Source organism: Enterobacter cloacae complex sp. 6730903, assembly GCF_048283985.1.
GTDB lineage: Bacteria > Pseudomonadota > Gammaproteobacteria > Enterobacterales > Enterobacteriaceae > Enterobacter > Enterobacter hormaechei_C.
Genome location: NZ_JBLVXX010000020.1, coordinates 854 through 57,574 on the forward strand (window position 1 = coordinate 854; position 56,721 = coordinate 57,574).

The window sequence follows — 56,721 nt, forward strand, 5'->3', positions numbered from 1 at the left end:
TCCCCCAGCGCCTCTTCCTGGCCATACCAGCGAAACTTAACCCGGCCCGCTTCGTGGCGTTTTGGCAGCGCGCGCTCCCCGCCCAGCACCAGCACCGAAGACTCACCCATCAACAGACGAATCGCCGTCGCAGGCACGCGCAGCACCGCCGGGCGATGCAGGGCATGGCCCAGGGCGTGAGCAAACTGTTCATTACGTACGGGGTAAGGAGATACCATGTTAAACGGCCCGCGCAGGTCGTTATCCAGCAGCCAGAGAATGCCGTTGACCATATCGTCGATATGGATCCACGCCAGATACTGACGACCGTTGCCGATGGGCCCGCCAAGCCCCATTTTAAACGGCGGCAGCATTTTACCGAGAATACCGCCCTTCGGCGCAAGTACCACGCCGGTGCGCAGCAGGCAGACGCGGGTACGATCGCTTTGCGCCGCGCAGGCGATGCGCTCCCACTGGGCGCAGAGTTTATGAGTAAACTCGTTGTGCGGCGGCTCCTCTTCGGTCACCACCACTTCACCGAGATCGCCATAGTAGCCTGTAGCAGAGCCTGAAATCAGCACCGAAGGCGGCGTCTCGCTGTTGCGAATCAGCTCAACCAGCCTTTCGGTCATGTTCCAGCGGCTGCTGCATAAACGCTGTTTTTGCTCTTCGGTCCAGCGTTTATCGGCGATAGGTTCGCCTGCGAGGTTGATGACGGCGTCAAAGCCGTTCAGATCCTGCCGTTCCGCCAGGCCTTTCCAGATCTCAACGCCGGCGCCCAGCACCTGGCGCGCTTTCTCCGGGCTGCGCGTGACCACGGTAATGTCGTGATGCAACGCCTGCAAACGTGGAATGAGATGGCGACCAATCAGGCCCGTACCGCCGGTGAGCAGGATCTTCATACAACCTCCAGGTTTACGCCTGGCGCTGCCAGCTTAACGTCATGGAGACGGAGTCGGCGTAGCGCAGGGCGTGAAGTTTATCGATCTCTACTTCAGCATAAGTGACCCAGTGGTGTTCGCGTGCGATGTCGAGCACATCCTGAGTTAATTTTTCCAGTAGCGCAAAACGGTTGTTCTCAACGTACTGGATGATGCTTTTGGTGATCGTGCGATAGTTCAGCGCGTCATTGATGTCTTCGCTGGCGCGCGCCTTGTCTGCTGGGTAGTGGATCACTACATTCACCACGATATCCTGGCGATTCGCGATCTCCTCCTCTTTGATACCAATGAACGTGCGTAAGCGTAAGTTTTTTATGCGAATAATAGCGTCATGCTGGGACATTGCAGGTCTTCTCCGTGTCAGTATTTTCACCTCATCATACATGAGGAGAACACCTGCACCCAACGGGGCGCAGGCTCAAATCTGATGGATTTTTTGCATGGCGCGTTCGGTGGCCGGGCGGGTCCGGATGCGCTCAAACCAGTTGTTCACCGCCGGATAAGTGGCCAGATCGATCCGGTGGCGTTCATGGGTGTTGATCCACGGCCAGCAGGCGATATCTGCGATGCTGTAATGCTCACCTCCCAGCCACGGTGATTTTTCCAGCCGACGGTTCAGGACCCCGTACAGGCGCTGGGTTTCGACCTGATATCGCTCAATGGCGTAAGGGATCGTCTGCGGCGCATAGGCGGTAAAGTGATGATTCTGCCCCAGCATTGGCCCCAGGCCGCTCGACTGCCAGAATAACCATTGCAGCGTGTGATGACGCTCGCGCAACTCCCCGCTCAGGAGCTTGCCGGTTTTCTCTGCCAGATAGAGCAAAATCTCTCCGGACTCAAACAGGCTTAACGGTTTGCCGCCGTCGGAGGGCAGGTTATCAATGATGGCCGGAATTTTATTGTTGGGCGATATGGCCAGAAAAACGGGGCGGAACTGGTCGCCTTTACTGATATCCACGCGAATGATCCGGTAGTCCACTTCGGCTTCTTCAAGAAAGAGGGTGATCTTATGGCCATTAGGGGTGGGGGCATAATAGAGATCTATCATTCTCAACTCCTGTCAGTGCGAATAGTGTTGCCATGAAAAATCAGTATAGGTGCTTGTTGTAAATCGTGAGTTTTCATCAAGTGACAGCGAGGCAAAGAGATTATATGTTGAGTGAAAACCGAGCAGCCGATGAGGATGTTATGAGTCAGCCTGTAATAACGTTGTGGTCCGATGCGAACTTTTTTTCTCCTTATGTCATGAGCGTTTATGTGGCGCTGGCAGAAAAGGGGCTTACTTTTAGTCTGAAAACCGTTGACCTGGACAGCGGCGAACATCTGAAGCCTCAGTGGCAGGGCTACGGGCTCACCCGCCGTGTCCCTGTGCTGGAGATCGACGGTTTTGAGTTGAGTGAATCCTCGGCGATTGACGAGTATCTTGAGGACCGCTTTGCCCCGCCAGAGTGGGAACGCATCTATCCTCACGATCTGCAAAAGCGCGCCCGCGCCCGCCAGATCCAGGCGTGGCTGCGTAGCGACCTGGTGCCGATTCGCACAGAACGCTCCACGGATGTGGTGTTCGCTGGCGTCAAAAAGCCCGCCCTCAGCGAGGAGGGCTTATCCAGCGCCCGGAAGCTGATTGAAACCGCGTCATCGCTGCTGGCGCAGGGTAACCCTAACCTGTTTGGCGAGTGGTGTATTGCCGACACCGATCTGGCGCTGATGCTCAATCGCCTGATCCTCAACGGCGATGACGTCCCACAGCGGCTGGTGGATTACGCCACATTCCAGTGGCAACGCGCGTCGGTACAGCGCTATCTGGCACTCTCTGCTAAGCGCGCGGGCTGATAAGACGGGGCGCTTGAGGTATGATAGGGGCAGTCTGAATTCCCGAGGAGTAACTGATGAAACTGATGTTTGCGTCGGATATTCATGGATCGCTGCCCGCGACCGAACGCGTGCTTTCTCTGTTCGCCCAAAGCGGGGCGCAATGGCTGGTGATCCTGGGCGATGTGTTAAACCACGGCCCACGCAATGCGTTGCCGGAAGGCTATGCTCCCGCGCAGGTGGCGGAAAAACTTAATCATTTTGCCTCGCGCATTATCGCCGTTCGCGGCAACTGTGACAGCGAAGTTGACCAGATGCTGCTGCATTTTCCCATCACCGCTCCCTGGCACCAGGTGTTGATGGAAAACAGCCGTTTGTTCCTGACCCACGGGCACCTGTTCGGCCCGGATAACCTGCCGTCACTCGCCGCTGGCGATGTCCTGGTTTATGGTCATACTCATATTCCGGTGGCGGAAAAACGCGGGGCGTTTTATCACTTTAACCCCGGGTCTGTTAGCATTCCCAAAGGCGGCAACCCGGCAAGCTACGGCATGTATGAAGACGGGACATTAAGCGTTATCGCACTTAATGATCAGCAAGTTATTGCGCAGATAGCGATTAATCCGTAAGTTACACCACAACTGCAAACGCGCCGTAAGAGCGCTTAGACGAGAAGGTTTCCCGATGGTGGAGCAGAATCATTTGGCAAGTACTGAGTGGGTTGACATTGTCAGCGAAGAGAATGAAGTGATCGCGCAGGCCAGCCGCGAACAAATGCGTGCGGAGCGTCTGCGTCACCGCGCGACGTACATCGTTGTTCATGACGGCATGGGCAAGATTCTGGTCCAGCGTCGCACCGACACCAAAGATTTTCTTCCTGGTATGCTGGATGCCACAGCGGGTGGCGTTGTGCAGGCCGATGAAGTATTGCTGGATTCCGCGCGTCGTGAAGCGGAAGAAGAGTTAGGTATCGCTGGCGTGCCGTTTGCCGAGCACGGGCAGTTTTATTTCGAAGATGAGCATTGTCGCGTCTGGGGCGGGCTGTTTAGCTGCGTTTCCCACGGGCCTTTCGCCTTGCAGGAAGAGGAAGTGAGCGAAGTGTGCTGGATGACGCCGGAAGAGATCACCGCGCGTTGCGACGAGTTCACGCCGGATTCCCTTAAAGCACTGGCGCTGTGGATGACCCGCAACGCCAAAAACGAATCCGCTAAACCGGAAAATAAGGCGGAAAAAGAGGAAGAGGCTGAGTAAGCCTTAACAGCTTTCCCGCAGACACAGGCTGGACGCGATGGGTTTATGGTCGCGCCAGTCTCCGTCATTCAGACGTTCCAGTAACGCTTTCCCGGCTTCAATCCCAATCTTGCGATGCGGTACTGCCATCGTCGTCAGCGGCGGCTGACAGACGCGGCTGACGTCGCTGTCGCCAAAGCCCACGACCGCTAAATCGTCCGGCACTTTGATGCGCCGACGCTGGCACTCATACAGCGCGCCGCAGGCCAGTTCATCTGACACGCACACCAGCGCATCCAGCTCCGGCCACGCCAGCAGGAACTCTGGCAATTGTGCCGCACCGGTGGAGAAGTTCGGCGGCATGGCGGCATTAATCACTCTGTTCGGCGACAGGTGGTGGCGCAGCATCGCCTTGTACCAGCCCTGCAAATGCTGCTGAAAAATCCACTGCTCCTGGTTAGCGCACAGCAGGCCGATATTCTGGTAGCCACGCTGAATCACCATCTCGGTAAGTTCATACATGGCGGCGACGTTATCAATCCCGATATTCATATCAATCGGATCGGCACGCATTGCACCCATTTCCATCACCGGGATAGAGGCGTTTTTTAGCCAGTGGCGTACGGTATCGGAGTGCTCGACGCTGAGCAATATCGCCGCGGCGATATTCGAGGCCAGCAGCGTTTCGAGCAGTTTCTCTTCCTGTTCAAGACGATGCTGAGATTCCGCCAGCATGATCTGATATCCGGCTGGCTGGAGCACCTGCTGTAGCCCGGCGAACATCTCGGAACAGCCAGCTTCGGAAAGATTGGGAACAACCATCGCAATCGTCCATGACGACGCCGATGCCAGTGCGCTGGCGGCAAGATTGGGCATATAACCCAGCTCCTGCACCGCGGCTTCAATTTTTTCACGCAGTTTATCGGAAACCTGTTCGGGCGTGCGGAGGGCACGGGAAACAGTCATCGTGCCTACGCCGGCAAGCTGTGCGACATCCGCGAGCGTTACTTTTCCGGTACTGCGCCGTTTTCGGGTTAAAGACATACATCTTCCTGCTGACAGGACGCGATTCAGTTTCATCCTTCATTTTACGTGACAGGCAGTATACGCCTTAAATCCCTTTTTTTGCTGTGATTTCGCACCATGATAGCAATTTGATAGCGCTATCACAGTTCTGCATGTTAGTCGTTGGTAGCGCTATCTTTGTGATCGCGATCGCAGTCATTGATTGATGGGTTGAATAGAGTTTGCCCATGTCTGGTCTTTAGCGGGAGTGAAAAATGCTCAAAAAGTGGATATATGATACAACCATCATCCTACAGGATAGCGTTGAAAGCTGGCCCCAGGCGCTGGAACTGTGCGCGAAACCGCTGCTGGATTTGCAGGTTATCGCGCCGGAATATGTTACGGCTATCATCGAGCAGCACCACACGTTAGGTCCCTACTATGTGCTGGCTCCTGGGCTGGCAATGCCCCATGCGCGACCGGAAGAAGGGGCGAAAGGACTTGGCCTGTCATTGTTAAAACTGAAACAGGGCGTCTCTTTTGGTGCCGGTGAGTTTGACCCCGTCGATGTGATTGTGATGCTGGCGGCGCCCGACAAGCATAGCCATATCGAAATGATCTCGGCCTTAGCGGAATTATTTTCCAGCGACGAAGATATGGCTGAATTACATCGGGCGAATACGCTGGAGGAGATAAAAACCGTCATCGATCGCTTCTGATTTAATTATTTAATCCGATTCATTGCAACATTACGCGTCAGCGTGATGGGGCGTACTCTACTCTAAAAAGGGGATAACAATGAAAATCATGGCTATTTGCGGCTCCGGCCTGGGCAGCAGTTTTATGGTCGAAATGAATATTAAAAAGGTGCTCAAAAAACTGGAAATTGAGGCAGAGGTTGAACACTCCGATCTCTCCTCGGCCACGCCGGGCGCGGCGGACCTGTTTGTAATGGCGAAAGACATTGCCGCCAGCGCCAGCGTGCCGGAAAGCCAGCTGGTGGTGATCAACAATATCATCGATATCAACGAACTCGAAGCGCAGCTGCGCGCCTGGTTCGAAAGACAATAATCCTGATAAGGCGAGGTGGATATGTTTATCCTTGAAACGCTGAATTTCGTTGTTGATATTTTAAAAGTCCCTTCAGTACTGGTCGGGTTAATTGCCCTGATTGGTCTTGTGGCGCAGAAAAAAGCCTTTTCGGATGTGGTAAAAGGCACAATTAAAACCATTCTCGGCTTTATTGTACTGGGCGGCGGCGCAACCGTGCTGGTGGGCTCTTTAAATCCGCTCGGCGGTATGTTTGAGCACGCCTTTAATATTCAGGGCATTATTCCCAACAATGAAGCTATTGTGTCCATTGCCCTGGAAAAATATGGCGCTTCCACCGCGCTCATTATGGCCTTCGGGATGGTGGCGAATATTATTGTCGCGCGCTTTACCCGCCTGAAGTACATCTTCCTGACCGGGCATCATACCTTCTACATGGCATGCATGATTGGCGTGATCCTGACGGTTGCAGGTTTCGAGGGGGTCGGGCTGGTCTTTACCGGTTCGTTGATCCTCGGCCTGATTATGGCCTTCTTCCCGGCGATTGCGCAGCGCTATATGAAGCGTATTACCGGCAACGATGAGATCGCCTTCGGTCATTTCGGCACGCTGGGCTACGTGCTGTCCGGCTGGATTGGCAGCAAGGTCGGCAAAGGCTCGCGCTCCACCGAAGAGATGAACCTGCCGAAGAACCTTAGCTTCCTGCGTGACAGTTCAATCTCCATCTCCCTGACCATGATGATTATCTACCTGATCATGGCGGTGAGCGCCGGACGTGAGTACGTAGAGGCCACCTTCAGCGGCGGCCAGAACTACCTGGTGTACGCCATCATTATGGCCATCACCTTCGCGGCAGGCGTGTTCATCATCTTGCAGGGCGTGCGCCTGATTCTGGCGGAAATCGTCCCGGCCTTTACCGGCTTCTCGGAAAAACTGGTGCCCAATGCGCGGCCTGCGCTGGACTGCCCGGTGGTTTACCCGTATGCGCCAAACGCGGTGCTGATTGGCTTCCTGTTTAGCTTCCTCGGCGGGATTGTGGGCTTGTTCATCTGCGGTCAGTTTAGCTGGGTGCTGATCCTGCCGGGCGTGGTGCCGCACTTCTTCACTGGCGCAACGGCAGGCGTGTTTGGTAACGCCACCGGCGGACGCCGCGGGGCGATGATTGGCGCGTTTGCTAACGGCCTGCTGATCACCTTCCTCCCGGTCCTGCTGCTGCCTGTTCTGGGCGCAATTGGCTTTGCGAATACGACCTTCTCGGACGCTGATTTTGGTGCGGTCGGGATTGTGCTGGGCAACCTGGCACGCTTCCTGTCGCCGCTTGCCATCACCGGACTGGTTGTTGTGTTGTTCGCGCTGCTGGTGGCCTACAACGTCTTCGCTAAAAACAAACCTGCCAGCGGTAACGCGCAGGAAAACCCCGGAGCCAAATCATGAATGAGAATGAAATAACCGACCTGGCGCGTCAGATCCGCCTTGAGACGCTGAAATCCCTTACGCAGCTGGGTTTTGGGCACTACGGCGGCAGCATGTCAGTCGTTGAAACGCTGGCCGTTCTGTACGGCGCGGTGATGAAAATTGACCCGGCCGATCCGGACTGGCCAGAGCGCGATTACTTTGTGCTGTCGAAAGGCCATGCGGGGCCGGCGCTGTACAGCACGCTGGCGATTAAGGGCTACTTCCCGATTGAAGAGCTGAGCACGCTGAACCAGAACGGGACGCGTCTGCCAAGTCACCCGGATCGCCTGAAAACACGCGGCGTGGATGCCACCACCGGATCACTGGGACAGGGGATCTCCATCGCTGGCGGCATGGCGCTGTCGCACAAGCTGGCAGGAAGGCCAAACCGGGTGTTTTGCATCGTTGGCGACGGAGAACTGAATGAAGGGCAGTGCTGGGAAGCCTTCCAGTTTATCGCTCACCATCGACTGAACAACCTGACGGTATTCGTGGACTGGAACAAACAGCAGCTCGACGGCGAACTGGACGAAATCATCAGCGCTTTCGACCTGGAAGGCAAATTCCGCGCCTTTGGTTTTGACGTGGTGACGGTGAAAGGGGATGACATTCCGGCGCTGCTGGAGGTGACCGCGCCGATCCCTGAGGCCGATGCGCGTCCGCGGGTGGTGATCCTCGACAGCATCAAAGGGCAGGGGGTGCCATACCTGGAACAGCTCAGCAACTCGCATCACCTGCGATTAACCGAGGAGAGCAAAGCGGCGCTTAACGAGACGATTCGCCAACTGGAGGCTTCACATGATTAAGGTTGCACCGACAGGACAGAAAGATGCCGTTGAGATGCGTAAGGTCTACGCGGGTTTTGTGGCAAAACAGATTGAGGCCGGGAGCGAGATCATTGCGCTCGAAGCGGATCTGATGAGTTCGATGGCGATGGACGGCGTAGCGCGTGATTACCCGCAGCACGTCATCAACTGCGGCATTATGGAGGCCAACGTGATTGGGACGGCCGCCGGACTGTCGCTCACCGGACGTAAGCCGTTCGTCCATACCTTTACCGCCTTTGCCAGCCGTCGCTGCTTCGACCAGCTGTTTATGTCCCTGGACTACCAGCGCAATAACGTGAAGGTGATTGCCTCGGATGCGGGCGTGACGGCCTGCCACAACGGCGGGACGCATATGTCGTTTGAGGATATGGGCATCGTGCGCGGTCTGGCGCATTCAGTGGTGCTGGAGGTGACCGATGCGGTGATGTTCGAAGATGTGCTGCGTCAGCTCATCGACCTCGAAGGCTTTTACTGGGTGCGGACCATCCGTAAACAGGCGCCGAGCGTGTATGCCCCGGGGTCAACCTTCACCATCGGCAAGGGCAACGTGCTGCGCGAAGGAACCGATATTACCCTGATTGCTAACGGCATTATGGTGGCGGAAGCGCTGGAGGCGGCGCGCCAGCTGGAGCAGGAGGGGGTAAGCGCAGCGGTCATCGACATGTTTACCCTGAAGCCCATCGATCGGATGCTGGTGAAAAACTATGCCGAGAAAACCGGGCGTATTGTGACCTGCGAAAATCACAGCATTCACAACGGGCTGGGGTCGGCGGTGGCGGAAGTGCTGGTGGAAACCTGTCCGGTGCCTATGCGGCGGGTGGGGGTGAAGGAACGGTATGGTCAGGTGGGTACGCAGGACTTCTTGCAGAAGGAGTATGGCCTGACGGCACATGACATTGTGTCGGCGGCGCGAGAGTTGCTGTAATAAAAAAGGCGACCAGTTAAGTGGTCGCCTCTCTTGCCGGATGGCGCTTCGCTTATCCGGCCTACAAAACCGTAGGCCCGGTAAGCGCTAGCGCCACCGGGCTTTTTATCTTACTGCTGCTGCGAAGACTGGATCGCGGTCAGCGCGATGGTGTAGACGATATCGTCAACCAGCGCACCACGGGACAGGTCGTTCACAGGTTTGCGCATGCCTTGCAGCATTGGCCCGATGGAGATCAGGTCTGCTGAACGCTGTACCGCTTTATAGGTGGTGTTACCGGTGTTCAGATCCGGGAAGATGAACACGGTAGCGCGACCTGCAACCGGCGAGTTCGGCGCTTTGGATTTCGCCACATCAGCCATTACCGCGGCATCGTACTGGAGCGGGCCGTCGATCATAAGATCCGGACGTTTTTCCTGTGCAATGCGGGTTGCTTCACGGACTTTCTCTACGTCACTACCTGTACCAGAGGTACCGGTGGAGTAGGAGAGCATCGCGACGCGCGGTTCAATACCGAAGGCCGTTGCGGAGTCCGCAGACTGGATAGCGATTTCTGCCAGCTGCTCGGCGGTTGGGTCCGGGTTGATCGCGCAGTCGCCGTAAACGTAAACCTGTTCAGGCAGCAGCATGAAGAACACGGAGGAGACCAGAGAGCTGCCCGGTGCGGTTTTGATCAGCTGCAACGGTGGGCGGATGGTGTTCGCGGTGGTGTGAACCGCACCGGAAACCAGACCGTCAACTTCGTCCTGCTCCAGCATCAGCGTACCCAGCACCACGTTGTCTTCCAGCTGCTCGCGCGCAACGGCTTCGGTCATGCCTTTGTTCTTACGCAGCTCAACCAGACGGGCAACGTAGCTTTCGCGGACCACGTCAGGATCAACGATTTCGATGCCCGCGCCCAGCTCAACGCCCTGAGACGCCGCAACGCGGTTGATCTCATCCGGGTTACCCAGCAGCACACAGGTCGCGATACCGCGCTCTGCACAGATGGCCGCCGCTTTAACGGTACGTGGTTCGTCGCCTTCTGGCAGAACCACGCGTTTGCCCGCTTTACGCGCCAGCTCGGTCAGCTGGTAACGGAAGGCTGGAGGAGACAGACGACGGCTGCGCTCGGAGGTCGCCGTCAGGGATTCGATCCAGTCTGCGTTGATGTAGCCCGCAACGTATTCCTGAACTTTCTCGATACGCTCGTGGTCATCAACCGGCACTTCGAGGTTGAAGCTTTGCAGGCTCAGGGAGGTCTGCCAGGTGTTGGTGTTCACCATGAAGACTGGCAGGCCAGTGGCGAACGCACGTTCGCACAGCTTGCTGATACGCGCGTCCATTTCGTAGCCGCCGGTCAGCAGAATGGCACCGATTTCCACGCCGTTCATCGCCGCCAGACAGGCTGCAACCAGCACGTCCGGACGGTCTGCGGAGGTCACCAGCAGGGAACCTGCGCGGAAGTGCTCCAGCATGTGCGGAATGCTGCGCGCACAGAAGGTCACGGACTTCACGCGGCGGGTGTTGATATCGCCTTCGTTGATCACGGTGGCGTTCAGGTGACGCGCCATATCGATTGCACGGGTGGCAATCAGATCGAAGCTCCATGGCACCGCGCCCAGAACAGGCAGCGGGCTGGAATCCTGCAACTTAGCCGGGTCAACTTTGATGACTTTCGCTTTGGAAGAGTCGTCAAAAATTTCGGACAGGTCAGGACGCGTACGGCCCTGCTCATCTACTGGCGCGTTCAGCTTGTTAACAATCACGCCGGTGATGCTGGTGTTTTTCGCACCGCCAAAGCTGCTGCGCGTCAGTTCGATACGCTCTTTCAGCTGCTCTGGGGTATCCGTGCCCTGAGACATCACGAAAACGATCTCTGCGTTCAGGGTTTTCGCGATTTCAAAGTTCAGAGACTGGGCAAACTGGTGTTTACGGGTCGGGACCAGGCCTTCAACCAGCACCACTTCCGCGTCCTGCGCGTTTGCGTGGTAGTTGGCAATGATCTCTTCCATCAGCACGTCTTTCTGGTTGCTGGAGAGCAGAGATTCAACGTGGCTCATCTTCAGCGGTTCAGCCGCTGGCAGATTGGAGTTCTTGCGCACGATGGTGGTGGTCTGGTCTGGCGCATCGCCACCGGCACGTGGCTGGGCGATAGGCTTAAAGACGCTCAGACGAACGCCTTTGCGTTCCATAGCGCGGATCACGCCGAGGCTGACGCTGGTCAGGCCGACGCTGGTTCCGGTAGGGATCAGCATAATAGTACGGGACACGGTTTATCCTCTTTCGTTACCGCCGCGTTGGGCGGGTTACAAAACAGCACCGCCAGCATTGCTGGCGGTGTGGAATCAGGCAGTCAGGCGGTGCGCGTCTTGCGCGATGACCAGCTCTTCGTTAGTTGGGATAACGATAGCAGGGCGGGTGCCTTCTTTGTTGATGAAGCCAGACTTGCCGAAGCGGGCAGCCAGGTTACGCTCATGATCAACTTCGAAGCCCAGAACGCCCAGTTTGCCCAGGGACAGTTCACGTACCATTGCCGCGTTCTCACCGATGCCGCCGGTGAAGATAACAGCATCCAGACGGCCTTCCATCAGCGCGGTGTAAGAACCGATGTACTTCGCCAGACGGTGGCAATAAACGTCCATTGCACGTTTAGCGTCAGCTTTTTCTGCGTAGTTGTCTTCAACGTAACGGCAGTCGCTGGTGACCTCGGTCAGGCCCAGCAGGCCAGACTCTTTGGTCAGCATTTTGTTGATGTCGTCAACGCTCATGCCCAGGGTGTCGTGCAGGTGGAAGATGATCGCCGGGTCGATATCACCGGAACGGGTACCCATCACCAGACCTTCCAGCGGGGTCAGACCCATAGAGGTGTCAACACACTTACCGTTGCGGATAGCGGAAACAGAACCACCGTTGCCCAGATGGCAGGTGATAATGTTGACTTCTTCAACCGGCTTGTTCAGCACTTTTGCGGCTTCCTGAGTCACATAGAAGTGGCTGGTGCCGTGAGCGCCGTAACGACGGACGCCGTGCTCTTTGTACAGGCTGTATGGCAGGGCATAGAGGTAAGACTCTTCCGGCATGGTCTGATGGAACGCGGTATCAAACACGGCCACGTTTTTGTCTTTCAGACTCGGGAAGGATTTCAGTGCTTCAGCGATACCGATCAGGTGAGCCGGGTTATGCAGCGGTGCGAAAGACGCAGAGTCTTTGATACCCTGAATCACGGAGTCGTCGATTACCACGGAACTGGTGTATTTTTCGCCGCCATGGACGATACGGTGACCAATTGCGGTCAGCTGAGCAGACAGTTCTGGTTTTTGTGCCAGAATAGTGTTAACGATAAAGTTCAGCGCTTCACTGTGAGCGGCGCCTGCACCTAAAGCCGCTTCTTGTTTGCTGCCGTCCATCTTCCACTTGATACGTGCTTCAGGCAGATGGAAACATTCGGCCAAACCAGAGAGGTACTCGTCACCGTTGAGCGCATCGATGATGGCGAATTTCAGTGAGGAGCTACCGCAGTTCAGAACCAGTACTAACTTACTCGACATGGAAGTACCTATTATTGATACGTGGCTAAAAAAACGTCAGTGAGTCTAAAAGCGTAACGCATGCTGACCCAGACATTTATGATTAACATCATGCCAAACGAACATTCTGGCAGGATGGAAGAAATACCTATGATTTTAAGCCATTTTGAACATTTTTCAGACAATGGCATAATATGCGATAATTTGACGAGTTAACGCTTATCGTCTACGGCCCTATCAGGCTGGCACAGGATACCCGATACGGGGTAGCGATGACAAAATATTTTGAACGTTGTCATAGCCTGTTGTGGTTTTGCACGAAAATTTTAATTTTTATATGTGAAGTTGAGGTACAGCCATGTCGACACCCGAAATCCCGTCCGTGAACTTTTTTAGTCTGTTTCGTCGGGGACAGCATTACGCAAAGACATGGCCGATGGAAAAGCGCCTCGCGCCCATGTTTATTGAAAATCGCACTATTCGCGCCACGCGCTATGCGATTCGCTTTATGCCCCCGATTGCCGTTTTTACCCTGTGCTGGCAGATAGCGTTAGGTGGACAGCTTGGCCCTGCCGTCGCGACGGCGCTCTTTGCGTTAAGCCTGCCGATGCAGGGGCTATGGTGGTTAGGGAAACGTTCCGTCACGCCACTTCCGCCTTCTATTTTACACTGGTTTTATGAAGTGCGTGGAAAGCTGGAGGAGGCGGGCCAGGCGCTGGCACCGGTTGAAGGCAAGCCGGACTATCAGGCGCTGGCGGATACCCTCAAGCGTGCGTTTAAACAGCTTGATAAAACATTCCTCGATGACTTGTGATTGATCATCGAAACGACGACCAAAAGAAGGCACAGTAACAATCAGTTACCGTGTCTTTTTTTTACAGTGCAATGCGCTACAGGAGTCGAAAGATGGAAATGACCCATGCTCAACGTCTGATTTTGTCTAACCAGTACAAGATGATGACTATGCTTGATCCCGATAACGCTGCGCGCTACAGCCGCCTGCAAACCATTGTCGAACGTGGTTTTGGCTTGCAGATGCGCGAACTGGATCGCGAATTTGGCGAACTGAAAGAGGAAACCTGCCGTATCGTTATCGACATCATGGAGATGTACCATGCGCTGCATGTGTCCTGGACCAATCTGAAGGACCAGCAGTCCATTGACGAGCGCCGCGTGACGTTCCTGGGCTTTGATGCCGCGACGGAAGCGCGCTATCTGAGCTATGTGCGCTTTATGGTGAATACCGAAGGGCGCTACACCCATTTTGATGCGGGTACGCACGGCTTCAACGCCCAGACCCCGATGTGGGATAAGTATCAACGTATGCTGAGCGCGTGGCACGCCTGTCCGCGTCAGTACCATTTAAGCAGCAACGAAATTCAACAAATCATTAATGCCTGACGGAGGTGCGTGTGCAGTGTAAAGGTTTTCTGTTTGATCTGGACGGTACGCTGGTGGATTCGCTGCCGGTGGTGGAGCGCTCGTGGTGCCACTGGGCCGACCGGCACGGCATCGACCATCAGGACGTACTGAATTTCATCCATGGTAAACAGGCCATTACCTCATTGCGGCACTTCCTGGCGGGACGTTCTGAGGAAGAGATTCAGGCGGAGTTCCGCTATCTTGAGCAGATAGAAGCTACCGATACCGAGGGCATCACCGCGCTGCCCGGTGCGCGTGAACTGCTTGAGCACCTGAATGAAGCGCAGATCCCGTGGGCTATCGTCACCTCCGGATCGGTTCCCGTCGCGCATGCCCGTCATAAGGCGGCAGGTTTACCGACGCCGGACGTCTTCATTACCGCTGAGCGCGTGAAGCGCGGCAAGCCTGAACCGGATGCGTTCCTGCTCGGCGCAGAACTGCTTGGCCTGGCGCCAGCGGAGTGCGTGGTGGTGGAAGACGCGGCGGCAGGCGTGCTGGCCGGGCTGAACGCCGGAAGCCACGTCATTGCCGTTAACGTCCCGGCGGGTTCCCCCCGGCTGGAGGAGGCGGATTTCGTGCTTAACACCCTGACCGCCATCGACGTCTCGAAGGCGTCAGACGGAGTTGTAACCGTCTCGCTAAAAATGTAATCCCATGATATAGCCCCGCATTACCGGGGCTTTTTTATGGCAGAATTGCTTCTCCTCCACTGACAAGGACATGTTGTGAACGGTGAACTGATTTGGGTCCTGAGCCTGCTGTTAATCGCCATCATTCTTTTTGCCACGGGCAAGGTGCGCATGGATGCCGTCGCCCTGTTTGTGATTGTCGCATTCGTTCTGAGCGGTACCCTTTCCCTGCCGGAAGCCTTTTCCGGGTTTAGCGATCCCAACGTTATTTTGATTGCCGCCCTGTTTATTATTGGCGACGGCCTGGTACGCACCGGCGTGGCGACGATGATGGGGTCGTGGCTGGTTAAGATGGCGGGCAGCAGCGAAACCAAAATGCTGATTTACCTGATGCTGACGGTCGCCGGGCTGGGCGCGTTTATGAGCTCTACGGGCGTCGTGGCCATCTTTATTCCGGTCGTGCTGAGCGTCTGCATGAGAATGCAGATCTCCCCGTCGCGGCTGATGATGCCGTTGAGCTTCGCCGGACTCATCAGCGGCATGATGACGCTGGTCGCAACGCCGCCGAACCTCGTCGTGAACAGCGAACTGATCCGTGAGGGGCTTGAGGGGTTTAGCTTTTTCAGCGTTACGCCGATCGGGCTGGTGGTACTGGTGATGGGCATTATCTATATGTTATTGACCCGTTTCGCGCTGAAAGGGGAGAAGCAGGATAAAGCCAAAGAGGGCTGGAAGCGACGCTCTTTCCGCGATCTGATTAAAGAGTACCGTCTGACCGGGCGTGCCCGACGTCTGGCTATCCGCCCGGGATCGCCTATGGTGGGGCAGCGGCTGGATGACCTTAAGCTACGCGAACGCTATGGCGCGAACGTCATCGGGGTTGAGCGCTGGCGTCGTTTTCGTCGGGTGATCGTTAACGTGAACGGGGTGTCCGAGTTTCGCGCGCGTGACGTCCTGCTGATTGATATGTCCACCGCGGACGTGGATCTGCGGGAGTTTTGTAGCGAGCAGTTGCTGGAGCCGATGGTGCTGCGCGGCGAGTATTTCTCCGACCAGGCGCTGGATGTGGGAATGGCCGAGGTGTCGCTGATCCCGGAATCGGAGTTATTGGGCAAAACCGTGCGTGAAATCGGCTTTCGTACCCGCTATGGCCTCAACGTGGTGGGCCTGAAGCGCGATGGCGTAGCCCTTGAAGGGGCGGTGGTGGATGAGCCGATCCTGCTGGGGGATATCTTCCTCGTGGTCGGCAACTGGAAACTGATTAGCCAGCTCGGGCAGAAAGGCCGCGATTTTGTGGTGCTGAATATGCCGATAGAAGAGAGTGATGCATCACCGGCGCACAGCCAGGCGCCCCATGCGATTTTTTGCCTGGTATTGATGGTTGCCCTGATGCTGACGGACGAAATCCCTAACCCGGTGGCGGCGATAATCGCCTGTCTGTTAATGGGCAAATTCCGCTGTATCGACGCCGAAAGCGCTTACAAAGCGATTCACTGGCCGAGCATCATTCTCATCGTCGGGATGATGCCCTTCGCCCTGGCGCTACAGAAAACCGGCGGGGTGGATTTGATCGTGAAAGGCTTGATGGACGCGGGCGGGGGGTATGGTCCGTACCTGATGATGGTTTGCCTGTTCGTCATGTGCGCCACCATTGGTTTGTTCATCTCCAATACCGCAACGGCGGTGCTGATGGCGCCCATTGCGCTGGCGATGGCAAAATCGATGGGTGTTTCGCCGTATCCGTTTGCGATGATGGTTGCGATGGCGGCGTCCGCGGCATTTATGACGCCGGTCTCTTCCCCGGTCAATACGCTGGTGCTGGGGCCCGGGAATTATAGGTTCAGTGATTTCGTGAAGCTGGGTGTGCCATTCACCGTGCTGGTGATGGTGGTGTGCGTGGTATTGATACCGGTCCTGTTTCCCTTCTGAGCATTTTGCCGGGTGGCGGCTACGCCTTACCCGGCCTACAACCCCGTAGGCCCTGCAAGCGCAGCGCCGCTGGGCGAAAATCAGAGTGGCGAATCCTGGCTAATCTCATCCAGCGACAAATGGAAGCTCGGCACAAACACCTGCATAAAGTAATCCATCTCTTCGCTGCGACGAGATTCCAGCGTTTTCTCCAGACGCGTTTTTGCCAGTAAAAATTCGTTATTCCCGGCGGACAGCTCTTCCAGACACTTCAGGTAGGCGCACAGCGCATCGGCCTGCTTAACCAGGGATTTCTCCTCTTCCGTATACTGATGCTCGTCGATCAGCGGCCCGAAGATATCGCGCAGCTCTTCAGGCACCATGTCGATCAGCTTCTGCTGGGCAATCTTCTCAATGGCCTTATATTCCTGGGCAATCTGCGAGTTGAAATATTTCACCGGCGTAGGCAGATCCCCGGTCAGCACTTCCGATGCATCGTGGTACATCGCCAGCAGGGCGATACGTTCGGCATTCACCTGCCCGTTGAATTTGCGATTTTTAATCGCGGCCAGCGCGTGCGCGACCATGGCAACCTGCAAACTGTGCTCAGACACATTTTCAGTACGCACATTGCGCATCAGCGGCCAGCGGTTGATGAGCTTCAGGCGGGAGAGGTGGGCAAAGAAATGACTCTGACTCATAGGTTACCTTATGTCTTCACTGCGACAGACTTCATTGTGCGGGGAGGGGAGGGAAGATGCAAATTTGCGGATATTGCAGGCCGGGTAAGCGCAGCGCTACCCGGCGGAAAGTCAGCGTTACTGATGGTACCCGGAGAGGAAGCGCCCGAAGCGGCTGATCGCCATTTCAAGATCGTCTTCGCGCGGCAGGGTGACGATACGCACATGATCCGGCCACGGCCAGTTAAACGCCGTCCCCTGAACCAGCAGCACTTTTTCCTGCAACAGGAAATCGAGCACCATTTTCTGGTCGTCGTGAATATTGAAGCGCTTCGCGTCGATTTTCGGGAACATATACAGCGCGCCGTTAGGCTTCACGCAGGAGACGCCCGGAATATCATTAATCAATTCCCATGCGCGGTTGCGTTGTTCATACAGGCGGCCGCCTGGAACGATAAACTCGCTGATGCTTTGATAGCCGCCGAGTGCCGTCTGGATCGCATGTTGCGCCGGTACGTTAGCGCACAGACGCATGGATGCCAGCATCTCCAGCCCTTCAATGTAGCCTTTCGCATGTTTTTTCGGTCCGTTCAGTACCATCCAGCCCTGACGGAAACCGGCAACGCGGTAAGTTTTAGACAGTCCGTTAAAGGTCACCGTCAGCAGATCGGGCGCCAGCGCGGCGATAGAGTGGTGCTGCGCCGCGTCGTACAGGATCTTGTCGTAAATCTCGTCGGCAAAGATGATCAGATTGTGCTGGCGGGCGATCTCGACGATCTCCATCAGCAGCTCTTTTGAATAGACCGCACCCGTCGGGTTATTCGGGTTAATGATCACGATACCCCGGGTGCGCGGGGTAATTTTGGCGCGAATATCATCCAGATCCGGGAACCAGTCAGAGGATTCGTCGCACAGGTAGTGCACCGCTTTACCGCTGGACAGGGACACCGCAGCCGTCCACAGCGGATAATCCGGGGCAGGAACCAGCATTTCATCGCCGCTGTTCAGGAGCGCCTGCATCGCCTGAACGATCAGCTCCGAGACACCGTTGCCAATGTAGATATCTTCAACGGTGACGTCGCGCATACCGCGAGCCTGATAGTGCTGCATGATGGCTTTACGGGCGGAATAAAGCCCTTTTGAATCGCAGTAGCCTTGTGCAGTGGGCAGGTTACGGATCACATCCACCAGGATCTCATCCGGCGCTTCAAAACCAAATGGCGCGGGGTTGCCGATGTTGAGTTTCAGAACCTTATTGCCTTCCTCTTCAAGGCGTTTTGCCTCTTTGAGTACCGGGCCACGGATGTCGTAACAGACGTTGTCGAGCTTGCTGGATTTTTCGATAGGGGACATGAACCTTTAACCTTTTCGCTATTATTGCAACTTCCTGCCGTGGAAGTGAGCACGGAACAATGTACTCCCACCGCGCTTCGTTTTGAAGGGCGCACAGAAGAAGATTTCGTCCAACCGGGCAATGCCGCGGTCATCGCTTACTCTAACGAAGGAGTGATTTTGTGCCTGAATTTATCGTGATAAAGAGGAGTGTTGGGTTGTTTGTGCTAAAAATTTCATATAAAGATGAATATTATTCTGGGATAAATAAAAAGACGATTCGGGCTGATGCATTAGTCCCCCTGAGTGACCATTCGTAAAACCTGAATGCTGAGATACCGATTGCCATATTAGCAAAGCCAGGTTAAAAGTTACTCATGTGAAATTAATGTTAAGGGTTATTAATGAATGGCCTGAATCTAAATTAAACTTTATTTATTATTAACGACGAAAATGCAACTTTCGTTAATTTTAATAAAAAGAGTGTAGTTGCTTATCATTGGCGGTAAATCCTTAATATTGCAATAAGACTTATAAATATAGTGGATTTGGGTTAAGATGTGTTTCGGGAATGCAGCATAGCGATAGGCCTGTTACGTATATCGGATACTGCTTTCCTGTATTAATCGATTGTTATTGTTAAAATTATCTCTGGCTGATTGGGTAAGTCACATCTTGCTACGTTGCCAACGCTGCGATATAGATGGCAGAAAACATGTCTTACTCTTTATGGTATTAACATCGACCTGCAAACAACGAAATATCCTGGACGCAAGAGAATAAAAATAACGTCATGAAACGTGATTTCTGACTGGTGATATACCGCAGTACAATAACTATCTGTCAGGCAGTCTGCCGGGCCGGGATGCGAGGGAAACTCTTCAGAAGGAATTGCTTAACTGTTACACACAGCTTCAACCCGGGCAGCTCCGCACGAGCAACCTGAAAGTGAAAAGATATGATAAATGCAAATCGTCCGATAATGAATCTCGACCTCGATCTGCTGAGAACGTTTGTTGCGGTCGCCGATCTCAACACTTTTGCAGCAGCTGCTGCCGCCGTTTGCCGTACCCAGTCCGCCGTGAGTCAGCAAATGCAGCGGCTGGAACAACTGGTTGGTAAAGAGCTTTTTGCGCGTCATGGACGTAATAAGCTTTTAACAGAACATGGTATTCAGCTTCTGGGTTATGCCAGAAAGATACTGCGCTTTAATGATGAAGCCTGTATGTCATTAATGTTTAGCAACCTTCAGGGAGTGTTAACATTAGGGGCGTCAGATGAATCAGCAGATACCATTTTACCCTTCCTTCTCAACCGAATTAGCTCGGTTTATCCGAAGCTTGCCCTGGACGTTAGCGTTAAACGCAATGCTTTCATGGTTGAGATGCTGAAAGAAAACGAGGTTGACCTGGTGGTCACCACGCATCGACCTGGCCAGTTTGACAGCCTGACGCTGCGTACTTCTCCAACGCACTGGTACTGTGCCGCGGAGTATGTATTGCAGAAAGGTGAGCCGATACCCCTGGTCCTGCTGGACGATCCGAGTCCGTTCCGCGATATGGTGCTGGCTGCGCTCAACGAAGCCGGTATTCCATGGCGCCTGGCGTACGTGGCGTCAACCTTGCCCGCAGTGCGAGCGGCGGTGAAGGCCGGGCTTGGCGTAACGGCCCGTCCGGTGGAGATGATGAGCCCCGATCTGCGTGTGCTGGGTCAATCCGAGGGACTCCCGTCGTTGCCGGATACGGAGTACCTGCTGTGCCATAACGCCGCCAGCAACAACGAGCTGGCAAAAGTGGTGTTCGAGGCAATGGAAAACTACCACAATCCATGGCAGTACGCGCCTGTTACTCCCGAAGGAGGGGACGACTCCCTGATCGTGGAAGGGGATTTTGAGTGATCATTCCCTCAAAATTCTCGTAACAAAATGTAAGTGCAAAAAAGAGCCACTCGCATGATTTTTTCCTGCGAGTGGTTTTTTTTGCTATTCATAACCGTGAACGGAGCAGGGATAAAGCAAATACCGCTTATTTATCAATGCAGTAAATGTTTTTGGTTAAGATGTAAACAATACCTGTTCTAACTTACCTCATACCCCGCCGATGTTAAAAAAACAGGAAATATGTTGCTGTTTTTTTGATTGAATTAACAAAAGCGTGTCTCAGATCAAGAAAATACTCCCATTTGGGGGGAGGAATCGTTGGCAAATCCTGTCAAAATAGGAGGGTTATTTTTTTTACTTCCAAAACGGACACGATTCAACAAGATGCATTTGACGGAAAGTCATGTACCCACCAGGGTTAAAGGGCACCAAATGTTAACGAGAATCGCACGTTGTAATTTAATGTGAAGAAACCTTTGTTAAAGTTGACAAAAGGTTATAGAAAGGAGTAAAAAACCCCATCATTTTGCTGTCTATGTCTCATTTCTGACAGTTAGTGTAAGGTTATTTTGTTCCTCCCCATGAATCGATGTGATGCCCATCTGCCAGCAAGAGCAGTGTCGTCGGTATCACTTTTGATGAGTAAGCAATGAGTATGTCAACATCCACAGAAGTCATCGCTCATCACTGGGCATTCGCAATCTTTCTTATTGTAGCCATTGGCCTGTGCTGCCTGATGTTAGTCGGCGGCTGGTTCCTGGGCGGTCGCGCCCGCGCAAGGCACAAAAACACACCTTTCGAATCAGGTATTGATTCAGTAGGTACCGCTCGCTTACGCCTGTCTGCCAAGTTCTACCTGGTAGCCATGTTCTTCGTCATTTTTGACGTGGAAGCGCTTTACCTCTTCGCGTGGTCTATCTCCATTCGCGAAAGTGGTTGGGTGGGCTTTGTCGAGGCCGCAATTTTCATTTTAGTGTTACTGGCCGGTCTGGTTTATCTGGTGCGTATTGGCGCGCTGGACTGGACACCTGTGCGTTCACGCCGTGAGCACATCAACCCGGAAAACAGTATCTCTAATCGTCAGCAGTAACAGCGAGGCAATAAGATGGATTATACGCTCACCCGCATAGATCCTAACGGTGAGAATGACCGTTACCCCCTGCAAAAACAGGAGATCGTAACCGACCCCCTGGAGCAAGAAGTCAACAAAAGCGTGTACATGGGCAAGCTCGAACATGCCATGCACGACATGGTCAACTGGGGTCGTAAGAACTCCATCTGGCCATACAACTTTGGTCTTTCTTGCTGCTACGTTGAAATGGTGACGTCATTCACTGCGGTGCATGACGTTGCGCGTTTTGGGGCCGAGGTACTGCGTGCTTCTCCACGTCAGGCTGACCTGATGGTGGTGGCCGGGACCTGCTTTACCAAGATGGCACCGGTTATTCAGCGTCTTTATGACCAGATGCTGGAGCCAAAATGGGTTATCTCCATGGGCGCATGTGCAAACTCCGGCGGTATGTACGACATTTATTCCGTTGTGCAGGGCGTTGATAAGTTCATTCCGGTGGATGTGTACATCCCGGGCTGCCCGCCGCGTCCAGAGGCCTATATGCAGGCGCTGATGCTGCTCCAGGAGTCAATTGGTAAAGAACGCCGCCCGCTTTCATGGGTTGTTGGCGATCAGGGTGTCTATCGCGCGAACATGCAGTCTGAGCGCGAGCGTAAACGTGGTGAACGTATTGCCGTCACCAACCTGCGTACGCCTGACGAAATTTAATTTGCGCCTGTGGGCCTGGAGAACACCTTCGCATATCACTACTCAAATAGCGCGAAGCCAGGCTTAACAGTCACCACGGACCATTTGCAATGGTGAACAATATGACCGACTTAACCGCGCAAGAAGCCGCCTGGCAGACCCGGGATCATCTCGATGACCCCGTCATTGGCGAACTGCGCAACCGTTTTGGGCCGGATGCCTTTACTGTTCAGGCCACCCGCACCGGGGTACCCGTTGTTTGGGTGAAGCGTGAGCAATTACTGGAAGTTGTCGATTTCCTCAAGAAATTGCCAAAACCTTACGTCATGCTGTTTGACTTACACGGCATGGACGAACGTCTGAGAACGCACCGCCAGGGTCTCCCTGCTGCGGATTTTTCCGTTTTCTACCACCTGATCTCAATAGACCGCAACACGGATATCATGCTCAAGGTGGCATTGTCTGAAAACGACATGCATCTGCCGACGATCACCAAACTTTTCCCGAACGCCAACTGGTACGAGCGTGAAACCTGGGAAATGTTCGGCATGACCTTCGACGGTCACCCGCATCTGACGCGCATCATGATGCCGCAGACCTGGACCGGCCACCCGCTGCGTAAAGACTACCCGGCACGCGCCACTGAATTCGACCCGTTTGAGCTGACCAAAGCCAAGCAGGATCTGGAGATGGAAGCGCTGACCTTCAAGCCGGAAGACTGGGGCATGAAGCGCGGCACCGAAAACGAGGACTTCATGTTCCTCAACCTCGGTCCAAACCACCCCTCTGCGCACGGTGCATTCCGTATTATCCTTCAGCTTGACGGTGAAGAAATTGTCGACTGCGTCCCTGACATCGGCTACCACCACCGTGGTGCCGAGAAGATGGGTGAGCGTCAGTCCTGGCACAGCTACATTCCGTACACCGACCGTATCGAATACCTCGGCGGCTGCGTGAACGAAATGCCATACGTGCTGGCCGTTGAGAAGCTGGCAGGCATCACCGTCCCGGATCGCGTTAACGTGATTCGCGTAATGCTGTCTGAACTGTTCCGTATTAACAGCCACCTGCTGTACATCTCCACGTTCATTCAGGACGTTGGCGCGATGACGCCGGTCTTCTTCGCCTTTACCGACCGTCAGAAAATCTACGATCTGGTGGAAGCGATTACCGGTTTCCGTATGCACCCGGCCTGGTTCCGCATCGGCGGTGTGGCGCACGATCTGCCGCGCGGCTGGGACCGTCTGCTGCGTGAATTCCTCGACTGGATGCCAAAACGTCTGGCGTCTTACGAGAAAGCCGCGCTGCGTAACTCCATCCTGAAAGGCCGTTCTCAGGGCGTTGCTGCCTACGGCGCGAAAGAAGCGCTGGAGTGGGGAACCACAGGTGCTGGCCTGCGTGCGACCGGGATTGATTTCGACGTGCGTAAAGCGCGTCCTTACTCTGGTTACGAGAACTTCGACTTTGAAGTCCCGGTTGGCGGCGGCGTATCCGACTGCTATACCCGCGTGATGCTGAAAGTGGAAGAGCTGCGCCAGAGCCTGCGCATCCTTGAGCAGTGCCTCAACAACATGCCGGAAGGCCCGTTCAAGGCGGATCACCCGCTGACGACGCCGCCACCGAAAGAGCGCACGCTGCAACATATCGAAACCCTGATCACCCACTTCCTGCAAGTTTCCTGGGGCCCGGTCATGCCGGCACAGGAATCCTTCCAGATGATTGAAGCGACCAAGGGTATCAACAGCTACTACCTCACCAGCGACGGCAGCACCATGAGCTACCGCACCCGCGTGCGTACGCCAAGCTTCGCACACTTGCAGCAGATCCCGGCCGCCATTCGCGGCAGTCTGGTCTCCGACCTGATTGTGTATCTGGGTAGTATCGATTTTGTTATGTCAGATGTGGACCGCTAATTATGCACGAGAATCAACAACCACAAACCGAGGCTTTTGAGCTGAGTGAAGCAGAGCGTGCCGCCATTGAGCACGAGATGCACCACTACGAAGACCCGCGTGCGGCGTCCATTGAAGCGCTGAAAATCGTACAGAAACAGCGTGGTTGGGTGCCGGATGGGGCGATCTACGAGATCGCAAAAGTGCTGGGCATTCCGGCAAGTGACGTAGAAGGCGTAGCCACGTTCTACAGCCAGATCTTCCGTCAGCCGGTAGGCCGCCATGTGATCCGCTACTGTGACAGCGTGGTCTGCCACATCACCGGTTATCAGGGCATTCAGGCTGCGATTGAGAAGAAACTCAATATCAAGCCGGGCCAGACCACCTTCGACGGACGCTTTACCCTGCTGCCAACCTGCTGCCTGGGTAACTGCGACAAGGGGCCGACCATGATGATTGATGAGGACACTCACAGCCATCTGACGCCGGAAGCGATTCCTGACCTGCTGGAGCAGTACAAATGAAAACTGTAATTCGTACTGCTGAGACGCATCCGCTGACCTGGCGTCTGCGTGATGACAAACAGCCGGTCTGGCTCGACGAATATCAGAGCAAAAACGGCTATGCCGGCGCGCGTAAAGCCCTTGGCGGCATGGCGCCGGACGACATCGTTAACGCGGTGAAAGAGTCTGGCCTGAAAGGCCGCGGGGGCGCGGGCTTCTCCACCGGTCTGAAGTGGAGTCTGATGCCGAAAGATGAATCCATGAACATCCGTTACCTGCTGTGTAACGCCGATGAAATGGAGCCGGGTACCTATAAAGACCGCCTGCTGATGGAACAGCTGCCGCACCTGCTGGTGGAAGGCATGCTGATCTCCGCGTTCGCGCTGAAAGCGTACCGTGGCTACATCTTCCTGCGCGGTGAATACATCGAAGCGGCTGAAAACCTGCGTCGCGCGATTGCCGAAGCCACTGAAGCCGGTCTGCTGGGTAAAAACATCCTGGGCACCGGGTTTGACTTCGAGCTGTTCGTGCACACCGGTGCCGGACGTTATATCTGCGGTGAAGAAACCGCGCTGATTAACTCCCTGGAAGGTCGCCGTGCGAACCCGCGTTCCAAGCCACCGTTCCCGGCAAGCTCCGGCGTATGGGGTAAACCGACCTGCGTCAACAACGTTGAAACCCTGTGTAACGTTCCGGCGATCCTCGCTAACGGCGTGGAGTGGTATCAGGGCATCTCCTCAAGCAAAGATGCCGGTACCAAGCTGATGGGCTTCTCCGGTCGCGTGAAAAATCCTGGCGTCTGGGAACTGCCGTTCGGTACCACCGCCCGCGAAATTCTTGAAGACTACGCCGGTGGCATGCGCGATGGCCTGAAATTTAAAGCCTGGCAACCGGGCGGGGCAGGGACGGACTTCCTGACCGAAGCCCACCTTGACCTGCCCATGGAGTTCGAAAGCATTGGTAAAGCAGGCAGCCGTCTGGGTACGGCGCTGGCGATGGCCGTCGACCACGAGATCGGCATGGTATCGCTGGTGCGTAACCTGGAAGAGTTCTTCGCCCGCGAGTCCTGCGGCTGGTGTACACCGTGCCGTGATGGTCTGCCGTGGAGCGTGAAGATCCTGCGTGCTATCGAACGTGGCGAAGGCCAGCCTGGCGATATCGAGACACTTGAGCAACTGTGTCGATTCTTAGGGCCAGGTAAAACCTTCTGTGCCCACGCACCGGGCGCCGTCGAGCCGCTGCAAAGCGCGATTAAATATTTCCGCGACGAATTCGAAGCAGGCATCAAGCAGCCGTTCAGCAATACCCATTCGATCAATGGTATTCAGCCGAACCTGCTGAAAGCGCGCTGGTAAAAACAGAATTTTGATTAACGCTCGGTTTCGGCCGAGCCAACTGGAAGCATGCTAATGGCTACGATTCATGTAGACGGCAAAGAATACGAAGTCAACGGGGCGGACAACCTGCTGGAAGCTTGTCTGTCTCTTGGCCTCGATATTCCGTACTTTTGCTGGCATCCGGCGCTGGGCAGCGTCGGTGCTTGCCGCCAGTGTGCGGTGAAGCAATATCAAAACGCGGAAGACACGCGTGGTCGCCTGGTGATGTCCTGTATGACGCCAGCCGCCGAAGGCACCTTTATTTCGATTGATGACGAAGAAGCCAAACAGTTCCGTGAAAGCGTGGTGGAGTGGTTGATGACCAACCACCCGCACGACTGTCCGGTGTGTGAGGAGGGCGGTAACTGCCACCTTCAGGATATGACCGTCATGACCGGTCACAGCTTCCGTCGCTATCGCTTTACCAAGCGTACCCACCGTAACCAGGATCTGGGGCCGTTCATCTCTCACGAAATGAACCGCTGCATCGCCTGCTACCGCTGCGTGCGTTACTACAAAGATTATGCAGACGGACAGGATCTGGGCGTATATGGCGCGCATGACAACGTCTACTTCGGTCGTCCGGAAGACGGTACGCTGGAAAGTGAATTCTCCGGTAACCTGGTAGAAATCTGTCCGACTGGCGTATTCACGGATAAAACCCACTCTGAACGTTACAACCGTAAATGGGACATGCAATTTGCGCCAAGCATCTGCCAGCAATGCTCCCTCGGCTGTAACACCAGCCCGGGTGAACGTTACGGCGAACTGCGTCGTATCGAAAACCGTTACAACGGTACCGTTAACCACTACTTCCTCTGCGACCGCGGTCGTTTCGGCTATGGCTATGTGAACCTGAAAGACCGTCCGCGTCAGCCGGTACAGCGCCGTGGCGATGACGTCATTACCCTCAATGCTGAGCAGGCGATGCAGGGCGCGGCAGATATTCTGCGTCAGTCGAAGAAAGTGATTGGCATCGGCTCCCCGCGCGCCAGCATCGAAAGCAACTTCGCGCTGCGCGAGCTGGTTGGGGCGGAAAACTTCTACACCGGTATCGCCCAGGGCGAGCAGGAACGTCTCCAGCTGGTACTGAAAGTGCTGCGTGAAGGCGGCATTCATACGCCTGCGTTGCGCGAAATCGAATCCTATGATGCGGTTCTGGTGCTGGGTGAAGACCTGACGCAGACCGGCGCACGCGCGGCCCTGGCGGTTCGTCAGGCGGTGAAAGGTAAAGCACGTGAAATGGCAGCGGCGCAAAAAGTGGCTGACTGGCAGATTGCGGCAATCCTCAACATTGGTCAGCGCGCGAAGCATCCTCTGTTTGTGACTAACGTCGACAACACCCGTCTGGACGATATCGCCGCGTGGACCTACTGCGCGCCGGTTGAAGATCAGGCGCGCCTCGGCTTTGCCATTGCCCACGCGCTGGACAGCAACTCGCCGGCCGTTGAACTGGATCGCGACCTGCAAAACAAGGTCGACGTGATTGTTCAGGCGCTGGCGGGGGCGAAGAAACCGCTGATTATTTCCGGTACCAACGCCGGTAGCGCTGAAATCATTCAGGCCGCAGCGAACGTTGCCAAAGCCCTGAAGGGCCGCGGCGCTGACGTCGGTGTCACCATGATTGCCCGTGCGGTGAACAGCATCGGTCTGGGTATGATTGGCGGCGGCTCGCTGGAAGACGCGTTAAGCGAACTGGAATCCGGTGCCGCTGACGCCGTTGTGGTGCTGGAAAACGACCTGCATCGCCATGCTTCTGCCGCTCGCGTTGACGCCGCGCTCTCCAGAGCGCCGCTGGTGATGGTTATCGACCATCAGCGCACCGCGATCATGGACAAAGCGCACCTGGTTCTTTCTGCGGCAAGCTTCGCAGAAAGCGACGGGACGGTGATCAACAACGAAGGCCGCGCCCAGCGTTTCTTCCAGGTTTATGACCCGGCCTACTACGACAGCAACACCGTGATGCTGGAAAGCTGGCGCTGGCTGCACTCTCTGCACAGCACCGTGCAGAGCCGTGAAGTGGACTGGACGCAGCTCGACCACGTTATCGACGCGGTTGTTGAGAAACTGCCTCAGCTGGCGGGCATTAAAGACGCCGCGCCTGACGCAAGCTTCCGCATTCGCGGCCAGAAACTGGCGCGTGAGCCGCACCGCTACAGCGGTCGTACCGCGATGCGCGCCAACATCAGCGTGCACGAACCGCGACAGCCGCAGGATAAAGACACCATGTTTGCCTTCTCGATGGAAGGGAACAACCAGCCGTCTGCGCCGCGTTCGCAAATCCCGTTTGCATGGGCACCGGGCTGGAACTCCCCGCAGGCATGGAACAAGTTCCAGGCTGAAGTGGGTGGTCACCTGCGCCACGGCGATCCGGGCGTGCGTCTGATTGAAGCCTCCGAAACCGGTCTGGACTTCTTCACCACCGTTCCGGCGAGCTTCCAGGCGCAGGAAGGTCACTGGCGTATTGCACCGTACTACCATCTGTTCGGTAGCGACGAGCTATCCCAGCGTTCTCCGGTATTCCAGCAGCGTATGCCGCAGCCGTACATCAAGCTCAACCCGGCGGATGCCGCGAAGCTTGGCGTTAACGCGGGTGCGAACATTGCCTTTAGCTACGACGGCCAGACAATCAGCCTGCCGCTGATTATTTCTGAACGCCTGTCAGCAGGGCAGGTGGGTCTGCCGATGGGTATGCCTGGCATCGCGCCGGTCCTGGCGGGTGCGCATCTTGATAACCTTCAGGAGGCAAAAGCATGAGTTGGTTAACGCCGGATCTTATCGACATCCTGCTGAGCATTCTGAAAGCGGTTGTGATTCTGCTGGTGGTTGTCACCTGCGGCGCGTTCATGAGCTTTGGTGAACGTCGTCTGCTCGGTCTGTTCCAGAACCGTTACGGACCGAACCGCGTGGGCTGGGGTGGTTCACTCCAGCTGGTCGCGGACATGATCAAGATGTTCTTTAAAGAGGACTGGGTTCCGCGCTTCTCGGACCGCGTGATCTTTACGCTGGCGCCGATGATCGCCTTCACCTCGCTGCTGCTGGCGTTTGCTATAGTTCCGGTCAGCCCGACCTGGGTGGTGGCTGACCTGAACATCGGCATTCTGTTCTTCCTGATGATGGCAGGCCTCGCGGTTTACGCGGTCCTGTTCGCAGGCTGGTCCAGTAACAACAAATACTCGCTGCTGGGTGCGATGCGTGCTTCCGCGCAGACGCTGAGCTACGAAGTGTTCCTGGGTCTCTCCCTGATGGGCGTGGTGGCGCAGGCCGGTTCATTTAACATGACCGACATCGTCAATAACCAGGCCGACATCTGGAACGTTATCCCGCAGTTCTTTGGGTTTATTACCTTTGCCATCGCGGGCGTGGCGGTGTGTCACCGTCACCCGTTTGACCAGCCAGAAGCCGAACAGGAACTGGCCGACGGTTACCACATTGAATATTCCGGTATGAAGTTCGGTCTGTTCTTCGTGGGCGAGTACATCGGTATCGTCACCATTTCCGCGTTGATGGTAACGCTGTTCTTTGGTGGCTGGCATGGCCCGTTCTTACCGCCGTTCATCTGGTTCGCGCTGAAAACCGCGTTCTTCATGATGATGTTCATTTTGATTCGCGCAGCGTTACCGCGTCCGCGTTATGACCAGGTAATGTCCTTCGGCTGGAAAGTGTGCCTGCCGCTGACGCTCGTCAACTTGTTGGTAACGGCGGCTGTCATTCTCTGGCAGCAGCCATAAGGGGCTTTGAGATCATGACCTTAAAAGAATTATTGGTAGGTTTCGGCACCCAGGTACGCAGTATCTGGATGATCGGCCTGCATGCGTTTGCCAAACGCGAAACCCGGATGTACCCGGAAGAGCCGGTATATCTGCCGCCGCGCTACCGTGGACGTATCGTGCTGACGCGCGACCCGGACGGTTCCGAGCGTTGCGTTGCCTGTAACCTGTGTGCGGTAGCGTGTCCGGTGGGCTGTATCTCTCTGCAAAAAGCAGAGACGGTAGACGGCCGCTGGTACCCTGAGTTCTTCCGCATCAACTTCTCACGCTGCATCTTCTGCGGTCTGTGTGAAGAAGCGTGCCCAACCACGGCGATTCAGCTGACTCCAGACTTCGAGCTGGGTGAGTACAAGCGTCAGGATCTGGTGTACGAGAAAGAGGATCTGCTGATTTCCGGTCCGGGCAAATACCCGGAATATAACTTCTACCGGATGGCGGGTATGGCAATCGACGGCAAAGATAAAGGCGAAGCAGAGAACGAAGCTAAGCCTATCGACGTCAAGAGCCTGTTACCGTAAGGAGAGGGCAATGGAATTCGCTTTTTATATCTGTGGCCTTATCGCCATCCTGGCTACGCTGCGAGTGATCACGCACACCAATCCGGTGCATGCGCTGCTGTATTTAATCATCTCGCTGCTGGCTATTTCCGGGGTGTTCTTTGCGCTGGGCGCGCACTTCGCCGGTGCGCTGGAAATCATCGTCTACGCCGGGGCCATCATGGTGCTGTTCGTGTTCGTGGTGATGATGCTCAACCTGGGCGGCTCAGAAATTGAGCAGGAACGTCAGTGGTTAAAACCGCAGGTGTGGATTGGTCCGGCAATTTTGTCGGCCATCATGCTGGCGGTGATTGTTTACGCCATTCTGGGCGTCAACGACCAGGGTATCGACGGGACGCCAATCAGCGCGAAAGCCGTGGGTATTACCCTGTTTGGTCCGTACGTTCTGGCGGTTGAGCTGGCCTCAATGCTGCTGCTGGCGGGTCTGGTTGTGGCCTTCCACGTTGGCCGCGAAGAGCGTGCTGGCGAGGTGCTGAGCAACCGCACCGACGACCGCGCGAAAAGAAAAACGGAGGAACGCGCATGATCCCCTTAACACATGGACTGATCCTCGCTGCGATTTTATTCGTTCTGGGCTTAACCGGTCTGGTTATCCGCCGCAATCTGCTGTTTATGCTGATCGGTCTGGAAATCATGATCAACGCTTCTGCGCTGGCCTTTGTGGTCGCCGGTAGCTACTGGGGCCAGACCGATGGTCAGGTGATGTACATTCTCGCCATCAGCCTCGCGGCTGCTGAAGCGAGTATTGGCCTGGCGCTGTTGCTACAGCTCCATCGTCGCCGCCAGAACCTGAACATCGATTCAGTAAGTGAGTTGCGTGGATGAACATGCTTGCCTTAACCATTATTTTTCCGCTGATTGGCTTCGTGCTGCTGGCGTTTTCTCGCGGCCGCTGGTCTGAGAATCTGTCTGCCACCGTGGGCATTGGCTCTATCGGCCTGGCTGCGCTGGTCACAGCGTATGCGGGTATCGACTTCTTTAACAATGGACGTCAGGCCTACAGCGTACCGCTGTGGAACTGGATGTCGGTCGGTAATTTCAACATCGGTTTCAACCTGGTGCTGGATGGTCTGTCTCTGACCATGCTCTCCGTGGTCACCGGCGTCGGCTTCCTGATCCACATGTTCGCCTCCTGGTACATGCGCGGTGAAGAGGGATACTCCCGCTTCTTCGCCTACACCAACTTGTTTATCGCCAGCATGGTGGTCCTGGTCCTGGCCGATAACCTGCTGCTGATGTATCTGGGCTGGGAAGGCGTGGGTCTGTGCTCTTACCTGCTGATCGGTTTCTACTACACCGATCCGAAGAATGGCGCAGCGGCCATGAAAGCGTTCGTCGTGACCCGTGTGGGTGACGTGTTCCTCGCTTTCGCGCTGTTCATTCTCTACAACGAACTGGGCACGCTGAACTTCCGCGAAATGGTGGAACTGGCGCCGGCGCACTTCGAAGCAGGCAACAACATGCTGTGGTGGGCAACGCTGATGCTGCTGGGTGGCGCTGTGGGTAAATCCGCGCAGCTGCCGTTGCAGACATGGCTGGCCGACGCGATGGCGGGTCCAACCCCTGTCTCCGCGCTGATCCACGCCGCGACCATGGTCACCGCCGGTGTCTACCTGATTGCGCGTACTCATGGCCTGTTCCTGATGACCCCGGAAATTCTGCATCTGGTGGGTATTGTCGGTGCGGTTACGCTGGTGCTGGCAGGCTTTGCCGCGCTGGTGCAGACCGACATCAAACGCGTGCTCGCATACTCCACCATGAGCCAGATTGGTTACATGTTCCTGGCGCTGGGCGTTCAGGCGTGGGACGCGGCCATTTTCCACCTGATGACGCACGCGTTCTTTAAAGCGCTGCTGTTCCTCTCATCCGGTTCGGTGATCCTGGCCTGCCACCACGAGCAGAACATCTTCAAAATGGGCGGACTGCGTAAGTCCATCCCGCTGGTTTATGTCTGCTTCCTGGTAGGCGGCGCGGCGCTGGCGGCACTGCCGCTGATTACCGCAGGCTTCTTCAGTAAGGACGAAATCCTGGCGGGCGCCATGGCGAATGGTCATATCAATCTGATGGTTGCGGGTCTGGTCGGTGCGTTTATGACCTCCCTGTACACCTTCCGTATGATTTTCATCGTCTTCCACGGTAAAGAACAAATTCACGCTCACGCAGGGAAGGGGATTACCCACCACCTGCCGCTGATTGTGCTGCTGATCCTGTCCACCTTCGTTGGCGCGATGATTGTGCCACCGTTGCAGGGCGTACTGCCGGCAACAACCGAGCTTGAGCACGGTCGCGTTCTGACGCTTGAAATCACCTCCGGCGTTGTGGCTATCGCGGGCATCCTGATTGCCGCATGGCTGTGGCTGGGCAAACGCACGCTGGTGACTGCCGTTGCCAACAGCGCGCCGGGCCGTCTGCTGGGCACCTGGTGGTACAACGCATGGGGCTTCGACTGGCTGTACGACATGATCTTCGTGAAGCCGTTCCTGGGCATTGCGTGGCTGCTGAAGCGCGATCCACTGAACAGCCTGATGAATATCCCGGCGATCCTCTCTCGCTTTGCAGGTAAAGGCCTGCTGTTCAGCGAGAACGGTTATCTGCGCTGGTATGTGGCGTCCATGAGCATCGGTGCGGTTGTCGTACTGGCGCTGCTGATGGTGTTGCGTTGATCGTTAAGTGAATTTTATTCGAATTCGTTGAAAATCAGGCCCCTGCTGGGGGCCTTAAAAAGGAATGTAAATCGCCATGTTACTACCCTGGCTAATATTAATTCCCTTCATCGGCGGCTTCCTGTGCTGGCAGACTGAACGCTTTGGCGTGAAGATGCCGCGCTGGATCGCGCTGATCACCATGGGATTGACGCTCGCGCTTGGTCTGCAACTGTGGTTGCAGGGTGGCTACTCACTGACCCAGTCTGCGGGCCTTCCGCAGTGGCAGTCTGAGTTCATTCTGCCGTGGATCCCACGTTTCGGTATCACGATCCACCTCGCGATTGACGGTCTGTCGCTGCTGATGGTGGTACTGACCGGTCTGCTCGGCGTTCTGGCGGTACTCTGCTCCTGGCGAGAAATCGAAAAATATCAGGGCTTCTTCCACCTGAACCTGATGTGGATCCTGGGCGGCGTAATCGGCGTGTTCCTGGCCATCGACATGTTCCTGTTCTTCTTCTTCTGGGAGATGATGCTGGTGCCGATGTACTTCCTGATCGCGCTGTGGGGCCACAAGGCATCCGACGGTAAAACGCGTATCACGGCGGCCACCAAGTTCTTCATCTACACCCAGGCGAGTGGTCTGGTGATGTTGATTGCCATCCTGGCGCTGGTATTTGTGCATTACAATGCGACCGGCGTGTGGACCTTCAACTACGAAGACCTGCTGAAGACCCCGATGTCTCACGGTGTGGAATACCTGCTGATGCTCGGCTTCTTCATCGCCTTCGCGGTGAAAATGCCGGTCGTACCGCTGCACGGCTGGCTGCCGGACGCGCACTCTCAGGCGCCAACGGCGGGTTCCGTTGACCTGGCGGGTATCTTGCTGAAAACGGCGGCCTACGGTCTGCTGCGTTTCTCCCTGCCGCTGTTCCCGAACGCCTCCGCAGAGTTCGCGCCGATTGCCATGTGGCTTGGCGTGATCGGTATCTTCTACGGTGCATGGATGGCCTTCACGCAGTACGACATCAAACGTCTGATTGCCTACACCTCCGTTTCCCACATGGGCTTCGTGCTGATTGCCATCTACACCGGCAGCCAGCTGGCGTACCAGGGGGCGGTGATCCAGATGATTGCGCACGGCCTGTCTGCTGCCGGTCTCTTCATCCTGTGTGGTCAGCTGTATGAACGTCTGCATACCCGCGACATGCGTATGATGGGCGGTCTGTGGGGCAAAATGAAATGGCTGCCAGCGCTCTCCATGTTCTTCGCGGTGGCGACTCTGGGTATGCCGGGTACCGGTAACTTCGTCGGCGAGTTTATGATCCTGTTCGGCAGCTTCAACGTGGTACCGACGATCACCGTCATCTCCACCTTTGGTCTGGTATTTGCCTCCGTGTACTCGCTGGCGATGCTGCACCGCGCTTACTTCGGTAAGGCGAAGAGTGAAATTGCTGCACAAGAACTGCCGGGGATGTCGCTGCGTGAGCTGTTCATCATCCTGCTGCTGGTCGTACTGCTGGTGCTGTTGGGCTTCTATCCGCAGCCGATTCTGGATACCTCGCACTCCGCGATGGGTAACATCCAGCAGTGGTTTGTTAATTCTGCTTCTACTACAAGGCCGTAATTCGCCATGACAATAACTCCACAACAACTGATCGCGCTGCTACCGCTGCTGATCGTCGGATTGACGGTGGTGGTTGTGATGCTCTCCATTGCGTGGCGACGCAATCACTTCCTGAATGCGACCCTGTCCGTTCTGGGTCTGAACGCTGCGTTAGTCTCCCTCTGGTTTGTTGGCCAGGCGGGAGCGATGGACGTCACGCCGCTGATGCGCGTTGACGGTTACGCCATGCTCTACACCGGTCTGGTGCTGCTGGCGAGCCTGGCAACCTGTACCTTTGCGTACCCGTGGCTCGAAGGGTACAACGACAACAAAGAAGAGTTTTACCTGCTGGTACTGATTGCCGCACTGGGCGGCATTCTGCTGGCGAACGCGAACCACCTGGCCGCGCTGTTCCTCGGTATTGAGCTGATCTCACTGCCGCTGTTCGGCCTGATTGGTTACGCCTTCCGTCAGAAGCGCTCTCTGGAAGCGAGTATCAAGTACACGATCCTGTCTGCTGCCGCGTCGTCGTTCCTGCTGTTCGGTATCGCGCTGCTTTACGCACAGACGGGTAATCTCTCCTTCATGGCGCTCGGTAAGAGCCTCGGCGACGGCATGATGCATGAGCCGCTGCTGCTGGCGGGTCTGGGCATGATGATTGTTGGCCTTGGCTTTAAACTCTCTCTGGTTCCGTTCCACCTGTGGACGCCAGACGTCTACCAGGGTGCGCCTGCGCCGGTCTCTACCTTCCTGGCGACGGCGAGCAAAATCGCTATCTTCGGTGTGGTCATGCGTCTGTTCCTGTACGCCCCGGTGGGCGACAGCGAAGCGGTTCGCGTGGTGCTGGGTATTATCGCGTTCGTGTCCATCATCTTCGGTAACCTGATGGCGCTGAGCCAGACCAACATCAAGCGTCTGCTGGGCTACTCCTCTATCTCCCATCTGGGCTACCTGCTGGTGGCGCTGATTGCGCTGCAAACCGGTGAGATGTCGATGGAAACCGTGGGTGTATATCTGGCCGGTTACCTGTTCAGCAGCCTCGGCGCCTTCGGCGTGGTGAGCCTGATGTCCAGCCCGTACCGTGGCCCGGATGCAGATTCCCTGTTCTCCTACCGTGGCCTGTTCTGGCACCGTCCGATTCTGTCTGCGGTAATGACCGTGATGATGCTCTCTCTGGCGGGTATCCCGATGACGCTGGGCTTTATCGGTAAGTTCTACGTGCTGGCCGTCGGTGTGCAGGCGGGTCTGTGGTGGCTGACGGCGGGTGTCGTTATCGGCTCCGCGATTGGTCTCTACTACTACCTGCGCGTAGCGGTGAGCCTGTACCTGAGCGCGCCTCAGCAGCTCAACCGTGATGCCCCAACCAACTGGCAGTACAGCGCTGGCGGTATTGTGGTGCTCATCTCCGCGCTGCTGGTGCTGATCTTCGGTATCTATCCGCAGCCGCTGATTGAGATTGTGCAGCGCGCGATGCCGCTGATGTAAGGTGAAAGCAAAAAGGCAACGAAAGTTGCCTTTTTTATTGCCCAGCGGCGCTACGCTTGCAGGGCCTACGGGTCTTGTAGGTCGGGTAAGCGTAGCGCCACCCGACTAAGCCAGCTGCTTGCGGCTAATCAACGGCCCGTCAATCTTCTTCATCGAGCGGTCCAGCACCTCTTCAATTACCGACGACAGCTCATTCAGCTCAAACTTCGCCACATAGCCGTCCGCCTTCACCTTGCGAATATGGTCTTCGTTCGCGTTGCCGGACAGGGACGAGTGGATCACCACCGGAATATCTTTCAGGAAAGGATCGGTTTTGATTTTGCGCGTCAGCGTAAAGCCGTCCATCTCTGGCATTTCGAGGTCGGTCAGCACCAGCGCGATCTTATCGGTGATCGGCACGCCCTCAGCCTGCGCCTGTGCCGCCAGCACGCCAATTTTCTCCCACGCGTCTTTGCCGGTGATATGCAGCTGAGCCGGGATCTCCATCGCCTGCAATCCCTTCTCCAGCATTGAGCGCGCCACTTTCGAATCTTCTGCAACAATCGCGACAGAGCCAGGCTTGATGTTGAATTTGGTGGTTTCCAGATGGGTGGCGTGCAGATCGTGGTTCGCCGGGGTGATGTCATACAGGATCTGCTCCACGTCCAGCACCATCGCCAGATCGTTGGTATCGGTCTTCTCGTCCAGACAGGCAATGCTGGTGATGTAGCGACCGCTGACGGCGGTTTCCGCGGCGTGCACCTGCTTCCAGTCCAGACGCATGATGTTTTCCACTGATTCCACGGCAAACGCCTGCACGCTGCGGGCATATTCGGTAATCAGCAAAATGTTCAGCCCGGTGGCAGGTTTGCAGCCGGCGACGGCGGCCAGATCGATCACCGGGATCACCTGGTCGCGAATGTTCACCATCCCCATCAGCGGAGACTTCATTCCCGCCGGTTTGGTGAAGGTCGGCATCGGCACAATTTCGCGCAATTTGAACACGTTGATGCCGAACAGCTCGGATTTATTTTCGTTCAGAGAGGTGCCAAGACGGAACAGCAACAGTTCAAAACGGTTGGACAGGGTCAGGTTCGCCCTGTCATCAATATCTTTCTGGAAATTATCCATTCTACCCTCAAGAGAAATGCTGGCCTTTTAATCGTTATCGGCACGCTGAGGGAAAAATGAAGGACTAAACGCTGACCTGAGCAAAATCTTCCGCCAGCTCGCATGCCGGAAATACTTCCCGGCACTCTGCCAGCAGGCTTTCAGCGCCGCGGACGTCATAGCGTGAGCTGACGTGAGTAACAATCAGTTTCCGGACGCCAGCCTCACGTGCCAGCTGCGCCGCCTGACGCGTAGAGCTGTGCCCCCGGCTGTTGGCTTTTTCTTCCATCGCCGCTTCCAGCGTCGCCTCATGCACCATCACATCCACACCCCCGGCAAGCCTGAGCGCCGAAGGGCAGGGGGCGGTATCCCCAAAAATAGCCAGTTTTTTGCCCGGCTGCGGTGGGGCGAGGTAATCCTGACCGTTGATGACGCGCCCGTCTTCCAGCGTGACGGTCTCGCCGTGCTTCAGACGCTGGAACAGCGGGCCGGGTTTCACCCCATCGGCCTGCAACGCGGCGGCGTTCAGCGCCCCGGGCTTGTCATGCTCCTCAACGCGATAGCCGTAGCATTCCACCGGATGGTTAAGCGGGTAAGCGCGCACCTGGTAATCTCCGTCATCGAACACCAGACCCTCGCCGATCTCCACCACCTCCAGCGGATAATCGGTCCACGAGCCGCTCAGGCGCAGCGTGGTTTCAACGAATTCCTGAATACCCGCGGGGCCATAAATGGTCAGCGGGTTAGCGTTACCGGCCATCGAACGGCTGCACAGCAGGCCCGGCAGGCCAAACAGATGGTCGCCGTGCAGATGGGTGATAAATATTTTATCCACTTTCCCCGGGTGGTAGGAGGTATGCAGCAGCTGATGTTGCGTACCCTCGCCGCAGTCAAACAGCCACAGCCCACCGCGGGTAGGATGCTTAAGATCCAGCAGAATCGCCGTCACGTTTCGTGAGCGGGTTGGCACCCCGGCGGACGTACCCAGAAAAATCAGTTCCATAACGCAATCAGCCCTTTGCCGAATGGGAAGGGGTTTAGTATAACGTGATGAACCCCAGGAAGGAGAAACACATGATCCAGTGGCAAGATCTACACCACAGCGAACTGACCGTGCAATCACTCTATGCCCTGCTCAAACTGCGCTGCGAAGTCTTTGTGGTTGAACAAACCTGCCCGTATCAGGATATCGACGGTGATGACCTGGTCGGCGAGAACCGGCACATCCTCGGCTGGCGCGATAACGAGCTGGTGGCGTATGCGAGGATTCTGAAAAGCGAAGAGGATTTTGACCCTGTCGTCATTGGGCGCGTTATTATCAGCGGCCGCGCGCGCGGTGAAAAGCTGGGCTATCAGCTGATGGAAAAAGCGCTGGACGCATGCCAGAAACAGTGGCCGGACAAGGCGTTATACCTGGGCGCGCAGGCGCATTTGCAATCATTCTATGGCCATTTTGGTTTTACCCCGGTCACGGACATTTACGACGAAGACGGCATCCCACACATCGGCATGGCGCGCGAAGCGAAACAGGCGCAATAGCAAGACGTTGTCTATAGTTACCGGACTGGTGTACTAACATGGAGAAAAATATGTCATTTCAATCCTGGGATACCCGAGTCGACGACGACCTGACGCTGCTAAGCGAAACGCTGGAAGAAGTGCTGCGCTCTTCAGGCGATCCTGCCGATCAGAAGTACATTGAGCTAAAAGCCCGCGCCGAGCAGGCGCTGCATGACGTGAAAAACCGCGTCAGTAACGCCTCCGACAATTACTACTACCGCGCCAAACAGGCGGTTTATCGTGCCGACGATTATGTGCATGAAAAACCGTGGCAGGGCATTGGGGTCGGTGCGGCCGTAGGGCTGGTGCTGGGTCTGCTGTTAGCCCGTCGTTAAGCCGGTAAACCACTCCCTACACGTGGGTACTGCTATTTATTGTCAGTACCCCGTATAATATAAGGCTTTAACAGGGAGAGGTTCGCGTGCACTCGATTTTCCTCGCGCTGCAAAGCCTGCGCACTCAGCTTGCGCAAGCATTGCCTGCTACACCCGGTTTACGCCATTTCGATGTCTCTTTCCCGTTAAACGACGCCTTCGATCCGCTGGCCTGGCTGGGCGTGCAGCGATGCTATCCTCAGTTTTACTGGCAACAGCGCAGCGGCGATGAAGAACTTGCCGCGCTCGGAAGCCTCGCCCAGTTTGATTCTCTGGCTTCGGCCTCACGGTTTTTGCACACCCACGACGTAGCCAATGACACCCGTATCTGCGGCCTGAACGCCTTCAATCCGGCGCAGGGCAAGCTGTTTTTACCGCGCCTTCTCTGGCGACGGTCTGCCGGGGTCGCCACGCTGCGTCTGCAACTGTGGAGCGAAACGTCGCTGCGGGAAGATGGCCGTGAGGCGCTGAATTTTGTCGATAAGCTGCGCGATGCCGCGCCGATCCGCCCGTTGTCCGTGCAGATTGTGAAGGAAACCCATCATCCGGAAAAACCGGAATGGCTGGCGTTGATTCGCCAGGCAACGGATACCCTTGCTCGCGGCGATTTTGAGAAAGTGGTGCTCGCACGTGCCACCGATGTGCAGTGCCAGCAGCCCGTGAACGCCATCGCGCTGATGGCTGCCAGCCGCGCGCTAAACCTCAACTGCTATCATTTTTGTATGGTCTTTGACGCCAGCAACGCGTTCCTCGGCTCGACGCCCGAGCGCCTGTGGCGGCGACGCGGCACGCTGCTGCGTACTGAAGCGCTGGCAGGCACCGTGGCCAGCCATTCTGACGATAAGCAGGCCCAGCGTCTGGGCGACTGGCTGATGAACGACGACAAAAATCAGCGGGAAAATATGCTGGTGGTGGAAGATATCTGCCAGCGTCTTCAGCACCATACCCGGACGCTGGAGATCCTGCCTGCGCAGGTGCTGCGTCTGCGCAAGGTGCAGCATTTACGTCGCTGTATCTGGACCGAACTTAAACAGCCTGACGACGAGCAGTGCCTGCATATTCTGCAACCGACGGCGGCGGTGGCCGGGCTGCCGCGACAGGCGGCGCGAGAATTTATTGCGAAAGTGGAGCCGTTTGACCGGGAGTGGTACGCCGGATCGGCGGGCTATTTATCGCGCGAACAAAGCGAATTCTGCGTGGCATTACGCTCCGCCCGCATTCACGACGCTGCGCTGCGTCTTTATGCGGGGGCGGGCATCGTCAGCGGCTCCGATCCGGAGCAGGAGTGGCAGGAGATCGAGAACAAGGCCGCCGGGCTGCGTTCCCTTCTCCTGAGGGATTAATACTGATTCGTGCAATCCCGATTCATATCAAAATTCTGACTTTTTCTATTATTTATACTGTGTCGCATTCTTGATACTGGACAATCTCATGTCAGTAAGTTCTTTTAACCGACGCTGGGCGGCGGTGATCCTTGAAGCCCTGACCCGTCATGGTGTCAGGCATGTGTGTATTGCCCCGGGCTCTCGCTCCACGCCGCTCACCCTTGCTGCCGCGGAAAACCGGGCTTTTATTCACCACACCCATTTTGATGAGCGGGGTCTGGGCCATCTGGCGCTCGGGCTGGCGAAAGTCAGCAAAGCGCCCGTGGCGGTGATAGTCACCTCCGGCACGGCGGTGGCGAACCTCTATCCGGCGCTGATTGAAGCGGGATTAACCGGCGAAAAGCTGATTTTACTCACTGCCGACCGTCCCCCGGAACTTATTGACTGCGGCGCTAACCAGGCGATTCGTCAGCCTGGCATTTTTGCCTCGCATCCTTCACAGACGGTCTCGTTGCCGCGCCCCACCCAGGATATTCCCGCCAGCTGGCTGGTCTCAACCCTCGACCACGCCATGAACGCACTGCGCAGCGGCGGGCTGCACATTAACTGCCCGTTTGCCGAGCCGCTGTATGGTGAAATGAACGATACCGGCCTCGCCTGGCAACAGCAGCTGGGAGACTGGTGGGAAAGCGAAAAACCCTGGCTGCGCGAGCAGACGCATCTGGAAAGCGCAAAACAGCGCGACTGGTTCTTCTGGCGCCAGAAGCGCGGCGTGGTGATTGCCGGGCGAATGAGTGCGGCGGAAGGCAAGCTGGCGGCGGAGTGGGCACAAACGCTTGGCTGGCCGCTGATTGGTGACGTGCTTTCCCAGACGGGCCAGCCGCTGCCCTGCGCCGACCTCTGGCTGGGGAACGCGAAAGCGGTTACCGAGCTGGCGCAGGCGCAGATTGTCGTCCAGCTGGGATCGAGCCTGACGGGGAAGCGTCTGCTCCAGTGGCAGGCCACCTGTACGCCAGAAGAGTACTGGCTGGTGGACCCGCTCGAAGGACGCCTTGACCCGGCGCACCATCGCGGCCGCCGCCTGGTGAGCAACATTGACAGCTGGCTGGAATTGCATCCGGCGGAAAAACGCAAACCCTGGGCGGCGGAGATCCCGGCGCTGTCACGTCAGGCGTGGGAACTCACCAAAGCCCAGTGCGAGGCGTTCAGTGAAGCCGGGCTGGCGCACCGTATCCGCAAATATCTTCCCGAGCAGGGACAACTTTTTGTCGGTAACAGCCTGGTGGTGCGCCTGATTGACGCCTTTTCGCAGCTGCCGGCGGGATATCCGGTGTACAGCAACCGGGGCGCGAGCGGCATTGACGGCCTGATCTCCACCGCCGCTGGCGTACAGCGGGCCAGCGCGAAATCCACGCTGGCGATTGTGGGGGATCTCTCAGCCCTCTACGATCTCAACGCGCTGGCGCTCCTGCGTCAGGCGTCGGCCCCGTTCGTGCTGATAGTTGTGAACAATAACGGCGGGCAGATTTTCTCGTTGCTGCCGACGCCGCAAAGCGAACGTGAGCGCTTCTATCTGATGCCGCAAAACGTGCAGTTCGAACACGCCGCCGCCATGTTCAGCCTGAAGTACCATCGCCCGGAAAACTGGGACGCGCTGGAGACGGCGCTGATCACCGCCTGGCGGCAGCCTGGCGCGACGCTGATTGAGCTGGTGGTAAACGATGCTGACGGCGCGCAGAAGCTGCAACATCTGCTGGCCCAGGTGAGTCACCTGTGATCCTCGCAGGCGTCTCCCAGCCAGGAAAACCAGGCTACCCCTGGCTGGTTTTCCTGCACGGTTTTTCCGGCGACTGTCGCGAGTGGCAGGCTGTCGGGGCGTCGCTGCATGACTACCCCCGGCTCTACCTTGACCTGCCCGGGCACGGTGGTTCAGCGGATACGGACGTGACGGGGTTTGCAGAGGTAAGTGAATTGCTCTCGCATACCCTTGTTAGTTACAACATACTAAAATACTGGCTAGTGGGGTACTCCCTCGGCGGCCGCATTGCGATGTTCCATGCCTGCCAGCATCCTGCGGGGTTAGACGGGGTGATTGTGGAAGGGGGACACCCGGGCCTGCAAGACGCCGATGCGCGCCAGGCCCGGCTGACCTCTGACCGTCATTGGGCATCACGGTTTCGCAGTGAGCCGCTGGAGGACGTCTTTGCCGACTGGTATCAACAGCCGGTCTTTGCCTCCCTTACGGATGATCAGCGCAAGGCGCTGATCGCGCTGCGCAGCCGGAACAACGGCCCGAGGCTGGCAGAGATGCTGGAAGCCACCTCGCTTGCCGTTCAGCCTGATTTACGTCCCGCGCTCACCGCGCCTGATTTTTCTTTTGACTATCTCTATGGCGAACGTGACGGGAAGTTTGCAGCCATCGCCGCTGAACTTAACGCCACGCGTCATGCTATCCCTCACGCCGGACACAACGCCCACCGGGACAACCCGGACGCGGTTGCCGCGAGTCTGGCTCAGATACTGCGTTATCGAACAAAGGACACGCTATGATCTATCCTGATGAACACATGCTTTACGCGCCGGTTGAATGGCAGGACTGCTCCGAAGGCTACACCGACATTCGTTACCACAAATCCGCCGATGGTATCGCCAAAATCACCATCAACCGTCCACAGGTGCGCAACGCGTTTCGTCCGCTGACCGTAAAAGAGATGATCCAGGCGCTGGCGGATGCCCGCTACGACGACAATATCGGCGTCATCATCCTCACCGGGGAAGGGGAAAAAGCCTTCTGCTCCGGCGGCGATCAGAAAGTCCGCGGTGACTACGGCGGATACCAGGATGATGCGGGCACGCACCACCTGAACGTGCTGGATTTCCAGCGCCAGATCCGCACCTGTCCAAAACCGGTGGTCGCGATGGTGGCAGGGTATTCCATCGGCGGCGGTCACGTACTGCACATGATGTGTGACCTGACGATCGCGGCGGAAAATGCCATTTTCGGTCAGACTGGCCCGAAAGTCGGCTCCTTCGATGGCGGCTGGGGCGCGTCCTATATGGCGCGCATTGTCGGTCAGAAAAAAGCCCGCGAAATCTGGTTCCTGTGCCGTCAGTACAACGCCCAGGAAGCGCTCGACATGGGGCTGGTTAACACCGTGGTGCCGATCGCCGATCTGGAAAAAGAGACCGTGCGCTGGTGTCGCGAAATGCTGCAAAACAGCCCAATGGCGCTGCGCTGCCTGAAAGCGGCCCTCAACGCCGACTGTGACGGTCAGGCGGGCCTTCAGGAGCTGGCAGGTAACGCCACCATGCTGTTCTATATGACTGAAGAGGGTCAGGAAGGGCGCAACGCGTTCAACGAAAAACGCCAGCCAGACTTCAGCAAATACAAACGGAACCCGTAATGCGTTGCGCGCAGGTTTACCGCTGGCAGATACCGATGGACGCGGGCGTGGTGCTGCGTGAACGGCGGTTAAAAACCCGTGACGGCTTTTTCGTGCATCTCCGGCAGGGCGAGCGGGAAGGGTGGGGCGAAATCGCCCCGCTTCCGGGCTTTAGCCTGGAAACGCTGGACGAGGCGCAGGCTGCGCTGATGGCCTGGGCGCATGAATGGCGTGAGGGAGCAAATCCGGCGCTGCCGGACGTTCCTTCCGCCGCGTTCGGCATCAGCTGTGCGCTGGCAGAGCTGGACGGCAGTTTGCCGGACGCGGCGAACTATCGCGCCGCGCCGCTCTGTACCGGCGATCCGGATGAAATTTTCGCGTTACTCTCCGGGATGCCTGGCGAGAAGGTGGCGAAAATAAAGGTCGGCCTGTACGAAGCGGTGCGCGACGGAATGGTGGTCAACCTGTTACTGGAAGCCATTCCCGATCTGCACCTGCGCCTCGACGCCAACCGCGCATGGACACCGCTCAGGGCGCAGCAGTTTGCGAAATACGTCAACCCGGCGTACCGCAACCGCATCGTGTTTCTTGAAGAGCCGTGCAAAACGCGCGACGACTCGCGCGCCTTCGCCCGGGAAACCGGCATTGCCATCGCCTGGGATGAGAGCCTGCGCGAAGCCGATTTCGCGTTTGCCGCCGAGCCGGGCGTCAGGGCCGTGGTGATTAAGCCAACGCTGACCGGCAGCCTCGACAAGGTGCGCGAGCAGGTTGCGGCGGCCCATGCCGCAGGGCTGACTGCGGTGATCAGTTCATCCATCGAATCCAGCCTCGGCCTGACGCAGCTGGCGCGCATTGCTGCATGGTTAACGCCGGACACCGTTCCCGGTCTCGATACGCTAAACCTGATGCAGGCCCAGCTGATTCGCCAGTGGCCTGGCAGCACCTTGCCGTGCCTCGACGTCGGGGCGCTGGAGCCACTGCGATGAGTTTTACCGACTGGCCGTGGCGGCACTGGCGCACCCGGCGTGCCGATAAACCCGCGCTGCGTTTAGACGATGTAACGCTCAGCTGGTCTCAGCTGGGCGAGCGTATCGATCGTCTCGCAGCCGGTTTTCAGTCTCAGGGCGTTACGGACGGTGACGGCGTCATGCTGCTCGCCCACAACCATCCGCAGACCCTGCTGGCCTGGCTGGCGCTGCTTCAGTGCGGCGCCCGCATTTTACCGGTGAACCCTCAGCTTCCCCGTCCGCTGCTGGACGTCCTCCTGCCGCAGATGACCCTGCGTTTTGCGCTGGTGCTTAACGGTGAGTATGACGGTCTGCCCGCGCTGGCATTAAGAGAGCGCGAGGGGCAGGGCGGCGTGACGTGGCGGGCAGAACGGCTGGCTTCAATGACGCTCACCTCTGGCTCCACCGGCTTGCCGAAAGCGGCGGTGCACACCTGTGCCGCCCACCTTGCCAGCGCAAAAGGGGTGCTGGCGCTGATGCCTTACGGCGATAGCGACGACTGGCTGCTCTCTCTGCCGCTGTTTCACGTCTCCGGTCAGGGGATTTTGTGGCGCTGGTTGCAGGGCGGAGGCCGTCTCACCGTGCGTGAAAAACAGCCGCTGGAGCAGGCACTACAGGGTTGTACCCACGCCTCGCTGGTGCCAACGCAGCTGTGGCGGCTGCTTAATTCACACCATCCCGTCGCGCTGAAAGCCGTGCTGCTCGGCGGGGCGGAAATCCCCGTTGCGCTGACCGAACAGGCGCGCGAGCAGGGGATCCGTACGTTCTGCGGCTACGGTCTGACCGAGTTCGCCTCCACCGTCTGCGCCAAAGAGGCCGACGGCGCGCCGGACGTGGGCAGCGCGCTGCCGGGCAGAGACGTTCAGGTGGTGAACGGTGAAGTCTGGCTCCGGGCGGAAAGCATGGCGGCGGGCTACTGGCGAGACGGCGCATTATTGCCGCTGGTCAATGAGCAGGGCTGGTTTGCCACCCGCGATCGCGGCGAGTGGCATGACGGACGCCTGACCATTCTGGGCCGAATGGACAATCTCTTTTTCAGCGGCGGAGAAGGGATCCAGCCGGAAGCGCTGGAGCGCGTTATCGCCACGCATCCGCAGGTAAGCCAGGCATTTGTCGTTCCGCTGGATGATGCCGAGTACGGGCAACGTCCGGTGGCGGTAGTGGAATGCGACCCGGGCACGGATATCACGCTGTTGCCGGAGTGGGTTCAGGGCAGGCTGGCGCGCTTTGAGCAGCCGGTACACTGGCTGGCGCTGCCGTCAGAACTGAAAAATGGCGGGATTAAAATCTCCCGCCAGGCGTTAAAGCAGTGGGTCAATGCCCTGTTGAGGGGCTAATCAGCCGATATCCGGCTGCGGTTTGTGCTGGCGTCGGCGGACCCAGCGCAGCACCGGCGGCACGACAATCACCATAATCGCCATTGCCAGCAGGATCTTCGTCACGCTGCTCTCCCACAGGATCCCCATGTTGCCGTTGCTGATGGAGAGGGCGCGGCGCAGGTTCTGCTCCAGCATTTCCCCCAGCACAAACCCTAAAATCAGCGGCGACATCGGGAAGTGCATCTTGCGCAGAATGTAGCCCAGCACGCCGAGCAGCACCATCAACACCAGGTCGAAGGTGGTGCTGTGCACCGCGTACACCCCAACCGCAGAGACGGCGGCGATGGCCGGGACCAGGAACCACAGGGGAATGGTCAGCATGCGGGTGAACAGGCCGATCAGCGGGATGTTCATTACCAGCAACATCACGTTGGCGATCAGCAAGGCGGCAATCAAACCCCAGACGATATCGGGCTGCTCGGTAAACATCGCCGGACCCGGGGTGATGTTATAGAGCGTCAGTGCGCCCATCATTACCGCCGTGGTGCCGGAGCCCGGCACGCCGAGGGTCAGCATCGGGATAAACGAGCCGCAGGCCGAGGCGTTATTCGCCGCCTCCGGCGCCGCCACGCCGCGGATATCGCCTTTGCCGAAGCTGTCGCTGTTACCGCTCAGCTTTTTCTCGGTCATGTAGGTGATGGCGCTGGCGATAGTCGCCCCCGCGCCGGGCAAAATGCCGACGAAGAAACCGATCACCGACGAACGCAGGGTGGCGCCAATACACTGCGCCCCCTCTTTGGCATTAAAGAGCATACGTCCGGTTTTACGCACCAGCGTCTGCCCGCTGCTGGTATGCTCCAGCATCAGTAAGATTTCTGAGACAGAGAACAGACCAATCACCACGACGATAAACTGCACGCCGTCGGAGAGGTGAACGCTGTCGAAGGTAAAACGATAAACCCCGGTGTTGGCATCCACGCCGACGGTGGCTAACCCTAAGCCAATCAGCGCGGACAAAAACGACTTCAGCGGATTCTGCGCCATCATGCTGCCGAGACAGGCGATGGCGAACACCATCAGGGCAAAATACTCGGCCGGACCAAACGCCAGCGACCACTGGGCCAGCGCCGGGGCGAAGAGGATGATGCCGCCAATGGCGATCAGGGAGCCAAAGAACGAGCTGACGGCAGAAATAGAGAGCGCCACGCCGCCGCGCCCCTGCTGCGCCATCGGGTAGCCATCCAGCGCGGTCATGATAGCGGCGGCATCGCCGGGCACGTTAAGCAGTATCGAGGAAATACGCCCCCCGTATTCGCAGCCGATATAAACCGTCGCCAGCAGGATCAGCGCCGATTCCGCAGGCAGGTGCAGCGCAAAGGCCAGCGGCAGTAAAATCGCCACCCCGTTGATAGGCCCAAGCCCCGGCAGCAGGCCGACGATGGTCCCGACGAAACAGCCGATCAGGGCGATCACCAGGTTTTCCGGGGTCATCGCTACCGCGAACCCCTGAGAGAGATAGATCCAGGTATCCATAGCGTGCTCCGTTAGTTAAACCATGCGCCGAGCGGCAGGGTCACGTCCAGCAGGCGGTCGAAGGCGTACCAGAGTAAAATGCCCAGTACGACCCCGGAGATCCCCGCCGCAGGCAGCGAGGCGTTAAACAGTATGCCAATCACCATCGTCAGCAGGGCGGTGGCAATCGGGAAGCCGAGCCACTCAAAGCCCCATGCGTACATCAGCAGGACAATTACCATTACCAGCAGACGTTGCAGCGTACGGCGTGGCGGCCACTCCACGGTATCCGGATGGCGCAGCAGCAGCGCCACCGAGCAGAGCAGCATCAGGCCGACAATGCCGACGGGGAAGGGGCGTGGCCCCACGGGTTCATAGCTGTATTCGCTGTGGATCTGCCAGGCGACGAACATGCCGCCAATGCAGAGCAGCAGCCATATCCCGGCAAAAATGCGATCGCTCATAGCGCCTCCGGTTATTTCGCCAGACCAAAGGCTTTCGCCTGTTCGCGGTAGTCATTCACCTGTTTTTTGACATACTCGTCCAGCTGCTTGCCGTTCAGGTTGAACTCAAACAGCCCGCGCAGATCGCGCTGTTTTTTGAACTCCTCGGTTTGCTGAAGTTTTGCGAAGGTATCCACCCACCACTGGTACTCGGCGTCGGTCACTTTTGGCCCGACGAAGAAGCCGCGGATGATCGGCCAGACCAGGTTATAACCCTGCTCTTTAGCGGTTGGGACGTCTGCCAGCTGGCCCGGCAGACGGTTTTCCGAGAAGACCGCCAGCACGCGGATCTTATCCCCGCTCAGGTAGGGCACCATTTCGCTGAGATCGCCCGATACCGCCTGGACGTGATTGCCCATCAGCGCCGTCACCGGCTCGCCGCCGCCTTCAAAGGCCACGTAACGCATCTTGTGCGGATCCACTTTGGCCTGCTGCGCCAGCAGCGCGGCTTTCATCCAGTCCTGGCTGCCGATAGAGGCGCCCGCGCCAATGACCACGCTGTTCGGATCTTTTTCCATGGCGGTCAGCAGATCTTTCAGGGATTTCCACGGGGAGTCCGCGCGCACGGCGATCATGCCGTAATCGGTGCCTACGGTGGCGAGCCAGCGCACGTCATTCACGTCATAACGACCAAATTTCCCCTGCGACAGGTTCAGCAGCGAACCGCCGGAGAAGGCCACCACGGTGCCCGCTTCGGCAGGGCGCTGCGCGACAATGGCGTTATAGGCTACCGCGCCCACGCCGCCGGGCATGTAGGTGACGCGCATCGGTTTTTCAATTGCCTTCGTCTCCAGCAGGCTGACCTGAATCAGCTTACAGGTCAGGTCGAAGCCGCCGCCGGGTTTGGCCGGGGCGATACATTCGGTACGGGACGGCGCGTCCTGCGCCTGGACGACAGAGGCACTCAACAGCAATACGCTTGCAGCAAGGGTAGAAAGTAATTGTTTTTTCATCGTTTATCCTCACGCCGGTGAACCGGGAGTACGGGTACGGGTGTCTTTTTTCTGATTATGTGAACCACCTTGTAGCGGTTCCGTTGCGTGATTGTTAAAACAATAACCTTTCATTTCCCTTTCACTGCGACACCAACTTTACAGGATGTGATATGCGTCTCTTACTCGCGGAAGATAATCGTGAGCTGGCTCACTGGCTGGAAAAAGCGCTGGTACAAAACGGATTTGCCGTGGATTGCGTCAACGATGGGCGGGCGGCCGATCACCTTTTGCAGGGGGAAAACTATGCCGTCGCGATCCTTGATATCGGTATGCCCGGCTTCGACGGGCTGGAGGTGGTGCATCGGCTGAGAAAGCGCGGACAGACGCTGCCGGTGCTGTTTCTTACCGCCCGCAGCAACGTGGCTGACAGGGTGAAGGGGCTGAATGCCGGGGCGGATGACTACCTGCCGAAACCGTTCGAGCTGGAGGAACTTGATGCCCGTCTGCGCGCGCTGCTGCGCCGCAGCGAAGGACGAACCCAGGAGCGCCAGCGGCTGGGAGAGCTGGAGTACGATGATGAAGGCTTTTTTCTGCTGCGCGATGAACCCCTCTCCCTTACGCCGCGGGAACTCTCTTTGCTGAAGGTGCTGATGCACCGCCGGACCCGTCCCGTCTCCCGGCAACAGCTTTTCGACCAGGTGTTCAGCCTGAACGACGACGTCAGCCCCGAGAGCATCGATCTCTACATTCACCGCCTGCGTAAGAAGCTGACCGGCAGCGGCGTGCGGATCACCACCCTCCGGGGGCTGGGCTACGTGCTGGAGTGCGGCGATGAGGTGGGTTAAGCCGCAGTCGCTTTACCTGCAACTTTTGCTTTTTCTGGGTTTGCCGCTGCTACTGTTATGGGGGCTGTCAGCCTTTAACAGCTACGTTAGCGCGCTACAGGCGGCGACGCAGGCCTATGACCGCACGCTGTTATCCTCGGCGCGCACGGTGTCAGAGCGGCTGGTGGTGCACAACGGCAAGCTCCAGGTGAACGTGCCCTGGGTCGTGCTCGACAGCTTCGAGCTGAACATGAACGATCGCCTCTATTACAAGGTCGTGGACCCTGACGGGCGGACGATCTCCGGCTATGACGATCTGCCGAATATGCCTCCCTCCACGTCGCGCACCTCCCACTATCCGGCGCTGGCGTGGTTTTATCATACCGAGTATCGCGGGCAGGCGATCCGCGTGGCGAAGCTGCTCCAGCCGGTTAACGAGGACAGTGTGTTCGGCATGGCGGAAATCTATGTCGCCGAAACGTTGCAGTCGCGGCGCTATCTGGCCACTCAGCTGCTGTTTTCCTCGCTCGTGTCGCAGGGGCTGCTGGTGCTGCTGACGCTGGTCCTGACCGCCTGGCTGCTGCGTCGCGTGCTGCGCCCGATGCGGCAGCTCTCTTCGCTGATGGTGCGCCGTGAGCCCGGGCTGCTGGCCCCGCTGCCGGAGCTGCTGCCCTGGTCGGAAACGCGGCTGCTGATTGTGGCATTTAACCGCTATATCGACAGGTTGCGCGGCGTACTTTCGCGGCAGGCGCGCTTTAATGCCGACGCCTCACACCAGCTCAAAACGCCGCTGGCGGTGCTTAAAACCCAGGTATCGGTTGCCCTGACGCGTAACGATCCGGCGCTGTGGCAGGAGAGCTTACGGGCGATGAACGTCACGCTGGATAACACCATCGTGCTGACGGAAAGGCTGTTGCAGCTTTCGGCGGTGAAGCGAAAAGAGCAGGGGGAGCGACAGTTTGCCCCTGTCGATCTGGTGCAGGTGGTGCAAAACTGCTGCTTTTCCCGGCTGGCGCAGGCGCGCAGCAAGGGTATCGATCTCGGTTATGACGGCGTACAGCAGCCGGTAATGATTGAGGGGGATGACGTGCTGCTGGGCGAACTTTGCGCCAACCTGCTGGAGAACGCGATCAAATACACGCCGGAGCAGGGCGTCGTGACGGTGTACCTGCGCACGGCTAACGATGCCGTTGAGCTGAGCGTGGAGGACAGCGGACCGGGCATCGCTGAAGACCAGATCTCCCAGGCCATGCTGCCGTTTCATCGGCTGGATAACGTGGGCGATGCCGCCGGGTCCGGCATTGGCCTGGCGCTGGCCAACGATATTGCCCGCCTGCACCGCAGCCATCTTCAGCTGATGCCCAGTGAAAATCTGGGTGGGCTGAGCGTGAAAATGCGCTTTCTGATGCTGGTATAAATGCCGATATTATCAAATCGTTACAAACTAATTGCCCGCCGCACGCGGAGTCCATTGATCACACAGGCAGTCAGGTTAAAATCTCGCGGTTTTTGGACATCTCTGAATAAATTGTGCGGGATCACGACAATGAAAAAAGTGGCATTAATGGGCTTAAGCGGCCTGATGTTTGTTTCAGCAGCGGCAAACGCAATCTCCTTCAACGGCTCGGCGGGACAAGATTATACCCATCTGGGCTTTGGTCTTGGCACGGATAGCGCAGGCCTGGCAATGACCGGCGGCTGGACGCATAACGACGACGATGGTGATGCGGCAAGTCTGGGTCTCGGCTTCAACGTGCCGTTGGGTCCCTTCCTGGCGACCGTCGGCGGTAAAGGCATTTACACCAACCCGAACGACGGCGACGAAGGCTATGCGGCGGCAGTGGGCGGCGGCTTGCAGTGGAAAATTGGCGACAGCTTTGGCCTGTTCGGTGAGTACTACTACTCTCCGGATTCCCTTTCCAGCGGTATCGACAGCTATCAGGAAGCTAACGCTGGCGCGCGCTGGACCATCATGCGTCCGATCACCATCGAAGCGGGTTATCGCTATCTGAACCTGGCCGGTAAAGACGGCAACCGCGACAACGCCCTGGCAGACGGCCCGTACGTTGGCGTTAGCGCCGGTTTCTAATCCTCTCGGCGCGGCGTTCAGTCGCGCCAGTTTCTCTCTTCCCCCGGTCTTCGATTGCGCTATAGTGTTTTGACCATTGAAATGGGAGAACACAATGATAAACGTGGAAATGTTATCCACTGGCGACGAAGTGCTGCATGGGCAAATCATTGATACCAATGCCGCCTGGCTCGCCGATCTCTTCTTTGAGCAAGGATTACCGTTAACGCGCCGCAACACCGTAGGTGACAATCTTGAGTCACTGGTCAACGTTCTTCGCGAGCGCAGCGAACGCTGCGACGTGCTGATTGTGAACGGCGGGCTGGGACCCACCAGCGACGATCTCAGCGCGCTGGCCGCTGCCACGGCCAAAGGCGAAGGCCTGGTCCTGCACGAGGCGTGGCTGGCGCAGATGGAGCGCTTTTTCTCCGGGCGTGGCCGCGTGATGGCCCCCAGCAACCGCAAGCAGGCTGAAATTCCCGCCAGCGCGGAACTGATTGATAACCCGGTCGGCACCGCCTGCGGGTTTGCCGTTCAGCTGAACCGCTGCCTGATGTTCTTCACCCCGGGCGTGCCGTCGGAATTTAAAGTGATGGTCGAGCAGCAGATCCTGCCGCGCCTGCGCGCGCGCTTTACGCTGCCTGAACCGCCGCTGTGCCTGCGTCTGACCACCTTTGGTCGCTCGGAAAGCGATCTTGCCCAGAGCCTCGATCACCTGCAACTGCCTCCCGGGGTGTCGATGGGCTATCGCTCCTCCATGCCGATTATTGAACTGAAGCTGACCGGACCGGCGTCAGAGAAATCCGCCATGCTGGCACTGTGGCCGGAAGTGCGGCGCGTCGCCGGGGAAAGCCTGATTTTCGAAGGAACGGAAGGGCTGCCGGCGCAGATCGCAGCGCATTTGCAGTCCCGCCAGCTGAGCGTGACGTTAAGCGAGCAGTTTACCGGTGGGCTTCTGGCGCTTCAGCTTACCCGGGCGGGTGCGCCGCTGCTGGCCAGTGAAGTGGTGCCGTTCCAGCAGGAGACGCTGGCGCAGACCGCGCGCTGGGCATCCGAGCGCAGAGTGAAGCATTTCGCCGGGCTGGCGCTGTTTGTGGGCGGGCTGGATGAGGAACATCTCAACTTTGCCCTGGCAACGCCGGAAGGGACGCACGCCCTGCGGGTCAGGATGAGCATTACCCGCCACAGCCTGGCCGTGCGTCAGGAGGTGTGCGCGATGATGGCGCTGAACATGCTGCGCCGCTGGCTGAACGGGAAAGAGGTCGCCAGCGAGCACGGCTGGATCAACGTCGTGGAATCGCTGTTCGTAGAGTGAGAGTGTGCCGGGGCAGAGTCCCCGGCAACGGTTACGCCAGCGCTTTTGCCAGCAAGGTAATGGGATGTTCACAGCGTTTGCTGGTGGACATCTCGATCTGCCACTTGCAGGTTTCGCAGTCCGTCACCACGATATCTGCGCCGCTCTCTTCAATCTGCCGGAACAGCGGCGCGCCAATGGCCTGTGAGGTTGGGTAGTTTTCACGCTTGAAGCCGTAGGTGCCAGCGATGCCGCAGCAGCGTGAGTCCAGCACCGTCAGCTCCAGCCCCGGGATCAGCCGCAGCAGCTCAAGCGTATAGATCGACCAGCCCATCTTCTCCATATGACATGGCGTGTGATACACCACCTTCAGCGGCAATTTGCCCAGCGGTAACGTCTGACCGCTGTCCAGTTTGCGCCAGAGAAAACGGGTCGCCAGCTCAATGTGCTCGCGCAGGCCGGTGTTATCCACATCCAGCAGATGCGGATATTCATCGCGCAGCGTGAAGGTACAGGTTGACGACGTCGCCAGTACCGGTATCCCTTTGTCGACGATCGCCTCACGTAAAGCGGTGACGTTGCGGCTCGCCTGCTTGCGCGCTTTGTCGATGAAGCCGTTGGCAATCAGCGGAACGCCGCAGCACTTTTCTTTGCTCAGCAGCTGAACGCCCGTTCCCATGGCGTTCAGCACTTTCAGCAGGTCTTTTCCCAGCTGCGGATGGTTGTAGTTCACGTAGCAGCCGTGGAAGAAGGCGACCTGCTCAGAGAACTGCGCCTGTTCTGCCGCCACGGATTTATACCAGCGGCGGAAGGTGCCGTGAGAATATTTCGGCAGGCTGCGGTGATGGTCGATTTTGAGCGTCGCATCCAGCAGCCTGCGCACCGGTTTCAGGGCGGTGGCGGCATTAACGACCGGCGCGAAAGGCGTCGAGAGGCTGCCCATCAGATCGGTGTGGCTCAGTATCGCGTCACGCAGCGTCGGTTTTTGCGTACTGTAGCGGGCGCGGGCGCGCTGGATGATATCGCCTATTCTTACGTCCGACGGGCAGGCAACTTCGCAGCGTTTACAGTTGATACAGTATTTCAGCGCCTCGTCGTAGAGCGCGCCATCCTTCAGGCGCAGACGCTCCCCGTCGGGACCGGCCTGTTTCGGGCCGGGATAGCGCGGATCCACGCCGCTGACCGGGCAAACCGTGGTGCAGACCGTGCATTTGATACAGCTTTCAAATCGGGTGTCGTTCATTGTGCTCCCTCCCTGCGCTGGATAATCTGCTCCGCGACATACAGCGCGGTGACGGCGCAGACGCCGCCACCGCAGCCCTGCGCCACGGGATCGTACCCGCCCAGAACCGAGCCGATGGCGTAAAGATTGTCAACCGGTTCCCCGCCCAGCCGCGGGCGCAGCTGGCTGTCGACGATCACGCCGAACTGCTGCCAGGGCTGCGGGGTGAAGAAATCGCTTTGATACCAGTCCGCGCGGGAAGTGCTTTGCCGGACGTCCAGGCCGAGGATCGCCTCACGCACGCCATCCCGGCTGCTCAGCAGACCATTACTGAAGAAACTGCCGCTTGCCAGCACCGTAAAGCGTGCGCGAAGCGGGATGTCGCCGTGGTTGCGGGTCCAGATTTCGCTTGCCGCGCCCTCAGCCAGGGTGATTTTTTTCACCTCGTCGCCTGCCATCCAGACGCCACCCTGGGCAACAAACTGACGCTGAAGCTGGGTGTGCAGACGAATGCCGGGCACGGAAGGGGGGAGCGTCGGCAGTAAACCGAGCGTACAGGGCAGGCGCGCCGAGAGCCAGCGCCAGAGCCGGTTGTCCGTTAAGCCAAAACAGGCGGGCATAAACAGGGCGTCGCAGGTCTCGCCGAGCGGTTGAAGCGCCGCGTACAGCTGCGGCCAGTAACTTTCATTATCCAGCAGGCGGGCAATGTTCACCGCACGAAACTCGCTGGGGTTTTCGCGCAGCACGTCGAGTTCGGGGAGATCAATCTCCGCCGTATCCACCTGAACACCCTGCTGTCTGAGAGACGCGGCGGCCAGATGCGGCTGGAAATCGAGGAAACCGCTGATCCCCACCACCCGCACGCGCTCGGCAGCGATGGGGGCGACAGGCACCTCTTCCGGGCTAAGCCAGGCGGCGCGCAGGGTGCCGAGCGGCGTGACGCGCTGATGATTTTGCTCGGCGTCACCCTGCATGCGTGCGTCGCAGACGGTGAGCAGGTGTTCTGTTTCGCAGGCAAAGCGGGCCATATTCTCTGCGCCCGTCAGGCGGTAGGGATGTTCAGGCGGCAGATCGGCGAACGATAGTGCGCCCAGTAAATCCAGCGAGCCGGAGGAGAAGTGCAGGGCACTCTGACCGCGAGTGACAATGGCGCAGCGCAGACCCCGCTGCGTCAGTTTGAGGCCGCACAGCAGGCCCGCCAGCCCGCCGCCGACAATCACGGTATCAAATTTCATGGTTGTGCTCCTTCTCCAGACCGCAAAGCCCCTGATAGACCCAGCGGGTAAACTCGCTTTCGCGCAGGGCATCGCCCCAGGCGACGGGCTGAATGCCCTTCCAGCGCTCGTTTAAAAAATCGCTGAGCTGGGCAAGCGACTGGGTTGAGGTGGTGGCGTGAAAACGTTGCAGCAGCCCGGCGGCACGGCAGGCGCACAGTTCCCCCTGACAGGTGCCCATCCCGACGCGCGTGCGGCGGCGTAAATCGAGCAGGTTGTTCACCGTCAGGTTTTCCACGGCATACTGCACCTCGCCTGCGGTCACGGCTTCGCATTCGCACACCAGGCTGCGGCTGAGTCGCCCTTCACCGAGCCAGGTTGGGGTGCGGTCGCCGTGGCGGTAAATCGCTGAACCGCGAAGCGGGGCAGGGAGTGAAATGATTTTGTGCAGCGTTTTTTCTGTCGATTGCTGCGAGCCGGGCAGAGCCTGTTCCGCCGTCACGCACGGTGCGGTGTTGCCGAGCTTACGGCAGATGGCATCGGTGGCCCACTGGGCCATCAGCCGATAGGTCATCAGCTTGCCGCCGGTAATGGTGATAAACCCGTCCATGCCGTCGCGTTCGGCGTGATCGAGCAGCACGATGCCGCGGCTGACGTTACGCCCGCTCGGATCGTTATCGCTGGCGACGAGGGGACGCACGCCCGCGTAGGCACGCAGAATACGCGTCTGCGCCATCACCGGGGCCAGCTTTTCCCCTTCGCGCAGCAGGATATCCACCTCTTCAGCGGTGACGCGGTTGTAATCAATTTCGCTGTAGTCCACATGCATTGAGGTCGTGCCGATTAACGAAATGGTGTCCCCCGGCACGAGGATATCGGCGTCAGACGGTTTACGGCAGCGGTTGATGACATGGTTATT

The 56,721-nt window shown here is 57.5% G+C and carries 54 protein-coding genes (1 of these 54 running past the window's edge); 38 read left to right on the plus strand and 16 right to left on the minus strand.

Translation table 11 applies throughout. From position 1 onward, the window contains the following. The 3 genes from ACNQ0W_RS12480 to yfcG all read right to left on the minus strand — a co-directional run. A partial coding sequence (locus ACNQ0W_RS12480; protein ID WP_417933203.1) for a TIGR01777 family oxidoreductase occupies positions 1 to 881 on the minus strand: 881 nt, incomplete at its 3' end. Positions 882 to 894: 13 nt separating this feature from the next. Then, positions 895 to 1,263 (minus strand): dihydroneopterin triphosphate 2'-epimerase, encoded by a 369-nt coding sequence (gene folX / locus ACNQ0W_RS12485; protein WP_003861432.1) that lies wholly within the window; start codon positions 1,261 to 1,263, stop codon positions 895 to 897. Positions 1,264 to 1,338: 75 nt separating this feature from the next. Beyond that, positions 1,339 to 1,968 carry a GSH-dependent disulfide bond oxidoreductase gene (gene yfcG, locus ACNQ0W_RS12490; protein ID WP_003861434.1) on the minus strand — a complete coding sequence of 210 codons (630 nt, stop codon included), beginning with the start codon at positions 1,966 to 1,968 and terminating at the stop codon, positions 1,339 to 1,341. Positions 1,969 to 2,108: 140 nt separating this feature from the next. On the opposite strand from yfcG, the gene yfcF reads away from it, so the two are divergent. The 3 genes from yfcF to yfcD are packed head-to-tail and all read left to right on the plus strand — an operon-like array spanning position 2,109 to position 3,983. Then, positions 2,109 to 2,753 (plus strand): glutathione transferase, encoded by a 645-nt coding sequence (gene yfcF / locus ACNQ0W_RS12495; RefSeq protein ID WP_062932726.1) that lies wholly within the window; start codon positions 2,109 to 2,111, stop codon positions 2,751 to 2,753. Positions 2,754 to 2,809: 56 nt separating this feature from the next. Continuing rightward, positions 2,810 to 3,361, plus strand: coding sequence for a phosphodiesterase (gene yfcE / locus ACNQ0W_RS12500; protein WP_162875878.1), 552 nt, complete (start codon positions 2,810 to 2,812; stop codon positions 3,359 to 3,361). A gap of 55 nt (positions 3,362 to 3,416) precedes the next feature. Next, positions 3,417 to 3,983: an NUDIX hydrolase YfcD gene (yfcD, locus tag ACNQ0W_RS12505; RefSeq protein WP_006811396.1), complete on the plus strand. Its 567-nt coding sequence runs from the start codon at positions 3,417 to 3,419 to the stop codon at positions 3,981 to 3,983. Between the two features lie 3 nt (positions 3,984 to 3,986). Here the strand turns inward: yfcD and ACNQ0W_RS12510 are convergent, their stop codons facing one another. Continuing rightward, a complete protein-coding gene (locus tag ACNQ0W_RS12510) occupies positions 3,987 to 5,006 on the minus strand; it encodes a LacI family DNA-binding transcriptional regulator (RefSeq protein WP_017383439.1) in 1,020 nt (339 codons plus the stop codon). 236 nt (positions 5,007 to 5,242) lie between these two features. On the opposite strand from ACNQ0W_RS12510, the gene ACNQ0W_RS12515 reads away from it, so the two are divergent. The 5 genes from ACNQ0W_RS12515 to ACNQ0W_RS12535 all read left to right on the plus strand — a co-directional run bounded on the left by ACNQ0W_RS12515 (position 5,243) and on the right by ACNQ0W_RS12535 (position 9,224). Continuing rightward, a complete protein-coding gene (locus tag ACNQ0W_RS12515; protein ID WP_040117902.1) occupies positions 5,243 to 5,686 on the plus strand; it encodes a PTS sugar transporter subunit IIA in 444 nt (147 codons plus the stop codon). 79 nt (positions 5,687 to 5,765) lie between these two features. After that, positions 5,766 to 6,038, plus strand: coding sequence for a PTS sugar transporter subunit IIB (locus tag ACNQ0W_RS12520; RefSeq protein WP_003861447.1), 273 nt, complete (start codon positions 5,766 to 5,768; stop codon positions 6,036 to 6,038). Positions 6,039 to 6,059: 21 nt separating this feature from the next. Beyond that, the gene (locus ACNQ0W_RS12525) at positions 6,060 to 7,451 is read left to right on the plus strand and encodes a PTS ascorbate transporter subunit IIC (protein ID WP_017383437.1); all 1,392 of its coding nucleotides are present in this window, start codon (positions 6,060 to 6,062) and stop codon (positions 7,449 to 7,451) included. Continuing rightward, positions 7,448 to 8,278 carry a transketolase gene (locus tag ACNQ0W_RS12530; protein ID WP_015572264.1) on the plus strand — a complete coding sequence of 277 codons (831 nt, stop codon included), beginning with the start codon at positions 7,448 to 7,450 and terminating at the stop codon, positions 8,276 to 8,278. Before ACNQ0W_RS12525 ends, ACNQ0W_RS12530 begins: the two co-directional genes overlap by 4 nt. Then, entirely contained in the window at positions 8,271 to 9,224 is a 954-nt protein-coding gene (locus ACNQ0W_RS12535) for a transketolase family protein (RefSeq protein WP_015572265.1), read from the plus strand. The genes ACNQ0W_RS12530 and ACNQ0W_RS12535 overlap by 8 nt, the downstream gene beginning before the upstream one ends. Before the next feature lie 110 nt (positions 9,225 to 9,334). Here the strand turns inward: ACNQ0W_RS12535 and pta are convergent, their stop codons facing one another. Together pta and ackA are read right to left on the minus strand one after the other, a co-directional pair. Further along, a complete protein-coding gene (gene pta / locus ACNQ0W_RS12540) occupies positions 9,335 to 11,476 on the minus strand; it encodes a phosphate acetyltransferase (protein WP_062932727.1) in 2,142 nt (713 codons plus the stop codon). 75 nt (positions 11,477 to 11,551) lie between these two features. Beyond that, positions 11,552 to 12,754 carry an acetate kinase gene (gene ackA / locus ACNQ0W_RS12545; RefSeq protein ID WP_015572267.1) on the minus strand — a complete coding sequence of 401 codons (1,203 nt, stop codon included), beginning with the start codon at positions 12,752 to 12,754 and terminating at the stop codon, positions 11,552 to 11,554. Between the two features lie 337 nt (positions 12,755 to 13,091). On the opposite strand from ackA, the gene yfbV reads away from it, so the two are divergent. The 4 genes from yfbV to ACNQ0W_RS12565 all read left to right on the plus strand — a co-directional run bounded on the left by yfbV (position 13,092) and on the right by ACNQ0W_RS12565 (position 16,713). Next, positions 13,092 to 13,547, plus strand: coding sequence for a terminus macrodomain insulation protein YfbV (gene yfbV / locus ACNQ0W_RS12550; protein WP_003861459.1), 456 nt, complete (start codon positions 13,092 to 13,094; stop codon positions 13,545 to 13,547). 92 nt (positions 13,548 to 13,639) lie between these two features. Next, the gene (locus tag ACNQ0W_RS12555; protein ID WP_008502874.1) at positions 13,640 to 14,134 is read left to right on the plus strand and encodes a YfbU family protein; all 495 of its coding nucleotides are present in this window, start codon (positions 13,640 to 13,642) and stop codon (positions 14,132 to 14,134) included. A gap of 11 nt (positions 14,135 to 14,145) precedes the next feature. Continuing rightward, positions 14,146 to 14,805, plus strand: coding sequence for a sugar phosphatase (locus ACNQ0W_RS12560; RefSeq protein WP_003861463.1), 660 nt, complete (start codon positions 14,146 to 14,148; stop codon positions 14,803 to 14,805). 75 nt (positions 14,806 to 14,880) lie between these two features. Continuing rightward, a complete protein-coding gene (locus ACNQ0W_RS12565; protein ID WP_116329995.1) occupies positions 14,881 to 16,713 on the plus strand; it encodes an SLC13 family permease in 1,833 nt (610 codons plus the stop codon). Positions 16,714 to 16,793: 80 nt separating this feature from the next. Here the strand turns inward: ACNQ0W_RS12565 and yfbR are convergent, their stop codons facing one another. Together yfbR and alaA are read right to left on the minus strand one after the other, a co-directional pair. Further along, a complete protein-coding gene (yfbR, locus tag ACNQ0W_RS12570; protein ID WP_047053290.1) occupies positions 16,794 to 17,393 on the minus strand; it encodes a 5'-deoxynucleotidase in 600 nt (199 codons plus the stop codon). A 117-nt stretch (positions 17,394 to 17,510) separates the two neighbouring features. After that, entirely contained in the window at positions 17,511 to 18,725 is a 1,215-nt protein-coding gene (alaA, locus tag ACNQ0W_RS12575) for an alanine transaminase AlaA (protein WP_003861471.1), read from the minus strand. Positions 18,726 to 19,662: 937 nt separating this feature from the next. Between alaA and lrhA the strand changes: the two genes are divergently transcribed. The 14 genes from lrhA (at position 19,663) to nuoN (ending at position 36,173) form a co-directional block, all read left to right on the plus strand. Next, entirely contained in the window at positions 19,663 to 20,601 is a 939-nt protein-coding gene (lrhA, locus tag ACNQ0W_RS12580) for a transcriptional regulator LrhA (RefSeq protein WP_017693002.1), read from the plus strand. Positions 20,602 to 21,232: 631 nt separating this feature from the next. Then, positions 21,233 to 21,673 (plus strand): NADH-quinone oxidoreductase subunit NuoA, encoded by a 441-nt coding sequence (gene nuoA / locus ACNQ0W_RS12585; RefSeq protein WP_062932729.1) that lies wholly within the window; start codon positions 21,233 to 21,235, stop codon positions 21,671 to 21,673. Between the two features lie 15 nt (positions 21,674 to 21,688). Beyond that, the gene (nuoB, locus tag ACNQ0W_RS12590) at positions 21,689 to 22,363 is read left to right on the plus strand and encodes an NADH-quinone oxidoreductase subunit NuoB (protein ID WP_003861482.1); all 675 of its coding nucleotides are present in this window, start codon (positions 21,689 to 21,691) and stop codon (positions 22,361 to 22,363) included. Positions 22,364 to 22,452: 89 nt separating this feature from the next. Next, positions 22,453 to 24,255 (plus strand): NADH-quinone oxidoreductase subunit C/D, encoded by a 1,803-nt coding sequence (gene nuoC, locus ACNQ0W_RS12595; protein ID WP_003861484.1) that lies wholly within the window; start codon positions 22,453 to 22,455, stop codon positions 24,253 to 24,255. Between the two features lie 2 nt (positions 24,256 to 24,257). Further along, complete coding sequence (gene nuoE, locus ACNQ0W_RS12600) at positions 24,258 to 24,758, plus strand: NADH-quinone oxidoreductase subunit NuoE (protein ID WP_006176513.1); 501 nt, start codon at positions 24,258 to 24,260, stop codon at positions 24,756 to 24,758. Then, the gene (gene nuoF / locus ACNQ0W_RS12605) at positions 24,755 to 26,092 is read left to right on the plus strand and encodes an NADH-quinone oxidoreductase subunit NuoF (protein WP_003861487.1); all 1,338 of its coding nucleotides are present in this window, start codon (positions 24,755 to 24,757) and stop codon (positions 26,090 to 26,092) included. Before nuoE ends, nuoF begins: the two co-directional genes overlap by 4 nt. Positions 26,093 to 26,146: 54 nt before the next feature. After that, positions 26,147 to 28,870, plus strand: a complete 2,724-nt coding sequence (gene nuoG, locus ACNQ0W_RS12610) for an NADH-quinone oxidoreductase subunit NuoG (protein WP_047717178.1) — start codon at positions 26,147 to 26,149, stop codon at positions 28,868 to 28,870. Continuing rightward, on the plus strand, positions 28,867 to 29,844 hold the full coding sequence (gene nuoH, locus ACNQ0W_RS12615) for an NADH-quinone oxidoreductase subunit NuoH (protein WP_003861490.1): 978 nt from the start codon (positions 28,867 to 28,869) through the stop codon (positions 29,842 to 29,844). Before nuoG ends, nuoH begins: the two co-directional genes overlap by 4 nt. Before the next feature lie 14 nt (positions 29,845 to 29,858). Beyond that, positions 29,859 to 30,401, plus strand: coding sequence for an NADH-quinone oxidoreductase subunit NuoI (gene nuoI, locus ACNQ0W_RS12620; protein WP_003861491.1), 543 nt, complete (start codon positions 29,859 to 29,861; stop codon positions 30,399 to 30,401). A gap of 10 nt (positions 30,402 to 30,411) precedes the next feature. Beyond that, positions 30,412 to 30,966 carry an NADH-quinone oxidoreductase subunit J gene (nuoJ, locus tag ACNQ0W_RS12625; protein WP_006811379.1) on the plus strand — a complete coding sequence of 185 codons (555 nt, stop codon included), beginning with the start codon at positions 30,412 to 30,414 and terminating at the stop codon, positions 30,964 to 30,966. Further along, positions 30,963 to 31,265, plus strand: coding sequence for an NADH-quinone oxidoreductase subunit NuoK (gene nuoK / locus ACNQ0W_RS12630; RefSeq protein WP_003861496.1), 303 nt, complete (start codon positions 30,963 to 30,965; stop codon positions 31,263 to 31,265). Before nuoJ ends, nuoK begins: the two co-directional genes overlap by 4 nt. Further along, a complete protein-coding gene (nuoL, locus tag ACNQ0W_RS12635; protein ID WP_090278931.1) occupies positions 31,262 to 33,103 on the plus strand; it encodes an NADH-quinone oxidoreductase subunit L in 1,842 nt (613 codons plus the stop codon). The genes nuoK and nuoL overlap by 4 nt, the downstream gene beginning before the upstream one ends. Positions 33,104 to 33,179: 76 nt before the next feature. After that, positions 33,180 to 34,709, plus strand: a complete 1,530-nt coding sequence (nuoM, locus tag ACNQ0W_RS12640; RefSeq protein WP_003861498.1) for an NADH-quinone oxidoreductase subunit M — start codon at positions 33,180 to 33,182, stop codon at positions 34,707 to 34,709. A gap of 6 nt (positions 34,710 to 34,715) precedes the next feature. Next, positions 34,716 to 36,173: an NADH-quinone oxidoreductase subunit NuoN gene (gene nuoN / locus ACNQ0W_RS12645; protein WP_062932731.1), complete on the plus strand. Its 1,458-nt coding sequence runs from the start codon at positions 34,716 to 34,718 to the stop codon at positions 36,171 to 36,173. A gap of 105 nt (positions 36,174 to 36,278) precedes the next feature. Here nuoN and ACNQ0W_RS12650 read toward each other — a convergent pair whose 3' ends face one another. Both ACNQ0W_RS12650 and rbn read right to left on the minus strand, forming a co-directional pair. Beyond that, positions 36,279 to 37,283: a chemotaxis protein gene (locus tag ACNQ0W_RS12650; protein WP_062932732.1), complete on the minus strand. Its 1,005-nt coding sequence runs from the start codon at positions 37,281 to 37,283 to the stop codon at positions 36,279 to 36,281. A 64-nt stretch (positions 37,284 to 37,347) separates the two neighbouring features. Continuing rightward, positions 37,348 to 38,265, minus strand: coding sequence for a ribonuclease BN (gene rbn, locus ACNQ0W_RS12655; protein ID WP_003859463.1), 918 nt, complete (start codon positions 38,263 to 38,265; stop codon positions 37,348 to 37,350). Positions 38,266 to 38,336: 71 nt separating this feature from the next. Here rbn and ACNQ0W_RS12660 point away from each other — a divergent pair, with 71 nt between their 5' ends. From ACNQ0W_RS12660 to menE, 8 genes are all read left to right on the plus strand, one after another. Next, complete coding sequence (locus ACNQ0W_RS12660) at positions 38,337 to 38,801, plus strand: GNAT family N-acetyltransferase (protein WP_062932733.1); 465 nt, start codon at positions 38,337 to 38,339, stop codon at positions 38,799 to 38,801. A 50-nt stretch (positions 38,802 to 38,851) separates the two neighbouring features. Beyond that, positions 38,852 to 39,157: a stress response protein ElaB gene (gene elaB / locus ACNQ0W_RS12665; RefSeq protein ID WP_017693006.1), complete on the plus strand. Its 306-nt coding sequence runs from the start codon at positions 38,852 to 38,854 to the stop codon at positions 39,155 to 39,157. Between the two features lie 86 nt (positions 39,158 to 39,243). Then, a complete protein-coding gene (gene menF, locus ACNQ0W_RS12670; protein WP_062932734.1) occupies positions 39,244 to 40,539 on the plus strand; it encodes an isochorismate synthase MenF in 1,296 nt (431 codons plus the stop codon). 88 nt (positions 40,540 to 40,627) lie between these two features. After that, a complete protein-coding gene (gene menD, locus ACNQ0W_RS12675) occupies positions 40,628 to 42,298 on the plus strand; it encodes a 2-succinyl-5-enolpyruvyl-6-hydroxy-3-cyclohexene-1-carboxylic-acid synthase (RefSeq protein ID WP_062932735.1) in 1,671 nt (556 codons plus the stop codon). Beyond that, the gene (gene menH, locus ACNQ0W_RS12680; RefSeq protein ID WP_062932736.1) at positions 42,295 to 43,071 is read left to right on the plus strand and encodes a 2-succinyl-6-hydroxy-2,4-cyclohexadiene-1-carboxylate synthase; all 777 of its coding nucleotides are present in this window, start codon (positions 42,295 to 42,297) and stop codon (positions 43,069 to 43,071) included. The genes menD and menH overlap by 4 nt, the downstream gene beginning before the upstream one ends. Beyond that, positions 43,068 to 43,925, plus strand: a complete 858-nt coding sequence (menB, locus tag ACNQ0W_RS12685; RefSeq protein ID WP_045614643.1) for a 1,4-dihydroxy-2-naphthoyl-CoA synthase — start codon at positions 43,068 to 43,070, stop codon at positions 43,923 to 43,925. Before menH ends, menB begins: the two co-directional genes overlap by 4 nt. Beyond that, positions 43,925 to 44,890: an o-succinylbenzoate synthase gene (gene menC / locus ACNQ0W_RS12690; RefSeq protein ID WP_062932737.1), complete on the plus strand. Its 966-nt coding sequence runs from the start codon at positions 43,925 to 43,927 to the stop codon at positions 44,888 to 44,890. Before menB ends, menC begins: the two co-directional genes overlap by 1 nt. Next, positions 44,887 to 46,248 carry an o-succinylbenzoate--CoA ligase gene (gene menE, locus ACNQ0W_RS12695; RefSeq protein ID WP_062932738.1) on the plus strand — a complete coding sequence of 454 codons (1,362 nt, stop codon included), beginning with the start codon at positions 44,887 to 44,889 and terminating at the stop codon, positions 46,246 to 46,248. The genes menC and menE overlap by 4 nt, the downstream gene beginning before the upstream one ends. Here menE and ACNQ0W_RS12700 read toward each other — a convergent pair whose 3' ends face one another. Genes ACNQ0W_RS12700 through ACNQ0W_RS12710 form a run of 3 tightly spaced genes read right to left on the minus strand, consistent with a single transcriptional unit; the run spans position 46,249 to position 49,198 of the window. Then, the gene (locus ACNQ0W_RS12700) at positions 46,249 to 47,763 is read right to left on the minus strand and encodes a tripartite tricarboxylate transporter permease (protein WP_062932739.1); all 1,515 of its coding nucleotides are present in this window, start codon (positions 47,761 to 47,763) and stop codon (positions 46,249 to 46,251) included. It lies immediately after the preceding gene. Positions 47,764 to 47,774: 11 nt separating this feature from the next. Then, entirely contained in the window at positions 47,775 to 48,206 is a 432-nt protein-coding gene (locus ACNQ0W_RS12705) for a tripartite tricarboxylate transporter TctB family protein (protein ID WP_003859443.1), read from the minus strand. Positions 48,207 to 48,217: 11 nt separating this feature from the next. Beyond that, on the minus strand, positions 48,218 to 49,198 hold the full coding sequence (locus ACNQ0W_RS12710; RefSeq protein ID WP_006811363.1) for a Bug family tripartite tricarboxylate transporter substrate binding protein: 981 nt from the start codon (positions 49,196 to 49,198) through the stop codon (positions 48,218 to 48,220). 152 nt (positions 49,199 to 49,350) lie between these two features. Here ACNQ0W_RS12710 and tctD point away from each other — a divergent pair, with 152 nt between their 5' ends. From tctD to ACNQ0W_RS12730, 4 genes are all read left to right on the plus strand, one after another. Continuing rightward, entirely contained in the window at positions 49,351 to 50,025 is a 675-nt protein-coding gene (tctD, locus tag ACNQ0W_RS12715; RefSeq protein ID WP_017693014.1) for a transcriptional regulator TctD, read from the plus strand. After that, positions 50,012 to 51,421 carry a sensor histidine kinase gene (locus ACNQ0W_RS12720; RefSeq protein ID WP_062932740.1) on the plus strand — a complete coding sequence of 470 codons (1,410 nt, stop codon included), beginning with the start codon at positions 50,012 to 50,014 and terminating at the stop codon, positions 51,419 to 51,421. The genes tctD and ACNQ0W_RS12720 overlap by 14 nt, the downstream gene beginning before the upstream one ends. Positions 51,422 to 51,550: 129 nt before the next feature. Continuing rightward, positions 51,551 to 52,093, plus strand: a complete 543-nt coding sequence (locus ACNQ0W_RS12725) for a YfaZ family outer membrane protein (protein ID WP_003859436.1) — start codon at positions 51,551 to 51,553, stop codon at positions 52,091 to 52,093. 94 nt (positions 52,094 to 52,187) lie between these two features. Further along, positions 52,188 to 53,387: a nicotinamide mononucleotide deamidase-related protein YfaY gene (locus tag ACNQ0W_RS12730; RefSeq protein ID WP_062932741.1), complete on the plus strand. Its 1,200-nt coding sequence runs from the start codon at positions 52,188 to 52,190 to the stop codon at positions 53,385 to 53,387. A gap of 31 nt (positions 53,388 to 53,418) precedes the next feature. Here ACNQ0W_RS12730 and glpC read toward each other — a convergent pair whose 3' ends face one another. The 3 genes in view from glpC to glpA are tightly spaced (each overlapping or abutting the next) and all read right to left on the minus strand, a layout consistent with a single transcriptional unit that may run on beyond the window. Next, positions 53,419 to 54,609: an anaerobic glycerol-3-phosphate dehydrogenase subunit GlpC gene (glpC, locus tag ACNQ0W_RS12735; protein WP_062932742.1), complete on the minus strand. Its 1,191-nt coding sequence runs from the start codon at positions 54,607 to 54,609 to the stop codon at positions 53,419 to 53,421. Beyond that, positions 54,606 to 55,823, minus strand: coding sequence for a glycerol-3-phosphate dehydrogenase subunit GlpB (glpB, locus tag ACNQ0W_RS12740; protein WP_062932743.1), 1,218 nt, complete (start codon positions 55,821 to 55,823; stop codon positions 54,606 to 54,608). The genes glpC and glpB overlap by 4 nt, the downstream gene beginning before the upstream one ends. Further along, positions 55,813 to 56,721: the 3' portion of an anaerobic glycerol-3-phosphate dehydrogenase subunit A gene (gene glpA, locus ACNQ0W_RS12745; RefSeq protein WP_048973467.1), read on the minus strand. 720 nt of this gene lie beyond the right edge of the window; the window shows 909 of its 1,629 coding nt (coding positions 721–1,629); its start codon lies beyond the right edge, outside the window; it ends in the stop codon at positions 55,813 to 55,815. Before glpA ends, glpB begins: the two co-directional genes overlap by 11 nt.

Bases quoted from the DNA above. Each gene is read 5' to 3' on its own strand.
- folX (WP_003861432.1), bottom strand. From the start codon at position 1,263: ATGTCCCAGCATGACGCTATTATTCGCATAAAAAACTTACGCTTACGC.
- yfcG (WP_003861434.1), bottom strand. From the start codon at position 1,968: ATGATAGATCTCTATTATGCCCCCACCCCTAATGGCCATAAGATCACC.
- yfcF (WP_062932726.1), top strand. From the start codon at position 2,109: ATGAGTCAGCCTGTAATAACGTTGTGGTCCGATGCGAACTTTTTTTCT.
- yfcE (WP_162875878.1), top strand. From the start codon at position 2,810: ATGAAACTGATGTTTGCGTCGGATATTCATGGATCGCTGCCCGCGACC.
- yfcD (WP_006811396.1), top strand. From the start codon at position 3,417: ATGGTGGAGCAGAATCATTTGGCAAGTACTGAGTGGGTTGACATTGTC.
- ACNQ0W_RS12510 (WP_017383439.1), bottom strand. From the start codon at position 5,006: ATGTCTTTAACCCGAAAACGGCGCAGTACCGGAAAAGTAACGCTCGCG.
- ACNQ0W_RS12515 (WP_040117902.1), top strand. From the start codon at position 5,243: ATGCTCAAAAAGTGGATATATGATACAACCATCATCCTACAGGATAGC.
- ACNQ0W_RS12520 (WP_003861447.1), top strand. From the start codon at position 5,766: ATGAAAATCATGGCTATTTGCGGCTCCGGCCTGGGCAGCAGTTTTATG.
- ACNQ0W_RS12525 (WP_017383437.1), top strand. From the start codon at position 6,060: ATGTTTATCCTTGAAACGCTGAATTTCGTTGTTGATATTTTAAAAGTC.
- ACNQ0W_RS12530 (WP_015572264.1), top strand. From the start codon at position 7,448: ATGAATGAGAATGAAATAACCGACCTGGCGCGTCAGATCCGCCTTGAG.
- ACNQ0W_RS12535 (WP_015572265.1), top strand. From the start codon at position 8,271: ATGATTAAGGTTGCACCGACAGGACAGAAAGATGCCGTTGAGATGCGT.
- ackA (WP_015572267.1), bottom strand. From the start codon at position 12,754: ATGTCGAGTAAGTTAGTACTGGTTCTGAACTGCGGTAGCTCCTCACTG.
- yfbV (WP_003861459.1), top strand. From the start codon at position 13,092: ATGTCGACACCCGAAATCCCGTCCGTGAACTTTTTTAGTCTGTTTCGT.
- ACNQ0W_RS12555 (WP_008502874.1), top strand. From the start codon at position 13,640: ATGGAAATGACCCATGCTCAACGTCTGATTTTGTCTAACCAGTACAAG.
- yfbR (WP_047053290.1), bottom strand. From the start codon at position 17,393: ATGAGTCAGAGTCATTTCTTTGCCCACCTCTCCCGCCTGAAGCTCATC.
- alaA (WP_003861471.1), bottom strand. From the start codon at position 18,725: ATGTCCCCTATCGAAAAATCCAGCAAGCTCGACAACGTCTGTTACGAC.
- lrhA (WP_017693002.1), top strand. From the start codon at position 19,663: ATGATAAATGCAAATCGTCCGATAATGAATCTCGACCTCGATCTGCTG.
- nuoA (WP_062932729.1), top strand. From the start codon at position 21,233: ATGAGTATGTCAACATCCACAGAAGTCATCGCTCATCACTGGGCATTC.
- nuoB (WP_003861482.1), top strand. From the start codon at position 21,689: ATGGATTATACGCTCACCCGCATAGATCCTAACGGTGAGAATGACCGT.
- nuoC (WP_003861484.1), top strand. From the start codon at position 22,453: ATGGTGAACAATATGACCGACTTAACCGCGCAAGAAGCCGCCTGGCAG.
- nuoE (WP_006176513.1), top strand. From the start codon at position 24,258: ATGCACGAGAATCAACAACCACAAACCGAGGCTTTTGAGCTGAGTGAA.
- nuoF (WP_003861487.1), top strand. From the start codon at position 24,755: ATGAAAACTGTAATTCGTACTGCTGAGACGCATCCGCTGACCTGGCGT.
- nuoG (WP_047717178.1), top strand. From the start codon at position 26,147: ATGGCTACGATTCATGTAGACGGCAAAGAATACGAAGTCAACGGGGCG.
- nuoH (WP_003861490.1), top strand. From the start codon at position 28,867: ATGAGTTGGTTAACGCCGGATCTTATCGACATCCTGCTGAGCATTCTG.
- nuoI (WP_003861491.1), top strand. From the start codon at position 29,859: ATGACCTTAAAAGAATTATTGGTAGGTTTCGGCACCCAGGTACGCAGT.
- nuoJ (WP_006811379.1), top strand. From the start codon at position 30,412: ATGGAATTCGCTTTTTATATCTGTGGCCTTATCGCCATCCTGGCTACG.
- nuoK (WP_003861496.1), top strand. From the start codon at position 30,963: ATGATCCCCTTAACACATGGACTGATCCTCGCTGCGATTTTATTCGTT.
- nuoL (WP_090278931.1), top strand. From the start codon at position 31,262: ATGAACATGCTTGCCTTAACCATTATTTTTCCGCTGATTGGCTTCGTG.
- nuoM (WP_003861498.1), top strand. From the start codon at position 33,180: ATGTTACTACCCTGGCTAATATTAATTCCCTTCATCGGCGGCTTCCTG.
- nuoN (WP_062932731.1), top strand. From the start codon at position 34,716: ATGACAATAACTCCACAACAACTGATCGCGCTGCTACCGCTGCTGATC.
- ACNQ0W_RS12650 (WP_062932732.1), bottom strand. From the start codon at position 37,283: ATGGATAATTTCCAGAAAGATATTGATGACAGGGCGAACCTGACCCTG.
- rbn (WP_003859463.1), bottom strand. From the start codon at position 38,265: ATGGAACTGATTTTTCTGGGTACGTCCGCCGGGGTGCCAACCCGCTCA.
- ACNQ0W_RS12660 (WP_062932733.1), top strand. From the start codon at position 38,337: ATGATCCAGTGGCAAGATCTACACCACAGCGAACTGACCGTGCAATCA.
- elaB (WP_017693006.1), top strand. From the start codon at position 38,852: ATGTCATTTCAATCCTGGGATACCCGAGTCGACGACGACCTGACGCTG.
- menD (WP_062932735.1), top strand. From the start codon at position 40,628: ATGTCAGTAAGTTCTTTTAACCGACGCTGGGCGGCGGTGATCCTTGAA.
- menB (WP_045614643.1), top strand. From the start codon at position 43,068: ATGATCTATCCTGATGAACACATGCTTTACGCGCCGGTTGAATGGCAG.
- menC (WP_062932737.1), top strand. From the start codon at position 43,925: ATGCGTTGCGCGCAGGTTTACCGCTGGCAGATACCGATGGACGCGGGC.
- menE (WP_062932738.1), top strand. From the start codon at position 44,887: ATGAGTTTTACCGACTGGCCGTGGCGGCACTGGCGCACCCGGCGTGCC.
- ACNQ0W_RS12700 (WP_062932739.1), bottom strand. From the start codon at position 47,763: ATGGATACCTGGATCTATCTCTCTCAGGGGTTCGCGGTAGCGATGACC.
- ACNQ0W_RS12705 (WP_003859443.1), bottom strand. From the start codon at position 48,206: ATGAGCGATCGCATTTTTGCCGGGATATGGCTGCTGCTCTGCATTGGC.
- ACNQ0W_RS12710 (WP_006811363.1), bottom strand. From the start codon at position 49,198: ATGAAAAAACAATTACTTTCTACCCTTGCTGCAAGCGTATTGCTGTTG.
- tctD (WP_017693014.1), top strand. From the start codon at position 49,351: ATGCGTCTCTTACTCGCGGAAGATAATCGTGAGCTGGCTCACTGGCTG.
- ACNQ0W_RS12720 (WP_062932740.1), top strand. From the start codon at position 50,012: ATGAGGTGGGTTAAGCCGCAGTCGCTTTACCTGCAACTTTTGCTTTTT.
- ACNQ0W_RS12725 (WP_003859436.1), top strand. From the start codon at position 51,551: ATGAAAAAAGTGGCATTAATGGGCTTAAGCGGCCTGATGTTTGTTTCA.
- ACNQ0W_RS12730 (WP_062932741.1), top strand. From the start codon at position 52,188: ATGATAAACGTGGAAATGTTATCCACTGGCGACGAAGTGCTGCATGGG.
- glpC (WP_062932742.1), bottom strand. From the start codon at position 54,609: ATGAACGACACCCGATTTGAAAGCTGTATCAAATGCACGGTCTGCACC.
- glpB (WP_062932743.1), bottom strand. From the start codon at position 55,823: ATGAAATTTGATACCGTGATTGTCGGCGGCGGGCTGGCGGGCCTGCTG.